The organism is Pseudomonas sp. 102515 (genome assembly GCF_031085165.1).
GTDB lineage: Bacteria > Pseudomonadota > Gammaproteobacteria > Pseudomonadales > Pseudomonadaceae > Chryseomonas.
On sequence record NZ_JAVHTY010000005.1, the window covers coordinates 338,999 to 394,622 of the forward strand.

The following is a 55,624-nucleotide window of genomic DNA, read 5'->3' on the forward strand; positions in this document are numbered from 1 at the left end:
CGTGACGCCTTGCTCGCGGTGAGCATCCCATTCATCGAAGTGCACCTGTCGAACGTGCACAAGCGCGAAGCCTTCCGCCACCACTCCTATTTTTCCGACGTGGCGGTCGGTGTGATCTGCGGGCTCGGCGCCAGTGGCTATCGCCTGGCGCTGGAAGCCGCCTGCGAACAGCTCGCCGCCCGCGGCTGAGCGCGACCCAATATCCAGAACATCACCTGAACCCGAGGGGAGAGCCAACGCCAATGGACATCCGTAAAGTCAAGAAACTGATCGAGTTGCTGGAAGAGTCCGGTATCGACGAGCTGGAAATCCGCGAAGGCGAGGAGTCCGTCCGCATCAGCCGCAACACCGGCCGCAACCAGGGCATGCAGACCGTCTACGCCGCCGCCCCCGCGCCGGTCGCCGCGCCGGCTCCGGCCGCTCCGGCCGCCGCTGCGCCGGCTACCGAAGCCGCCGCTCCGCAACTGACCGGTAACGTGGCTCGCTCGCCCATGGTCGGCACCTTCTACCGCGCGTCCTCGCCCACCACTCCGGCCTTCGTCGAAGTCGGCCAGCAGGTGAAGAAAGGCGACATCCTGTGCATCGTCGAGGCCATGAAGATGATGAACCACATCGAAGCCGAAGCCAGCGGCACCATCGGCCAGGTGCTGGTCGAGAACGGCCAGCCCGTCGAATTCGACCAGCCGCTGTTCACCATTGTCTAAGCCCGTGGAGCCCACGATGCTGGAAAAAGTCCTGATCGCCAACCGCGGGGAAATCGCCCTGCGCGTGGTGCGTGCCTGCAAGGAGCTGGGCATCAAGACGGTGGCGGTTCATTCCACCGCCGACCGCGAACTGATGCATCTGTCCCTCGCCGACGAATCGGTGTGCATCGGCCCGGCCCCCTCGCCCCTGTCCTACCTGAACATCCCGGCCATCATCAGTGCCGCGGAAGTCACCGGCGCCACCGCCATCCACCCCGGCTACGGCTTTCTCGCCGAGAACGCCGACTTCGCCGAGCAGGTGGAGCAGTCCGGTTTCGCCTTCGTCGGCCCCACCGCCGACGTGATTCGCCTGATGGGCGACAAGGTGTCCGCCAAGAACGCCATGAAGCAGGCCGGCGTACCTACCGTTCCGGGCTCCGACGGCGCCCTGCCGGATGACGAGGCCGAGTGCCTGCGCATCGGCCGCGAGGTCGGCTATCCGGTGATCATCAAGGCCGCCGGTGGCGGCGGTGGTCGCGGCATGCGCGTGGTCGAGGACGAGGCCGAGCTGATCAAGTCGATCAAGCTGACCCAGACCGAAGCCGGCGCCGCCTTTGGCAATTCCATGGTCTACATGGAGAAGTTCCTCGGCAATCCGCGTCACGTGGAAGTCCAGGTGCTCTCCGATGGCCAGGGCAACGCCGTGCACCTCTATGACCGCGACTGCTCGCTGCAGCGCCGTCACCAGAAGGTCATCGAGGAGGCGCCTGCGCCCCAGATCGACGAGAAGGCCCGCGAAGAGGTCCTGGCGCGCTGCGTCAAGGCCTGCATCGACATCGGCTACCGGGGCGCCGGCACCTTCGAGTTCCTCTACGAAGACGGCCGTTTCTACTTCATCGAGATGAACACCCGCGTACAGGTGGAGCATCCGGTGACCGAGATGATCACCGGTGTCGACATCGTCAAGGAGATGCTCAGCATCGCCGCTGGCAACCCGCTGTCGATCAAACAGGAAGACATCAAGATCACCGGTCACGCCATCGAGTGCCGGATCAACGCCGAAGACCCCAAGACCTTCATGCCCTCCCCGGGCCTGGTCAAGCACTACCATGCCCCGGGCGGCAACGGCGTGCGGGTGGATTCGCACCTGTACAGCGGCTACAAGGTTCCGCCGAACTACGATTCGCTGATCGCCAAGCTGATCACCTGGGGCAAGACCCGCGACGAGGCCATGGCCCGGATGCGCAACGCCCTGGACGAGCTGATCGTCGACGGCATCAAGACCAACGCCGATCTGCACCGGATGCTGACCCGCGACCAGGCCTTCGGCCAGGGTGCGGTGAACATCCACTATCTGGAGAAGAAGCTCGGCATGCGCCACTAAGGACGTGACGGCTGCGCGTCGGCCAGGCTGCGTTGGAAATCGCCTCGGAATGCTCATTTACCCTGTGTAAACTGCGCTTCCTCAGCGATTGCCGCCTTGCCTGACCTAGCTCGCTCGCCCCGTCGGCTTCTTACCTAGTGAACGGGCTGCCCTCGGGCAGCCCGTTTTCATTTACCCTCCCCGCTTTGACCCGATTCAGGTAGCCCACCATGTCCTGGCTGCAAGTCCGCCTCGCCCTCACGCCCGCCCAGGCGGAAACCTACGAAGACCTCATGCTCGAACTGGGCGCCGTCTCGGTGACCTTCATGGACGCCGAGGACCAGCCGATCTTCGAGCCGGATCTCGGCACCACCCCGCTGTGGTCCCAGACCCACCTGCTGGCGCTGTTCGAAGGCGATACCGATGCCGCGGCCCTGGAACAGCGCGTGCAGCTGCTGGCCAACGGCCTGACCTACGAAGTGGAACGGCTGGAAGACCAGGAGTGGGAGCGCAGCTGGATGGACAACTTCCAGCCCATGCGCTTCGGCCAGCGGCTGTGGATCGTCCCCAGCTGGCACGAGGCCCCGGAACCCGACGCGGTCAATCTGCTGCTGGATCCGGGCCTGGCCTTTGGCACCGGCACCCATCCCACCACCTCGCTGTGCCTGCAGTGGCTGGACGGCGAACCGGTCGCAGAGCGGCAGGTGCTGGATTTCGGCTGCGGCTCGGGCATCCTCGCCATCGCCGCCCTGCTGCTGGGCGCCGAGCGCGCCGTGGGCACCGACATCGACGTCCAGGCCCTGGAAGCCTCGCGGGAGAACGCCAACCGCAACGGCATCGACCCGGCACGCTTTCCGCTGTACCTGCCCGCCGATCTGCCAGGCGAGCCGGCCGACGTGGTCGTCGCCAACATCCTCGCCGGTCCGCTGGTCGGCCTGGCCGAGCAGATCACCCGCCTGACCCGCATCGGCGGTCGTCTGGCCCTCTCCGGCATCCTCGCCGAGCAGGCCGAGGACGTCCGCGCCGCCTACGCCGGTTGCTTCGACCTGGAACCCACCGCCACCCTCGACGGCTGGGTACGCATCAGCGGGACCCGCCGCCGCTGATCCGCCGTGACGCTACCGGTCCGCTCACCCGGCGGCCCGGTGGAGGCCCTTCTTTCGCCAGGGCCTTCGGGTACACTAGCGCGCTTCACTCCCTGGCTGTCGCCTCGCCATGACCGAATCCCTCGTCGCCCAGTGTCCGCATTGCCATACCCGCTTCCGTGTCACCCAGGAACACCTGGCCGCCGCGGATGGCGACGTACGCTGTGGCGTCTGCCTGGAAGTGTTCAACGCCAGCAACCAGGCCGCGCCCCTGACGGCACCGGAACCCGCGCCACCCGTGGCGGAGCCGGCGCCCAGCGAAGCGGCCTGGCCCCATGACGAACTGGACCTGAGCCACCTGGAGCTGGACGCCGAGGTCGCCCGCCTGGGCGCCCTGGAAGAACAGCGTCGCGCGCCGGTCGCTCCGCTGGCGCCTCCCGCCGTAGCCGCACCGCCTGCCGTGCCCACGCCGCGCGAAGAGCCGGCACCGGCCCTGGGGCTGGCTGCCCGCCGCCCCCAGGACGACGAAGAGGCCTACGAGCTGCCGTCGCTTGGCGCCGTATCCGTCGAGCGTGAACCCGAACCGGAGTCGCTGCGACTGCAGGCCGAGCCCGAGGCGGAGCCTGAGTGCGAGCCACGGCCGCCATCCCTTACCGCCGCCGAGCCGGAACCGCAGCTCGAACCCGAGACCGCCTTCGCGCCGGAGCCCGAGCCCGCCATCAGCCCCTTGCCTGCCGCCGCAGCGGCGGCGGCGGCGCTCGCTGCCGTGCACGCCCCGCTCAAGCCTGCCCCGGCCACGCCGCCCGCGCCCCTCACCGCTACGCCGACCGAACGCCAGGAGCCAGCGCTCGGCCGCGTCGAGGCCGACGAAGACGAACGCGCCGAACCCGGCCTGGGCCGCCTCGACGACTGGCAGGAGCCGACTGCCGAATCCCTCAGCGCCGATCGCGACAGCGACGACGAGCCGCTGCAGGCCAAGGCCGCGAGCGGCCTGCGCAGCGAACCCGAATGGCAGGACGATCCGCTGCTGGATCTGCACGACGATCCACTGCAATTGGACAGCCAGCCACGGCGCCCACACTGGGGTCGTCGCCTGCTGTGGATCCTGCTCTGCCTGCTGGCGCTGCTTGGCCTGGGCGGCCAGTACGTCTATTACCACTTCGACGAACTGGCGCGGCAGGACAGCTATCGCCCACTGTTCGTCCAGGCCTGTGCGAGCCTGGGCTGCAAGGTGCCGTCCAAGGTCGATGTGCAGCAGATCCGCAGCAGCAACCTGGTGGTGCGCAGCCACCCGCAATTTTCCGGTGCCCTGCGCGTCGATGCCATCCTCTACAACCGGGCCCCCTTCTCGCAGCCCTTCCCGCTGCTGGAATTGCGCTTCGCCGACCTCAATGGCCAACTGCTCGCCAGCCGCCGTTTCAAGCCGGGCGAATACCTGAACGGCGAACTGAAAGGCCAGGACGAGATGCCGCCGCAGACGCCGATCCACATCGCCCTGGACATCCTCGACCCCGGTCCGCGCGCCGTGAATTACAGCCTGAGCTTCTTCTCGCCGGAGTAGCTCCAGGGTGAATTGCTCATAAACTAGCCAACTCGCGCTTTATCCGGAGGCGGCGAGCGGGTATCATTCCCAACCCTTTTCAAGCACAGCAGCCCCTGTCCGCGGCCGGTTTCCGGCGCAGGCGGAACAGGCGCCTATTCGCCAGGGAAAAAGATATGTCGATGGTACGCATCGGCCCTTATACCTTGCCCAATCCGCTGGTTCTCGCGCCCATGGCCGGGGTCACCGACCTGCCCTTCCGCCGCCTGTGCCTGGCACTCGGCGCCGGCATGGCCGTGTCGGAAATGGTGACCAGTGACGTGCGGCTCTACGACAGCCGCAAGTCGCGGCTGCGCCTGATCCACGCCAGCGAGCAGGAACCGCGTTCGGTGCAGATCGCCGGCGGCGATCCGGCGATGCTGGCCGAGGCGGCCCAGCGCAATGTCGAACTGGGTGCCCAGATCATCGACATCAACATGGGCTGTCCGGCGAAAAAGGTCTGCAACAAGGCCGCCGGCTCCGCGCTGATGAAGGATGAGGTCCTGGTGGCCGAGATCCTCGCCGCCGTGGTCGCCGCCGTGGACGTCCCCGTGACCCTGAAGATCCGCACCGGCTGGAATCCCGAGAATCGCAACGGCCTGCGCGTCGCGCAACTGGCCGAAGCCGCCGGCATCCAGGCCCTCGCCGTGCATGGCCGCACCCGGGACGACCGTTTCCTCGGCGCCGCCGAGTACGACACCATCGCCGCCATCAAGCAGGCGGTCGGCATCCCGGTGTTCGCCAACGGCGACATCGACAGCCCGGAAAAGGCCCGTTGGGTACTCCAGCACACCGGCTGCGACGGCCTGCTGATCGGTCGCGCCGCCCAGGGTCGGCCCTGGATCTTCCGCGAGATCGCCCATTACCTGGCGACCGGCGAACACCTGGCGGCGCCCGATGATGCCGAGGTAGAAGCCATCCTGCTGGAGCACCTCGACGCCCTGCATGCCTTCTATGGTCCGGAAATGGGCGTGCGCATCGCCCGCAAGCACGTCGGCTGGTACCTGGCCGACCGCCCGGGCGCCGCGGAATCGCGCGCCCAGTTCAACCGACTGCAAGACACCCAAGCCCAGCACGCCAGCATTCGCGCGTTCTTCGCGCAGCCCCCGATCGGGAAGCAGGTGGCATGAATTCGATGACCGAGACTTTGACTGGAACAGCGCCCGTGAGCGACAACGGCGACCTCAAGCAGCACCTGACCGCTCCCCTGCAGGAGGGCCAGACGCTGCGCGACAGCGTGGAAAAGGCGCTGCGCAGCTACTTTGCCCATCTCGATGGGCAGCCGGTGACCGACGTCTACAACATGGTGCTCTGCGAAGTGGAAGCACCCCTGCTCGAAAGCGTGATGAATTACGTCAAGGGCAACCAGACCAAGGCGTCGGAGATGCTCGGGCTCAATCGCGGCACCCTGCGCAAGAAGCTCAAGCAGTACGACCTGCTCTGATCCGCCTCCTCGCCGGCGGCCCAGAGGCTCGACCGGCGGTCTTTCTCCTCCTGATGGACATGACCATGACCGACCAGACCTCTCGCCTCCCCGTCCGCCGTGCGCTGATCAGCGTGTCCGACAAGACGGGCGTCGTCGACTTCGCCCGTGAACTCGCGGCCATCGGCGTGGAAATACTGTCCACCGGCGGCACCTACAAACTGCTGCGCGACGAAGGCATCCCGGCAGTGGAAGTCGCCGACTACACCGGCTTCCCGGAGATGATGGACGGTCGCGTCAAGACCCTGCATCCGAAGATCCATGGCGGCATCCTCGGTCGTCGCGGCGTCGACCACGAGGTGATGAACGAACATGGCATCCGTCCTATCGACCTGGTCGCGGTCAATCTCTACCCCTTCGCCGCCACCGTGGCCAAGCCCGGCTGCAGCCTGGCCGACGCCATCGAGAACATCGACATCGGCGGCCCGACCATGGTCCGCAGCGCGGCGAAGAACCACAAGGACGTCGCCATCGTGGTCAATGCCAGCGACTACGCGGCCATCCTCGACGACCTCAAGGCCGGCGGCCTGACCTATGCCCAGCGCTTCGACCTGGCACTCAAGGCCTTCGAGCACACCGCCGCCTACGACGGCATGATCGCCAACTACCTGGGTAGCATCGACCAGCAGGCCGAGACCCTGTCCACCGAAGGCCGGGCCGCCTTCCCGCGCACCTTCAGCGCCCAGTTCATCAAGGCGCAGGACATGAGATACGGCGAGAACCCGCACCAGCAGGCCGCCTTCTATGTCGAGCACGCCAGCGAAGCCTGCGTGGCGACCGCTACCCAGCTGCAGGGCAAGGAGCTGTCCTTCAACAACGTCGCCGACACCGATGCCGCCCTGGAAACCGTGAAGAGCTACGGGGAGCCGGCCTGTGTCATCGTCAAGCACGCCAACCCCTGCGGCGTGGCCGTGGCCGGCGACATCCGCCAGGCCTATGAACTGGCCTATGCCACCGACAGCGAGTCGGCCTTCGGCGGTATCATCGCCTTCAACCGCGAACTCGACGCCGAGACCGCGCGCGCCATCGTCGAACGCCAGTTCGTCGAGGTGATCATCGCCCCGCGCGTCAGCGCCGAGGCCCGCGACGTAGTGGCGGCCAAGGCCAACGTCCGCCTGCTGGAGTGCGGCGAATGGCCCGCCGAGCGCAAGCCCGGCCTGGACCTCAAGCGTGTCAACGGCGGTCTGCTGGTGCAGAGCCGCGACATCGCCATGATCACCGCCGACGACCTCAAGGTCGTGACCCAGCGTGCGCCCAGCGAGCAGGAGCTGCAGGACCTGATCTTCGCCTGGAAGGTGGCCAAGTTCGTCAAATCCAATGCCATCGTCTACGCCAAGGGCCAGCAGACCGTGGGCATCGGCGCCGGCCAGATGAGCCGCGTCAACTCGGCACGCATCGCCGCCATCAAGGCCGAACACGCCGGCCTGACCGTGGCCGGCGCGGTCATGGCCTCGGACGCCTTCTTCCCCTTCCGTGACGGCATCGACAACGCCGCGGCCAATGGCATCACCGCGGTGATCCAGCCGGGCGGCTCCATGCGCGACACCGAAGTCATCGCCGCTGCCGACGAAGCGGGCATCGCCATGGTCTTCACCGGCATGCGCCACTTCCGCCACTAAGGTTCGCCCCGCCGAAGGCACTGGGCCTTCGGCGTCGACTCCATCGTCAACGGCGGATGGCCGCGTGCGGTCCGCCCAGAGGAAAGCTTCATGAATGTACTCATCATCGGCAGCGGCGGTCGCGAACACGCCCTGGCCTGGAAGGTCGCCCAGGACACCCGGGTCACCAAGGTCTACGTCGCCCCCGGCAACGCCGGCACCGCCACCGAAGCCAAGTGCGAGAACGTCGCCCTCGACGTCCTGGCCCTGGACCAGTTGGCCGACTTCGCCGCCGCCAACGTCGAGCTGACCATCGTCGGCCCCGAGGCGCCCCTGGTGGCCGGCGTGGTCGATCTGTTCCGCAGGCGCGGCCTGCCCTGCTTCGGCCCTACCGCCGGCGCTGCCCAGCTGGAAGGCTCCAAGGCCTTCACCAAGGACTTCCTGGCCCGGCACCAGATCCCCACCGCCGCCTACGCCAACTTCACCGCGGTGGAGCCGGCCCTGGCCTATCTGCGCGAGCAGGGTGCGCCCATCGTGATCAAGGCCGACGGCCTGGCCGCCGGCAAGGGCGTGATCGTCGCCATGACCCTGGCCGAAGCCGAGGACGCGGTGCGTGACATGCTCTCCGGCAATGCCTTCGGCGATGCCGGTGCGCGGGTGGTGATCGAGGAATTCCTCGATGGCGAGGAAGCCAGCTTCATCGTCATGGTCGATGGCAAGCACGTGCTGCCGATGGCCACCAGCCAGGACCACAAGCGCGTTGGCGACGGCGACAGCGGTCCCAACACCGGCGGCATGGGGGCCTACTCCCCGGCACCGGTGGTGACCGCGGCGGTCCACGACCGGGTCATGCGCGAGATCATCGAGCCCACCGTGGCCGGCATGGCCAGCGAAGGCAATGTCTACACCGGCTTCCTCTATGCCGGTCTGATGATCGACCAGAGTGGCGCGCCCAAGGTCATCGAATTCAACTGCCGGTTCGGCGATCCCGAGACCCAGCCGGTGATGCTGCGCCTGCAGTCCAGCCTGGTGCTGCTGGTGGAAGCCGCCCTGGCCGAGGCCCTCGACAAGATCGAAGCCTGCTGGGATCCGCGCCCGAGCCTGGGCATCGTCCTGGCCGCCGGCGGCTATCCGGGCGACTACGCCAAGGGTGACGCCATCGCCGGCCTCGCGGCCGCCGCAGCGCTGCCGGGCAAGGTGTTCCACGCCGGCACCAGCCTGCGCGACGGTCAGGTCGTCACGGCCGGCGGTCGGGTATTGTGCGCCACGGCCCTGGGCGAAACGGTCTCCGCCGCCCAGCAGAACGCCTATGCGCTGGCTCGGGAAATCACCTGGAATGGCTGCTTCTACCGCAGCGACATCGGCTACCGCGCCATCGCTCGCGAGCGACAGTGAAGCTCGCCTAAGGGATCGGCCTGTTACACTGTTACGTCAACAGACGTGACGGGCTGATCTATACTTGACGTCCGCATTTGCGAAGGGAACTCTCGTGCACCGGCTCTGGATCGCCATAGGCTTTGTGGTCAGCTGGCTGCTGTTGCTGCTGGTGGCCAATTCCGTGCAGGCCGAGAATTCGCCGGATGCGGGCTGGGCGCAGTACGAGGACGTCACCGGCGAATTCTCGCTCGATGATGTCCGTGATCGGCTGTCCGCCTTCAAACCGCTGACCACCGCCAGGGCCCACCGCCCGGCCGGTCCCGGTGCGCTCTGGCTGCACACCCGCATCCAGCCCGATACCCAGCAGCGTCTGCTGCGCATCATCTCGCCCAACGTCGGCTATCTGGATTTCTTCGCCTATCGCGACGACCAGTTGCTCAGCGAGATCCGCGATGGCCTGTCGCGGCCGCTGCTCAACCCCCAGCAACTCAGTCGCGACTTCGTCTTTCCGATTCCGCAGAGCGATCAGCCACTCGACCTCTTCCTGAGATTCGAATCGCCCCAGCCGATGCGGATCGCCCTGACCCTGAGCAGCAGCGCCGAAGCCGAGATCACCCATCGCCTGGTGATGTTCGGCGTGCTGCTCGGCTGCCTGGCCATGCTGGCGCTGTACAACGGCGCCCAGCTGCTCTACCACCGCAGTCGCGCCACCAGCGCCCTTACCCTGCTGCTGGTGATGCTGGTCTGCGTGGCCCTGAACATCTTCGGACTGAGCAAGTTCTTCCTAGGAACCTTCAAGGGCCAGACGCCGCTGCTGACCGATCTGTCGGTGCTGGCCTGCAGCGCCGCCGGGCTGAATCTCGTGGGTGCCTTCTTCGGCTGGCGGCGGCTGCCGCTCTGGGTCCGTCGCACGCTGCGCAGCCTGCTGGCACTGGTCGGCCTGGCCGCCGTGGTGCGCATTGGCGCCGGCGAATTCTATGTCGGCGACTGGCTGATGGCGGTCAATGGCCTGGCGCTGTTCGCCTGCCTGACCATCGCCCTGGAGCGCTGGCACCAGGGCGCCAACTATGCGCGCCTGCTGGTGATGAGCTGCACCCTGCTGGCCCTGGCCGGGCTGATCGCGCTGCCGATCCTGGCCGGCTATGCCAATCCGCCGGTATGGATGGGCCGCGGCCTGATCGCCAGCTGCATGCTCAGCGGCATCCTGCTGACCCTGGCCCTGGAGGAGCGGCGTCGTTATCTGCGCGAAGAGCATTTCACCCGCACCCGCGACAGAGCCGCCGACCATGCGGAGCTCAAGGGCAAGGCCGAATTCCTCTCGCGCATCAGTCACGAGATCCGCACCCCCATGAACGGCGTGCTGGGCATGACCGAATTGCTGCAGGGCACGGCGCTGTCGGCCAAGCAGCGCGACTATGTGCAGACCATCCACAGCGCCGGCGCGGAGCTGCTCAATCTGATCAACGAGATCATCGACATCACCCGCCTGGAAAGTGGCCAGATCGAACTCGAGGAGGTCACCTTCGACCTCAATGCCCTGCTCGACGACTGCCTGGACATCTTCCGGCCGCGCGCCGAGGAGCACCGGGTCGAACTGCTCAGCTTCATCCAGCCCCAGGTGCCCCGCCGTTTCATCGGCGACCCGACCCGCCTGCGCCAGATCCTGCTCAACCTGTTGGAAAACGCCTTCCAGCGTACCGAGGAAGGCGAGATCCTGCTGGTGATCTCCCTGGAAGAGGCCACCGGCCAACCGCCGCGCCTGCGCATCTCGGTGCAGGACAGCGGCACCCCGCTGGACGCGGCGCTGAGTCGCCAGCTGCTGTCCACCCACCTCGACCGACGCGACTTCCTCGCCAGCGACACCGACAGCCTGGATTTCGGCCTGATCATCGCCCGCCAGCTGGTGCTGCTGATGCAGGGCGACTTCGGCATCCAGAACAATGCCGAGGGCGGTTCCAGCTTCTGGATCAGCCTGCCCATCCCGGCGCAGGCGCTGGTCCTGTCGCGCGGCGACAGCGACTATCCGCTGCAGGACGTGCGGGTGCTGGTGGTCGACGACAACGAGCTCTGCCGCAAGGTCCTGCAGCAGCAGTGCAGCGCCTGGGGCATGCAGGCGGTGACCGCCGCCTCCGGGCGCGAGGCCCTGGCCCTGCTGCGCACCCAGTCGCACCTGCGGGAATACTTCGACGTGGTGCTGCTCGATCAGCAGATGCCGGGCATGACCGGCATGCAGCTCGCCGCGCGCATCAACGAAGACGAGAATCTCAACCACGATCTGCTGCTGATCATGCTCACCGGTCTGAGCAATGCGCCGAGCAAGGTCATCGCCCGCAACGCCGGCATCAAGCGGGTGCTGGCCAAGCCGGTGGCCGGCTATACCCTCAGAGCCACCCTGGCCGACGAACTGTCGCGCCGCGGCCAGCGGGTCAGCGAGCCCGAGCCCCAGGAACAGCCCAGCGGCATTCCCAGCGACTTCCGCGTGCTGGTGGCCGAGGACAACAGCATCTCGGTCAAGGTGATCCGCGGCATGCTGAAGAAGCTCGGCGTCGAACCCGATACCGTGAGCAACGGCCTGGAGGCCTTCGAAAAGCTCCAGCAGAACACCTATGACCTCATCCTGATGGATTGCGAGATGCCCCTGCTGGACGGCTTCGGCGCCACCCGCCGGCTACGCGCCTGGGAACAGCAGAATCATCGTTCGCGCACCCCGGTGGTGGCCCTGACCGCGCATATCCTCGCCGAGCACAAGGATCGCGCCCAGGAGGCCGGCATGGACGGCCACATGGGCAAGCCGATCGAACTCTCGCAACTGCGCGAACTGCTGCTCTACTGGGCCGAGCGGCGGCGCCTGGACGTGACCCGCGGCGGACTCAAGGCGACTCCTTGAACCTGTCCTCGACGTAGGTGATCCGGGTCTTGCCGTGGGGCACCGGATTGCCTTCCTCGTCGAGATTGACGAAGACGATCTTGTCGATGGTGAGGATGCTCTTGCGGGTGATCTTGTTGCGGACCTCGCATCTCAGGGTGATGGAGGTACGACCGAACTCGGTGGCGGTGATGCCCAGCTCGATGATGTCGCCCTGACGCGAGGCGCTGATGAAGTTGATCTCCGAGATGTACTTGGTGACCACCTTGGGATTTTCCAACTGCACGATGGCGTAGATCGCCGCCTCCTCGTCGATCCATTTCAGCAGACTGCCGCCGAACAGGGTGCCATTGGCGTTGAGGTCTTCGGGTTTCACCCACTTGCGGGTATGGAAGTTCATCAGGGCTCCTTGAATTTCCAGGGGGTTGGGACATCGGATCAGGGTGCGCGCGGTAGATTCCGATCGACATGAGGCAGAGCGCCACCCTTTGGGTTTATCGCGATCCTCGTTATACTGCCCGCGCATCGCGGCCACCAGGCCGCCCCGCCTTCCGTTCGAGGGGCGCTGCAGCACGCTGCGTTATCCCATCCTAGCCGACCCGCCGCTGGCGCGGGCATCACGGCCGGCATGACGTCAGACGTTGTCAGGCTCGAACGGAGCGTTATCAGAACGCATCAACGGCGCCCATTCGCACCTAACGAATGGAGACTCTTCAATGAGCGCTGTCCTCACGCCTGCCGCTTTCAACGATTTCAAGGTCGCCGACATCTCCCTGGCCGACTGGGGTCGTCGCGAAGTCATCATCGCCGAATCGGAAATGCCCGCTCTCATGGCGCTGCGTGGCAAGTACGCCGGCGAGCAACCCCTGGCCGGTGCCAAGATCCTCGGCTGCATCCACATGACCATCCAGACCGCCGTGCTCATCGAGACCCTGGTGGCCCTGGGCGCCGAAGTGCGCTGGTCCAGCTGCAACATCTTCTCCACCCAGGACCAGGCCGCGGCCGCCATCGCCGCCGCCGGCATCCCGGTGTTCGCCTGGAAGGGCGAGACCGAAGCCGAATACGAGTGGTGCATCGAGCAGACCATCCTCAAGGACGGCCAGCCCTGGGACGCCAACATGGTGCTGGACGACGGCGGTGACCTGACCCAGATCCTGCACGACAAGTATCCGCAGGTGCTGGAGCGCGTACACGGCATCACCGAAGAGACCACCACCGGCGTGCACCGCCTGCTGGACATGCTCAAGGACGGTACCCTCAAGGTCCCGGCGATCAACGTCAACGACTCGGTCACCAAGAGCAAGAACGACAACAAGTACGGCTGCCGCCACAGCCTCAACGACGCCATCAAGCGCGCCACCGACCACCTGCTGTCCGGCAAGCAGGCGCTGGTGATCGGCTACGGCGACGTGGGCAAGGGCTCGGCCGCCTCGCTGCGCCAGGAAGGCATGATCGTCAAGGTCTCGGAAGTCGACCCGATCTGCGCAATGCAGGCCTGCATGGACGGCTACGAGCTGGTCTCGCCCTATGTCGACGGCCTGAACGACGGCACCGAAGCCTCCGTGGATCGCGCCCTGCTGGGCAAGATCGACCTGATCGTCACCACCACCGGCAACGTCAACGTCTGTGACGCCAACATGCTCAAGGCGCTGAAGAAGCGCGCCCTGGTGTGCAACATCGGTCACTTCGACAACGAGATCGACACCGCCTTCATGCGCCAGCACTGGGGCTGGGAAGAGGTGAAGCCGCAGGTGCACAAGATCCACCGTACCGGCCTGACCGTCGATTCGGCCAACGACGACTACCTGATCCTGCTGGCCGAAGGCCGTCTGGTGAACCTGGGCAACGCCACCGGCCACCCCAGCCGCATCATGGATGGCTCCTTCGCCAACCAGGTGCTGGCGCAGATCCACCTGTACCAGGAGAAGTTCGCCGACCTGCCGGTCGCCGAGAAGACCGCCAACGTCACCGTCATGGTCCTGCCCAAGAAGCTCGACGAAGAAGTGGCGCTGGAAATGGTGAAGGGTTTCGGTGGCGTGGTGACCCGCCTGACCGAAGCTCAGGCCAAGTACATCGGCGTGACCCAGGAAGGCCCCTTCAAGCCCGACAGCTACCGCTACTGATGGCCAGGCCACCCGCTCCCCGGAGCGGGTGGCCGCCCACGAGAGAGACGACGTGAAACCCAGTCTGAGTTTCGAATTCTTTCCCTGCAAGACCGAAGCGGGCCACGAGAAGCTGATCGCCACGGCGCGGCAACTGGCGAGTCACGGGCCGGAGTTCTTTTCCTGCACCTATGGTGCCGGCGGCTCCACCCGCGACGGTACCTATCGCACCGTCCGCCAGCTCAACGACGAGGTCGGCGTACCGACCGCACCGCACCTGTCGTGCGTCGGTGACAGCAAGGCCAAGCTGCGCGAGCTGCTGCAGCAGTACCAGGAAGCCGGCATCAACCGCATCGTCGCCCTGCGTGGCGACCTGCCGTCCGGCATGGGCCTGTCCGGCGGTGGCGAATTGCGCCATGCCAGCGATCTGGTCGCCTTCATCCGCGAGGAAACCGGCGACCACTTCCATATCGAAGTCGCCGCCTATCCGGAAACCCATCCGCAGGCGCGCAGCTTTACGGACGACGTGCGCAATTTCGTGTACAAGATGCAGGCCGGTGCTGACCGCGCGGTCACCCAGTACTTCTTCAACGCCGATTGCTACTTCCATTTTGTGGAACGTGTCCGCAAACTGGGAGTCGAAGCCCCGGTGATCCCTGGCATCATGCCGATCACCAACTACAGCAAATTGGCGCGCTTTTCCGATGCCTGTGGCGCTGAACTGCCACGCTGGCTGCGGAAGCAACTGGAAGCCTACGGTGACGACACCCAGAGCATCCAGGCCTTTGGCGAAGAAGTCATGACCGACCTCTGCGAGCGCCTGCTCGAAGGTGGGGCACCCGGTGTGCACTTCTATACCCTGAACCAAGCGGAGCCGTGTATCGCCATCTGGCGAAACCTCGGTTTTTGAAGTCGGCCAGGCGAACTGGCGGCGACTTTACCCAATCGTGATTACCGCTACCGGTCATCGCCCGACTCGTCATCCAGCGCAGGATGACGAGGGTGGGCGAGACGTCCCAAGCCTTTCGGACGTCAACCGGCAGCGCAACCGCGCCCCCACGTCGGCGGGACGCCGACAGAGACAGGAACCCCGCATGTCCTTCATTTCCCTCGGTCTCTCCGAGGCCCTTGCCCGCGCTGTGGAAGACGCTGGCTACACGAATCCCACGCCTGTTCAGCAACGCGCCATTCCGGCCGTCCTGCAGGGTCGCGATCTGATGGTGGCTGCCCAGACCGGCACCGGCAAGACCGGTGGCTTCGCGCTGCCGGTGCTCGAGCGCCTGTTTCCCAACGGTCATCCCGATGGTCACCACTATGTGGCCAAGCAGCCCCGCGTGCTGGTGCTGACGCCGACCCGTGAACTGGCGGCCCAGGTCCATGACAGCTTCAAGGTGTACGCCCGCGACCTGCCCATGCGCAGCGCCTGCGTCTTCGGTGGCGTCGGCCTCAAGCCGCAGGTCACCGCCCTGGCCAAGGGTGTGGACGTGCTCGTCGCCTGCCCGGGTCGTCTGCTGGACCTCGCCGGTCAGCAGAGCGTCGATCTGTCCGCCGTCGAGGTCCTGGTGCTGGACGAAGCCGACCGCATGCTGGACATGGGCTTCATCCACGACGTGAAGAAGGTCCTGGCCCGTCTGCCGGCCCGCCGCCAGAACCTGCTGTTCTCGGCCACCTTCTCCAAGGACATCACCGACCTCGCCGGCAAGCTGCTGCAGGATCCCGAGCGGATCGAGGTCACTCCACCGAACACCACCGTCGAGCGCATCGAACAGCGGCTGTTCCGTATCCCCGCCAACCAGAAGCGCGCCCTGCTCGCCCACCTGATCACCCTGGGTGCCTGGGAACAGGTGCTGGTGTTCACCCGGACCAAGCACGGCGCCAACCGCCTCGCCGAGTACCTGAACAAGCATGGCCTGCCGTCGGCGCCGATCCATGGCAACAAGAGCCAGAACGCGCGTACCAAGGCCCTGGCCGACTTCAAGAGCAACGAGGTTCGTGTCCTCGTCGCCACCGACATCGCCGCCCGCGGCCTGGACATCGATCAGTTGCCTCACGTGGTCAACTTCGAGCTGCCCAATGTCGAGGAAGACTATGTCCACCGTATCGGCCGTACCGGTCGGGCCGGTCGTAGCGGCGAAGCCATTTCGCTGGTCTCCCCGGACGAAGAGAAGCTGCTCAAGGCCATCGAGCGCCTGACCAAGCAGAGCATCCCGGACGGCGACATGCAGGGCTTCGACCCGCAGTCCGTGCCACCCGAGCAGCCGGAAGTCCGGGCGCCGCGCGAACCGCGTGGCAAGCCGCAGCAGAATCGCCAGAAGAAGGCCGACAAGCCGGCGCGCAGCGAAGGCAAGGGCCAGAATCAAGGTCAGAGCCAGAACCAGGGCAAGGCCGCCGGTGGCGAGCCGTCCGGCGCCCAGCCCCAGGGCGAGCGCAAGGGTCGTTCCCGCAATCGTCGCGACCGCCGCGATCGCGATGACGCCGACCAGGACAAGGCCGCCGTGCAACCCGGCCAGGCCGTCGCCCAGCAGCCGCGCAATCGTGATCCGGAAGAATTCCTGGACGACGCCTACGACAACTTCGGCAACAGCGTCGACTACGTGAGCCCCTACCAGGGCAAGGGTCGCAAGGGTCCGCGCAGTGGCAACGGCGGCAACGCGCCGCGCGCCGGTGCGACCGGCAGCCAAGGCCAGCCCCGCCAGGGCCAGGGCCAGGGTGCTGCCCGCGGTCCGCGCAGCCAGCAACAGCAGCAGCCCGGCAAGCGTCGCGGTCAGAACGGCCAGCCCCGTGCCGCCCGCCCCTATGAAGCCGCGCCCAGCGAGCCGCGCGCCTATGCCACCGAAGAGCGGCCGTCGAACAAGCCGCAGCCGAAGATCGTGCACAAGCCGTCGCGTGCCGATCGCCTGCCGACCCTGGAGCAGCTGGAAGAGATGCCGAGCCGGCCGCGCAGCGAGAAGCCCGCGCTGCTGACCCGCAACCGCGACGCCTGATGGCCGACGGGCCGCTCAGGCGGTCCGTTCACCAGGCAAAAAGAAACCCCGCCATGGCGGGGTTTCTTTTTTAGGCTTGTTTGAGAAGTCGCCGAGCGAAGGTCAGGCAAGGTAAAAATCGGCGAGGAAGCGGAGTTTACAAAGGGTAAATGAGCATTCCGAGCCGGTTTTTAACGCAGCAGCATGACCGAGCGCAGGCACTTATCAACCGAATCAGGCGTGGGCGGCGCGCAGGGCGTCGATATAGGGCTCGGCCTGGCGATGGCCGCGGATCAGCTCGATGAAGTCTTCACCCTGGTCGTTACGGGCATCCAGGTCGTAGCCAGCCTCGACGAAGAAGCCGACGAAGCGCTCGAAGTCGTCCGGGCGCAGGCCGCGATAGGCCTTGACCAGCTTGTGCAGAGACGCGGGAGTATCGTCCGCCGGCTCGACCGCGAGAAACAGCTTGATCTGCTCGTCGCTGATCTCTTCACCGATGACCTGCTTTTTATCCTTACGCATCCTTTGGCTACCTGTGCTGGGGGATTCTTTGGAGAAAAGGAGGGCCGATTCTAACCCCGCCCCTCGCCTGCCCGCCAGTGACAAACCGCGGCGATACCGCGACCCTGGTCGAAGGTTCAATCGAATTGAGCGCGCATCCAGCTGCGATAGCGCTCGGCATCGGGTACGCCTTCCAGCGGGGCCCAGGCCGGCCGTTCACCCTCGCCCAGGGGCACGAAGGGTCCGGCCTTGCATTCGAAGAACAGACAGTCGCCCCCCAGGGCGACCAGCGCATGGTAGTGGCCGGGCGCGAGATCGACGCCCGGGCAACCGGCGCGTTGGGACAGTTCGCGGCGCAGCAGCACCTGCCCGTCTTCGCCGAAGGTCAGCAGCCCGAGCCGGCCCTGCAGCACCAGCAGACTCTCGGCCTTGTGCGGATCCAGGTGGCGATGGGGCGGTATGTAGCTGTCTTCGCACATCCCCACCACCAGGCGATGGCAGGGCTCGTCCATGCGATGCAGGTTGTGATGGGCCCGCCGTCGCGGGCTGGCCGCCGCCTGCCGGAGCAGGTCGGCGAACAGCGCCTGATCCAACAGCCGCGCGGTCACAGTCCCTTCACGGCATAGATGCCGGGCGCGTTGCGCCAGTAGCCCTTGTAGTCCATGCCGTAGCCGAAGATGTAGCGATCGATGCAGGGCAGGCCGACGTAGGTCGCTTCCAGGCCCTTGACCTTGCGGTCGTGGGTCTTGTCGATCAGCACCGCGGTGTGGACTTCGCGGGCGCCGGCATGGCGGCAGAAGTCGATGATGGCCTTGAGGGTGTGACCCTCGTCGAAGATGTCGTCGACGATCAGGACATCGCGATCGATGAAGGACACTTCGGGCTTGGCCTTCCAGAACAGCTCGCCGCCGGTGGTCTCGTTGCGATAGCGGGTGGCGTGCAGGTAGGACATTTCCAACGGGAAATTCAGCCGGGTGGCCAGCTTGCCGGTCAGGATCAGACCGCCGTTCATCACGCAGAAGACCACCGGATTGCGCTCGGCGAGATCGACGGTGATGGCCGCGGCGATCCGGTCGATGGCCGCTTCGACCTGGGCTTCGTCATACAGGCAATCGGCTTCCTGCATGATCTGGCGGATATGGGCGAGATCGGCGGACATGGGGCTTCTCCGGGGGACGGGGCGCCTGCCCGATGGCTGGCGCGGATAAAAGGCGGCAAAGGTACAGACACCGCGAACCGATCTCAAGCGCCGCCAGGCGGCTATGATTGTCGCAGGGTACTGCCCACCTCGAGTCGGATGCTTTAATGTACCGCGGTTTTTTTGTGCGCCTGCCCTTCCTGCGGCAGGCCTTCGGGCCGCCGGTCGTACCGAAAACGTCCTCGATCCGCTGCCCTACCGTCTCTGGAGAATCCCATGCCCGTCCACGAAATCCGCCACCCGCTCATCCGTCACAAGCTCGGCCTGATGCGGCGCGCCGACATCAGCACCAAGAACTTCCGCGAACTGGCCCAGGAAGTCGGCGCCCTGCTGACCTACGAGGCGACCAAGGACCTGCCGGTGGAAGAGGTGGACATCGACGGCTGGTGCGGCACCGTCAAGGTGGAGAAGATCTCCGGCAAGAAGGTCACCGTGGTGCCCATCCTGCGCGCCGGCATCGGCATGCTCGACGGCGTGCTCAGCCTGATCCCCAGCGCCCGGGTCAGCGTAGTGGGCCTCGCCCGCAACGAATCCACCCTGCAGGCCCACACCTACCTGGAAAAGCTGGTGGGCGAACTGGACCAGCGCCTGGCCATGATCATCGATCCCATGCTGGCCACCGGCGGCTCCATGATCGCCACCATCGACCTGCTGAAGAAGGCCGGGGCCAAGGAGATCCGCGCCCTGGTGCTGGTGGCGGCGCCCGAAGGCATCGCCGCGGTCGAGGAAGCCCATCCGGACGTGCGCCTCTACACCGCCTCCATCGACGAGCGCCTCAACGAGCACGGCTACATCCTGCCGGGCCTGGGCGATGCCGGTGACAAGATCTTCGGCACCAAGCAGAAGGACGCCTGAGCGTGACCGCGCGGGAACCGCTCTGGCGGGAGATCCTGGTCGGCGCCCAGATGCTCTTCGTGGCCTTTGGCGCCCTGGTGCTGATGCCGCTGATCACCGGCATGGACCCCAATGTGGCCCTCTTCACCGCAGGCTTCGGCACCCTGCTCTTCCATCTCGTCACCGGTCGCCAGGTACCGGTGTTCCTGGCGTCGAGCTTCGCCTTCATCGCCCCGATCATCGCCGCCAAGGCTGAATTCGGTCTGCCTGCGGTGCTCGGCGGGGTGGTGGCGGCCGGCTTCGTCTACACCTTCCTGGGGCTGGCGGTGAAGGTGCGCGGCGTGGCCTTCATCGACCGCCTGCTGCCGCCGGTGGTGATCGCCCCGGTGATCATCTCCATCGGCCTGGGGCTGTCGCCGGTGGCGGCCAACATGGCCATGGGCAAGGCCGGGGACGGCAGCGCCCAGCTGGTGCCCTATGCCACGGCGATGCTGATCTCCATGCCGGCGCTGGTCACCACCCTGCTGGTGGCCATCTACGGCAAGGGCATGTTCCGCCTGGTGCCCATCCTCGCCGGGGTCTCTGTCGGCTACGCGCTGGCCTTCGTCTTCGGCATCGTCCATACCGAGGGCATGGCCGCTGCGCCCTGGCTGGCGATCCCGGCCTTCGTCGCGCCGGAATTCCACTGGGGCGCCATCCTGTTCATGGTGCCGGTGGCCCTGGCGCCGGCCATCGAGCACGTTGGCGGGGTGATCGCGGTGGGCGGCGTGACCGGCAAGAACTACCTCAAGCAGCCCGGCCTGCACCGCACCCTGCTGGGTGACGGCCTGGCCACCTCTTCCGCGGGCCTGTTCGGGGGTCCGCCCAACACTACCTACGCCGAGGTGACCGGCGCGGTGATGCTGACCAAGAACCACAATCCGCGGGTCATGCTGTGGGCAGCGGGCTTCGCCATGGTGCTGGCCTTCGTCGGCAAGTTCGGTGCGGCGCTGCAGACCATCCCGGTGCCGGTCATGGGCGGCATCCTCTGCCTGCTGTTCGGCTCCATCGCGGTGGTGGGGCTGAACATCCTGATCCGCCACCAGGTGGATCTGTCCGAGGCGCGCAACCTGGTGATCGTCTCGGTGACCCTGGTGTTCGGCATCGGCGGCATCGTCTTCGGCAACGGCGAGATCGGCCTCAAGGGCATCTCCCTCTGCGGCCTGATCGCCATCGGCCTCAACCTGGTCCTGCCCGGGCACAATGCCTGGAAGAAGGACGCCGAACCGCCAGAGCGTCCGCTGCTCTGAGGATTCGGTCCTGGCTGCCGGCCTAGGCCGGCAGTCGGGGTTGCTCGATCGGCTGCGGCGGCCGTTCCGCCACCTCTTCGCACAGTTCCACCAGGGCCTGCACCCAGGCCGGGTCGTCGTTGACGCAGGGAATCAGCACCAGCTCCCGGCCGCCAGCTTCGATGAACTGCTCGCGCCCGCGATCGCCGATCTCTTCCAGGGTTTCGATGCAGTCGGCGACGAACGCCGGGCACATCACCAGCAGACGCTTGACCCCCGCCTTGGCCAGCGCGTCCAGCCGCGCCTCGGTGTAGGGCTCGATCCACTTGTCCTTGCCCAGCCGCGATTGGAAGGATACCGACCACTTGCCATCGGGAATGCCCAGGCGCCGGGCCACCAGTTCGGCGGTACGCTGGCACTGGCTGCGATAGCAGACGGCCAGGGCCTTGGCGGTGACCTTGCTGCTGTCGGGCGCGCGCAGGTCGTGCTTGCGATCCTTGACCAGCTTGCGGATGTGCCGCTCGGGCAGGCCGTGGAAGGACAGCAGCAGGTGGTCGTAGGGTTCCTGCAGATAGGGCTCGACGCTGGCCGCCAGCGCCGCCTGGTATTCCGGCCGGTCGTAGAACGGCGGCAGGATCTTCAGCGTCAGCGGCAGCTGGTGGGCCTCGATCACCCGTCGCGCCTCGACGATGGCGGTGGTGGTGGTGCTGTCGGCGAATTGCGGATAGAGCGGCGCATAGGTCACCTCGCGGATGCCCTGGCTGGCCAGGCGCTTGAGCACCGTTTCCACCGAGGGCTCGCCGTATCTCATGCACAGCTCCACCGGACCGTGGCGCCAGAGTGGCCGTACGGCGTCCTGCAGCCGGCGGCTGAGCACGATCAGCGGCGAGCCGTCGTCCCACCAGATCGACTCATAGGCCTCGGCCGAGGCGGCGGGTCGCTTGATCAGCACCAGGGACACCAGCAGACGGCGCAGCGGCCAGGGCAGATCGACCACATAGGGGTCCATCAGGAACTGGTTCAGATAGCGCTTCACGTCCGGGACGTGGGGCGAATCGGGCGAACCCAGGTTGGCGAGCAGCAGAGCGTTGGTAGTCATCGTGAATCCTTGGCAGCGAGCAGGTCGGCCAGGGCCGCATCCAGCTCGGGATAGCGAAAGACATACCCGGCCGCGAGCAGGCGCTCGGGTCGGGCGCGCTGGCCACCCAGCAGGAGGATGGACAGCTCTCCCATCAGGCGCAGGGCGAAGGCGGGAATCAGCAATCGCGCCGGACGCCGCAAGGCCCGTCCCAGCGCTTCGGTGAACTCCCGGTTGCGGACCGGCTGGGGGGCACAGAGATTATAGGGACCCTGGGCATCGCTTCGGTTGAGAAGAAAATCGATGGCCCCGATTTGATCCTGTAAATGAATCCAGGGCATCCATTGGCGTCCATTGCCCAGGCGCGCGCCGAGACCGAAGCGGAAGGGCGGCAGCAGGCGCAGCAGGAAACCGTCGTCGGCGGCCAGCACCAGGCCGGTGCGCAGGTTGACCACGCGGATGCCCAGCTTCTCGGCGTCGTTGGCGACCTGTTCCCAGGCCAGGCACAACTCGCCGGCGAAGTCGGGACCGGCCAGGCTGTCCGCCTCGCTCACCGGCTTCTCACCGCTGTCGCCATAGAAACCGGTGGCCGAGCCGGACAGCAGGACCGCGGGTTTCTGCGGACGGCCACGCAGCCATTCGATCAGGCGCTCGGTGGTGCCGATGCGGCTCTGCCAGAGTTCGGCCTTGCGGCTGCGGGTCCAGGGCTTGTCGGCGATGGGGGCGCCGGCCAGGTTGACCACGGCATCCAGGTGTTCGTCGCCCAGCGCCTCCAGTTGGGCGATGCCGCGCACCCCGGGTCCGCATTCGCGTGTCACCCGTCCCGGGTCGCGACTGAGCACGGTGAGTTGGTGGCCGGCGGCCGCCCATTGGCGGCACAGCGCACGGCCGATCAATCCGGTGCCACCTGTCAGCAGGATATGCATGTCGTCACTTCCTTCTCGTATTGCCCTGCCGCCCGGATGCATCTGAACGAAGGGAAGAGGATTGTTTGGTATGGTCGTGGGTCGAAAGATCCAGAACGGTTGCCAGTCGTAGCCGTAGAGCCCTTGCGCGCGCAAACGTTCGACAAGGGCGAATCGTCAGACAAGCGAGGTCCATCATGACTGCCCCCATCGCCATCGTTGGCGCAGGAATAGCCGGACTTGCCGCGGCCCAGACGCTGATTCGCGCCGGGCAGCAGGTCCAGATCTTCGACAAGAGCCGCGGCAGCGGCGGCCGCATGGCCAGCAAGCGCAGCGAAGCCGGTGCCCTGGACCTGGGTGCCCAGTATTTCACCGCGCGCGACCGGCGCTTCATCGATGCCCTCAACGAGTGGCGTCGGGCCGGCTGCGCGGCCGAATGGAATCCGGCGCTCTACCAGTATCGCGACGGTCGCCTGAGCCCGTCCCAGGACGAACAGCCGCGCTGGGTCGGGGTGCCGCGCATGAGCGCCATCACCCGCCACCTGCTGGCCGATCTGCCGGTCACCTTCGATTGCCGCATCACCGAGGTCTTTCGCGGAGCCCAGCACTGGCACCTGCTGGATGCCGGCGGCGAGACCCACGGGCCCTTCGCCCAGGTCGTCATCGCCATGCCGGCGCCCCAGGCCACGGCGCTGCTGTCCAGCGTGCCCAAGCTGGCGGCCACCGTGGCCGGCGTCAGCATGGAACCGACCTGGTCGGTGGCCCTGGCCTTTCCCACGCCCCTGCAGACCCCGGTGGAAGGCTGCTTCGTGCAGGGCGGTGAACTGGACTGGCTGGCGCGCAATCGCTGCAAGCCCGAGCGCGACACCACCCTGGACACCTGGGTCCTGCATGCCACCAGCGCCTGGAGCAAGGCGCACCTCGACGCCTCGAAGGACGAGGTGATCGAACGCCTGCATGGTGCCTTCGCCGAGCTGATCGGCTGCCCGCTGCCGGCGCCGACCTTCAGCCTGGCCCATCGCTGGCTCTATGCCCGTCCCGCGCAACCCCACCAGTGGGGCGCCCTGGCCGATCCCGACATGGGCGTCTTCGTCTGTGGCGACTGGTGCTCCAGCGGGCGGGTGGAAGGTGCCTGGTTGAGTGGTCATGAGGCCGCGCAGCAGCTCCTGGGCAGCCTGGATTAATCGACGAAGCGCACGCCGTCTGTAACCTGCGGCGAATCTTTTGCCACAGCCCCCTGTCGAAAGTTGCACCAAACTTGTACAAACAGGAAAACTTGTACAAGAAAATACACGACAGGGGATCTCCATGGTTGCCAACTCCTCCTCCAGCCTGCCCCGCCCGCGCCTGGGTATCAGCGCCTGCCTGCTGGGTGACGAAGTCCGCTACAACGGCGGACACAAGGAATCCCGGCTCTGCAGCCAGACCTTCGCCGAGCACTTCGACTTCGTCCGGGTCTGCCCGGAGATGGCCATCGGCCTCGGCACGCCTCGCGAACCCATCCGCCTGGTGGGCGACTCCCAGGCGCCGCGCGCGGTGGGCACCGTCGACCCCAGCCTGGACGTGACCGCCGCCCTGACCGGCTACGGGGAAAAGATGGCGGGCGAACTGACCGACCTGTCCGGCTTCATCTTCATGCAGAAATCGCCGTCCTGCGGCATGGAGCGCGTCAAGGTCTACCACGCCAACGGCCAGGGTAGCGAAACCGATGGCCGCGGTCTGTTCGCCGCCGCCATCATGCGTCTACGACCGGACCTGCCGGTGGAAGAGGCCGGTCGGCTGAACGATGCGGTGCTGCGAGAAAACTTCGTCACCCGCGTCTTCGCCCATGCCCACTGGCAGCAACTGCTGCAACAGGGTCTGACGGCACGGGCGCTGCTGTCCTATCATTCGCGTTACAAGTATCAGCTCATGGCCCACGACGCCCATCGTGCGCGGGCCCTCGGCCAGCTGGTCGGCAGCATCGGCCAGCGCAATCTGGACGAGCTGGGGCAGGAATATTTCAGCGGCCTGATGGCTGCCCTGAAGAAGTGCGCCACCCGTGGTACTCATTGCAATGTGCTCTATCATTTATTCGGTTATCTGCGTCGGGTCCTGAGCGACAGCGAGAAGCAGGAAATGCAGTTGCTGATCGAGCAGTACCACGAGGGCATCGTCCCCCTGGTCGTGCCCCTGACGCTGCTCAAGCACCACTTCCGCCAGCATCCGGATCGTTATGTGAACGAGCAGGCCTATCTCCAACCACACCCCGAACGTCTGAGTCTGCGAAATGCCATCTAGCGCCACTCCCTTGCCTTCGTCGTCGAACGGCGAAGATCAGGACTACCAGTCCGCTCTCCACGAGGGCTGGCTGCCCATCCGGGAAATCGCCCGGCGCACGGGTGTGAACGCCGTGACGCTGAGGGCCTGGGAGCGGCGCTATGGCTTGCTGGTCCCCAAGCGCACGCCCAAGGGCCATCGGCTGTACAGCGAGGCCCATGTGGTCCGCGTGCAGCAGGTCCTCGCCTGGATTGCTCGCGGCGTGGCGGTCAGCCAGGTCAAGGGGCTGCTCGACGAACAACGGCCCGCGGCGATTCCCAGCGATACGCCCTGGCAGGCCATCCATCAAGAGATGATGGACGCCATCGGCCGGCTGGCCTCGCGTACGCTGGACGAAGCCTACAACCGCGCCGCCTCGCTCTATCCACCTCGGGTACTGCTGGACCAGCTGCTATGGCCACTGCTGCGGGAGCTGGAGCGCCTGAGCCAGGCGACCGACGATGGTCGTCTGCAACAGGTGTTCTTCCGATCCTGGCTGCGCAGCAAGCTGGGTGCGCGGATCTATCACAGTCAGCACAGCCTGAGAGGCGCGCCCCTGGTGCTGCTGAATCTCGACGAGACGCCCATGAACACCTCGCTGTGGCTCTGCGCCTGGCTGATCAGCGCCGCGGAATGCCCGGTAGAACTGGTGGAGTGGTCGGTCCCCGCGGGTAATCTGGATCGCCTGGTCGAACAACTCGAACCCCGGGCACTGATTCTTTGCCGTGACAGCCGACCCGACAGCGAGCTGCGTCGCCAGCTGCAGACCTTCGCCAATCGCCATGCCCGTCCCTGCCTGACCCTCGGTGCGCTGGGCGAATCCCTCACTGCCGATGCCGCGCCGGCGCGCAGTCCGGGCGAAGCCTTCGATCGCCTGCAGAGTGCCGGGCTGCTGCGTCAGGAACGCCATGCATGAGTCAGCTCGTCTGGCTTCGAACTGACCTGCGCACCCTCGACCATCCCGCTCTCTACAGCGCCATCGAACAGGGCCCGGTGGCAGCTGTCTTTCTGGTGAGTCCCGCCCAATGGCAGGAGCACCACGAGGCGGCGGTCAAGGTCGACTTCTGGCTGCGCAACCTCACCGAACTGGGCAAGACGCTCAAGTCCCTGGGCATCCCCCTGCTGGTCCGCAGCGCCGAGCGTTGGGAGCAGGCGCCCCAGGTGCTGCTCGACCTGGCCCGGGAGCTGGACGTCGAGCACCTGCATTTCAATGACGAATACGGGATCAACGAAGCCGCCCGTGACGACGCCGTGGTCAAGGCCTTCGACGACGCGGGCCTGGCGACCCATCGCTATCTGGACCAGACGCTGTTCGCGCCGGGTACGGTGCTGACCAAGAGCGGTGGCTATTTCAAGGTTTTCGGCCAGTTCAGGAAGACCTGCCTGGCACGCCTGGAAACCGGCCTGCCGACACCCCTGCCCGCCCCGGGCAAACAGCAGAACAGCCTGGTCCCGGCGGACGAGTTGCCCACCTCGGTCGAGGGCTTCGCTGCGACCGCACCCGAGGTGCAACGACTATGGCCGGCAGGGGAAGAAGCGGCGCTGCAGCGCCTGGAAGCCTTCATCCAGGATGATCTGGAAGACTATCAGCGGGCGCGGGACATTCCCTCCGAGCCCGGTACCAGCCAGTTGTCGGCTTATCTCAATGCCGGGGTGCTGACGCCCCGCCAGTGCCTGCAGGCGGCGGTCCGGGCCAACGATGGCCTGCTCAGCGGCGGCAAGCAGGGGGCGGCCACCTGGATTACCGAGTTGCTCTGGCGCGAATTCTATCGTCACGTGCTGGTGGGCTATCCCTGGGTTTCCCGGCACCAGCCGTTCAACCGGGACCTGACCGCCCTGCCCTGGCGCGACGACCCCGAAGGCCTCGCAGCCTGGCAACAGGGGCGCACCGGGATTCCCATCATCGATGCCGCCATGCGCCAGCTCTTGCGGACCGGTTGGATGCACAATCGCATGCGCATGCTGACGGCCATGTTCCTGTGCAAGAACCTGCTGATCGATTGGCGCGAGGGTGAGCGCTGGTTCATGCGGCATCTCGTCGATGGCGACCTGGCTTCCAACAACGGCGGCTGGCAGTGGAGCGCCTCCACCGGTACCGATTCGGCACCCTACTTCCGGGTGTTCAATCCCCACACCCAGGCGCTGAAGATCGACGCCCGGGGCGACTATGTGCGTACCTGGGTGCCGGAACTGGCCGACCTCAAGGGCAAGGCCGTGCATACCCCCGGGGGCCGCTACCTGACGCCCCTGGTTGACCTGGGCGAGAGTCGCCAGCGGGCGCTGGCCGCCTACCGCGGCATGGCGCGCAGGACGGACACGAAAAAGCCGGACTAGGTCCGGCTTCTGGCATGAGACCACCGCGAACTACAGCGTGTGGCTGTAGAACAGTGCGTAGGACTCGATGCCATCGTTGGGCTGCTTGATGCCCGCGTTGGAATAATGAGTCGCACGGATGCCGACGCGCTGGGTGTCGCCGATCTTCAGGCCCAGACCGATGCGGTCTTCGAAATTGAAGGCCGAGCCCAGGTCCTGCTCGCCAACCTTGGTGCTGGAGAAGACAGCGACGCCGATACCGGCTTCGACGAAGGGCTTCACCTGACCCTGGCCGAATTCGTAGACGAACACCGGGGCGAAGGACAGCGAATGCTGATCGGAAGAATGACCATTGTCGCCTTCCCAGTAGGTGTAACCGGCGTCCCAATAACCGGTCAGGCGCCCTGTGGAGCTTTCCCACCAGCTCTTGTCCCAGTTCCAACCCGCACCGATACGATAGGTCATGCCGTTCTGGCTGGTTGCCCCGACCGCGCCAGTGAGTTCCACGGCCTGCACCGACGCCATTCCACCCAGCGAAAGCGCGGTGGCTACTGCGAAGGAAAGCAATTTTTTCATGAGAGTGCCCTTGTGCATGTTTCTAGTTTTTGCGGACTGCCAGCATTGACCGCGAAGACGTGAAGGGGTTCACAGCCCTCGACGTTTTTACCTACAAGGTCGAATGCTAGTCGCTGGATGACTATTTGGCGAGTGAAACCCAGGCACGACGTCAGACGAACGCCTCTACCTCGGCCCCTGCCGGCCAAAGCTGCGGCAACACCGCGCCTAGCTCGGTAGGGACGCCGGAGGTCCAGATCCGCGTCGGCCCGGCCGGTCCCGTGGCCAGACGTGCGTCCAGCGCGAGCAGACTCTGCAGCCGACGCGCCACGGCGCCACCGGTATCCACCAGGATCACCTCCGGTGGCACCAGTTCGGCCAGCAGGGGCCGCAGGAAGGGATAGTGGGTGCAGCCCAGGATCAGGGTGTCGCACTCCGCCGCCAGCAGGGGTTCGAGAAAGCCCTGCAGCAAGCGCCGGGTCTCGGGGCCATGCAGGTCGCCACGCTCGACCTGCTCCACCAACCCCGGGCAGGGCTGGGTGAGGACCTGAACGCCCAGGGCGAATCGGTCCAGCAAGGCGGCGAACTTGGCACTCTGCAGGGTACCGGTGGTCGCCAGGACCCCGACCCGGCCATTGCGGGTCGCCGCCGCGGCGGGCTTGACCGCGGGTTCCATGCCGACGATGGGCCAGTGGGGATAGCGTTCGCGCAGATCGGCCACCGCCGCCACGGTGGCGGTGTTGCAGGCCACCACCAGGGCCTTGGCGCCCTGCGCGTGCAGCCGCGCCGCGATCAGCTGGCAGCGCTCGCGGATGAAGGCGGGGGTCTTTTCGCCATAGGGAATATGGCCGCAATCGGCGACGTAATGCAGGGTTTCCGCCGGCAGCAGCTGGCGGATCTCCGCCAGCACCGACAGGCCGCCGACGCCCGAGTCGAAGACCCCGACCGGCGCCTCGTCAGCCATGGCGAGCGCCGCACACCGGGCAACCCGGATCGCGCTTGACCCGCAATTCGCGGAAGCGACTGCTCGCCGCATCCACCAGCAGCAGTCGCCCCACCAGGGGCTCGCCGAAGCCGGCCAGGAGCTTGAGCGCTTCCAGTGCCTGCAGACTGCCCACCAGGCCTACCACCGGACCCAGTACCCCGGCCTCGCTGCAACTGAGCTCCGTCTCGCTGCCCTCGCCATAGAGACAGTGGTAGCAGGGGCTGTCGGCTCGACGCGGATCGAAGACGCTGAGCTGGCCTTCCAGGCGAATGGCGGCGCCACTGACCAGGGGGCGGCCCATGGCCACGCAGGCGGCATTCACCGCCGTCCGGGTAGTGAAGTTGTCCGAGCAGTCCAGCACCAGATCCACCATGGCGATGCGCGCCACCAGGCTGTCGGCATCCAGCGCTTCGCGCAGCGGCACCAGGCGCACCTCGGGATTGAGCGCCGCCAGCCGCTGCAGGGCGGAGTCCACCTTGCCCTGGCCGATGCGGCTTTCGTCATGCAGCACCTGGCGTTGCAGATTGCTCAGGTCGACCCGGTCGAAGTCGGCCAGGTGCAATTCGCCAACGCCCGCCGCGGCCAGATAGAGCGCCACCGGCGAACCCAGACCGCCAAGGCCGACGATGAGCACCCTGGCTTCCTTCAATCGCAATTGTCCGGCGATATCCACCTGGGCCAGCAGGATCTGCCGGCTGTAGCGCAGCAGTTCGCCGTCGCTCAGCATGGCCGACGCCCTCCGCTGATGCGTTCGTGACCACCCAGGTCCTGGCGACTCTCGACCTCGACGAACCCCTGGCGAACCAGCAGATCGCGCACCGCGGCGGCCTGGTCGAAGCCGTGCTCCAGCCACAGCCAGCCACCCGGCTGCAGGTGTACGGGCGCCGCCGCGACCAGTTCGCGGATGTCGTCCAGGCCATCGACGCCGGCCACCAGGGCGCTGCGCGGTTCGAACCGCACGTCGCCCTCGTCCAGATGGCGATCGCTGCCGGCGATATAGGGGGGATTGCTAACGATCAGGTCGAAGCGCTGCCCGGCGAGGGCGTCGAACCAGTGACTCAGCTGAAAGACCGCATTGCCCAGGCGCAGGCGCTGGGCATTGCGTTGCGCCAGTTCCACCGCCGCCGCAATACGATCCACGCCGCTGACCTGCCAGCGCGGTCGTTCATGGGCCAGGGCCAGGGCGATGGCGCCGGTGCCGGTGCCCAGATCCAGTACCCGTACCTCGTCGGCCAGGGGCAGTGCCAGGGCCGTTTCCACCAGCACCTCGGTATCGGGGCGGGGGATCAGGGTGTCGGGACTCACTTCCAGATCGAGCGACCAGAAGCCCTGCTGGCCAAGGATATAGGCCACCGGTTCACCCTGCCGGCGCCGTTCGAGATCGGCCTGGAAACGCGCCAGGGCCTCGCGCGGCACCAGTTTCTCCGGCCAGGTGCGCAGGTAGCTGCGCGGCTTGTCCAGGGCGGCGGCCAGCAGCAGCTCCACATCGAGGCGGGCGCTGGGCGAGTCCGGCAACTGGCTTTCGCGCAACAGGGCGCCGATGGTGGCCATGGGTCAGTCTCCCAGCGCCGCCAGCTGGTCGGCCTGGTATTCCTGCAGCAGCGGATCGATGATCTGCTGGACGTCGCCGTTGACCACCTCGCCCAGCGAATAGAGGGTCAGGTTGATGCGGTGATCGGTCACCCGGCCCTGGGGAAAGTTGTAGGTGCGGATGCGCTCGGAACGGTCGCCCGAACCCACCAGCAGCCGGCGGGTGTCGGACATTTCCTTGTGCGCCGCCGCGTCCTGCTGGTCATTGAGCTTGGCCGACAGCCAGGCCATGGCCTTGGCGCGGTTCTTGTGCTGGGAGCGTTCTTCCTGGCACTCCACCACGATGCCGGTGGGCAGGTGGGTGATGCGCACCGCGGAGTCGGTCTTGTTGACGTGCTGACCGCCCGCGCCGGAGGAGCGATAGGTGTCGACGCGGAGATCGGCCGGATTGATCTCGATGGCCTGCTGTTCGTCCGGCTCGGGCAGCACCGCCACGGTGCAGGCCGAGGTGTGGATGCGGCCCTGGGATTCGGTCTCCGGAACCCGCTGTACCCGGTGCGCACCGGACTCGAACTTGAGCTTGGCGTAGACGCTGTCGCCTTCGACCCGGGCGATGACCTCCTTGAAGCCACCGTGCTCGCCCTCGTTCTCCGAGAGCACCTCGAGACGCCAGCCCTGGCGTTCGGCATAGCGCGAGTACATGCGGAACAGGTCGCCGGCGAAGATCGCCGCCTCGTCGCCGCCGGTACCGGCGCGGATTTCCAGGAAGACGTTGCGACCGTCATTGGGATCCCGCGGCAGCATCATGCGCTGCAGTTCGTCTTCCAGTTCCTGCAGCCGCGCCTTGGCGGTGCCGACCTCTTCCTCGGCCATCTCGCGCAGATCCGGATCGCTGTCCTTGAGCAGCGCCTGGGCGCCCTCAAGGTCGGCCTGCACCTTGCGGTATTCGGTGAACGCCTGGTTGACCGGCTCGAGTTCGGCGTATTCCTTGGAATAGGCGCGGAACTGGGTCTGGTCGCTGATGACTTCGGCGTCGCCCAACAGCGCGGTCAGCTCCTCGAAGCGGTCCTGCAGACCGTCGAGCTTGTGCAACAGAGAGGTCTTCATGTCTTGTCCAAACCCTCGTCGAGGGCGAAGAGTTCCTGAGCCAGGGTCAGCGCATCGACGCGCCCCTCGGCGGATAGTTTCTTGAGCTGCACGCTCGGTGCGTGCATCAGCTTGTTGGTGAGGCTGCGTGCCAGGGCCGCCAGGGCTTCCTGGGGATCGACGCCATTGGCCAGCTGGCGCTGGGCGCGGGCCAGTTCGTCGTCGCGGATCCGCTCGCCCTGCTGGCGATAGGCGCGGACCACGTCCACCGCGGCGCGCTCGCGCAGCCGCTGCATGAAATCCTCGACCCCGGCCAGCACCAGCTTCTCGGCGGCCTGGGCGGCACCCTGGCGACTCTTGAGATTTTCCGCCACCACCTCGTGCAGGTCGTCCACCGTATAGAGGTAGACGTCTTCCAGCTCGCTCACCTCCGGCTCGATGTCGCGCGGCACGGCGATGTCGACCATGAAGATGGGCTTGTGCCGACGCTGCTTGAGCGCCCGCTCCACCGCGCCCTTGCCGAGGATGGGCAACTGGCTGGCGGTGGAGCTGATGACGATGTCGCTGTTGACCAGCTCGTCGGGGATGTCGGCCAGGAGCACGGTGTGGGCACCGAATTCCTCCGCCAGATGGCTGGCGCGCTCCAGGGTACGGTTGGCGACGACGATGCGCCGCACGCCCTGCTCGTGCAGATGGCGAGCGACCAGGGTGATGGTCTCGCCGGCGCCGATCAGCAGCGCCTGGCTGCGGCTGAGGTCGCTGAAGATCTGCTTCGCCAGGCTGACCGCGGCAAAGGCCACGGATACCGGGTTCTCGCCGATCGCCGTGTCGGTGCGCACCGCCTTGGCGGTATTGAAGGTGGCCTGGAACAGCCGGCCCAGCAGCGGACCGACCGTGCCGGCCTCGCGGGCCACGGCGTAGGCCGACTTGAGCTGGCCGAGGATCTGCGGCTCGCCCAGCACCATGGAATCCAGCCCCGCGGCCACCCGCATCATGTGGCGGACCGCGGCCTCGTCCTGGTGCAGATAGATGCTGGCGCGCAGGTCTTCCAGGGGCACCCGGTGGTACTGGGCGAGCCAGGCCAGCACGGCCTCCCCCAGGCTGGGCTCCAGCTCCAGGTAGAGTTCGCTGCGATTGCAGGTGGAAAGAATCGCCGCTTCGCGACTGTGGGTGGCCTGCTCCAGCTGGCGCAGGGCCTCGACCGTCTGCTCCGGAGTGAAGGCCACACGTTCGCGCACCTCAACCGAGGCGGTCTTGTGATTGATGCCGAGCGCGAGAAAGGCCATGGACGCAAGCAGTCGAACGGATTGGGAAAGCCGAACATTGTCCTACGCGCGGGCGGTGGCGACAACCAGCAGCGACGAGACGTCGGACAATCGCCGTCATAGCCTGGGCGAATGAATCTTGCCGGGCAAAAGGCGTCAACAGCCTCGACCACCGCACTTCTCGGCCCGCCGCTCCGCATGTGCGACGCGGCCACGGCGACTCTTGTGGCATGATGGACCGACTGTAAAAAGGCCGCCTTGACCCTATGACCAGATACCTTGCGCTGCTGACGACCGCCCTGCTGCTCGCCGGCTGCCAGAACCTCGGGCGCCAGCCGACGCCCGCTGCCGCCATCCCGCCGCCCACCGCCAAGACCAGCACGCCGCAGCCGGCCGGCTCCTTTCGCGAAGACACCCTCTATGACCTGCTGGTCGGCGAGCTGGCCGGTCAGCGCAACCGTTTCGACATCGCCCTGACCAACTATGTCGAGCAGGCCAAGTCGACCCAGGACCCGGGGGTCGCCGAACGGGCCTTCCGCATCGCCGAGTACCTGGGCGCCGATACCCCGGCGCTGGAAACCGCGCAGATCTGGGCGCGCAACGCCCCCGACAACCTGGATGCCCAGCGCGCCGCCGCCATCATGCTGGCCCGCGCCGGTCGCTATGACGAATCCATGGTCTACATGGAGCGCGTGCTCCAGGGCCAGGGCGACACCCATTTCGATTTCCTCGCCCTCTCGGCGGCGGAAACCGACGAGACCACCCGTGCCGGCCTGCTCAAGAGCTTCGACCGGCTGCTGGCCAAGTATCCGCACAATGGCCAGCTGCTGTTCGGCAAGGCGCTGCTGCTGCAGCAGGACGGCCGTGCCGACGAAGCCCTCAAGCTGCTGGAGCGCAATCCGGCGGCCAAGCGCGAAGTCGCGCCGCTGCTCCTGCGCGCCCGCCTGTTGCAGAGCCAGGACCGCAGCGGCGAGGCCCTGCCACTGCTCGAAGCCGGCATCCGCCAGCACCCGGAAGACCGTCGCCTGCGCCTGGCCCATGCTCGGCTGCTGGTGGAACTGGATCGCCTGGACCAGGCCAAGCGCGAATTCGCCGAGCTGGTCACCCAGTTCCCGGACGACGATGACCTGAGATTCTCCCTGGCGCTGGTCTGCCTGGAAGCCCAGGCCTGGCGCGAAGCCCAGATCTATCTCAAGGAACTGATCGACCGCGGCAGCCACGTGGACGCCGCGCACCTCAACCTGGGTCGCAGCTACGAAGAACTCGACCAACCCGAGCAGGCGCTGGCCGAATACACTCAGGTCGGGCCGGGCACCGACTACCTGGCCGCCCAGCAACGCCAGGCGGAAATCCTGCTGGGCAGCGGCCGTATCGCCGAGGCGCGCCAGCGCCTGGCCGACGCCCGCAAGCGCCAGAGCGAATACGCGGTGCCGCTCTATCTGCTGGAAGTCGAGGGCCTGGCCAGTGCCGACCAGACCGCCCTCGCCGACCAGACCGTGCAGCAGGCCCTGCAGCAGTATCCCAACGACCTCAACCTGCTCTACGTCCGCTCCATGCTGGCGGAAAAGCGCGGTGATCTCGGTCAGCTGGAAGGCGATCTGCGCTACATCATCGCCCACGACCCCGACAACGCCATGGCGCTCAACGCCCTCGGCTACACCCTGGCCGATCGCACCCCGCGGCTGGCCGAGGCGCGCCAGCTGATCGACAAGGCGCACCAGCTGAGTCCGGAGGACCCGGCGATCCTCGACAGCATGGGCTGGATCCGCTATCGCCAGGGCCAGCTGGCCGACGCCGAACGCTATCTGCGCCAGGCCTACGAACGCTTCCCCGACGCCGAAGTGGCGGCCCACCTGGGCGAGGTGCTCTGGGCTCAGGGCAAGCGCAGCGAAGCGCGCAAGGTCTGGCGCGTGGGCCTCGACGCCGACGCCGATGACGCCATCCTGCGCAGCACCCTCAAACGCCTGACTGGAAGCGAAACCCTCCGATGATCCGCGTGCGTACCTTCGTCACCCTGTTGCTGCTCGCCCTGCTGGCCGGTTGCGCCAGCACCTCTCGCCAGGAAGCCGTGGAAGGCCAGGGTAACGCCGCCCAATGGCAGGCTCATAAAAAACGTATCGCTGCCCTCGACGGCTGGCAGATCGACGGCAAGGTCGGCATCCGCGCCCCGCGTGATTCCGGCAGTGGCACCCTGTTCTGGCTGCAGCGCCAGGACTATTACGACATCCGCCTGGCCGGCCCCCTCGGCCGTGGCGCCACCCGCCTCACCGGCCGTCCGGGTGCCGTCACCCTCGATGTCTCTGGCCAGGGCAGCTACCAGGCCGACTCCCCCGAGGCCTTGCTGGAACAGCAACTGGGCTGGCGCCTGCCGGTCTCGCACCTGCTCTGGTGGGTGCGCGGCCTGCCGGCGCCGGACAGTCGCAGCCAGCTGACCCTGGACGCCGACAGCCACCTGGCGCGCCTGGTACAGGACGGCTGGACCGTCGAATACACCCGCTACACCGAGCAGAACGGCTACACCCTGCCCGAGCGTCTCAAGCTCACCGGCAAGGACCTGGAAGTCATCCTGGTGGTGAAGACCTGGCAGCCGCGCGAGCTGGGCAAATGACCGCAGTGCCTGCCTTCATCCTGCCGGCGCCGGCCAAGCTCAATCTGTTCCTGCACATCCTCGGTCGCCGCCCGGACGGCTATCACGAGTTGCAGACGCTGTTCCAGTTTCTCGACTGGGGCGACGACCTGGGCTTTGCCGGACGTGACGACGGCGAATTGCAACTGCACGACGGCCTGCCGGGCGTCGCCCCCGAGCAGAATCTCATCCTGCGCGCCGCCCGGCTGCTGCAGCAGGAAAGCGGTACCCAGCAGGGCGCCGACCTCTGGCTGACCAAGCGGCTGCCCATGGGGGGCGGCATCGGTGGCGGCAGCTCGGATGCCGCCACCACCCTGCTCGGCCTGAATCATCTCTGGGGCCTGGACGCCAGCCTCGACGACCTGGCGGCACTGGGGCTGCGCCTGGGCGCCGACGTGCCGGTGTTCGTCCGTGGCCAGGCCGCCTTCGCCGAGGGTGTGGGGGAAAAGCTCACCCCGGTCGCCCCCCCGGAACCCTGGTATCTCGTGGCCGTGCCGCAAGTCTCTGTAAGTACAGCAGAAATTTTTTCAGATCCGCTGTTGACACGGAACACTCCCGCCATTAAAGTTTGCGCCGTTCTCAAGTGGTCAGGTCGAAACGACTGCCAGAGTACGGTCGAAAGGCGTTACCCGGAAATTCGTAACGCTTTGATCTTGCTAAACAAATTTGTTTCAGCTAGATTAACCGGCACTGGAGGTTGCATATTTGGAAGCTTTCCAAATAAGACCGAAGCTGATACAGTAGCCAGCCAGCTACCAGCATCACTTCCAGGCTTCGTAGCCAAAGGTAGCAACACTTCCATGTTGCACCGGGCGCTGGCAAGCCTGACCGGAGAATGAGTACAGCTAGTACTCTGCAAGATACAGGGGCGTCGCCAAGCGGTAAGGCAGCAGGTTTTGATCCTGCCATGCGTTGGTTCGAATCCAGCCGCCCCTGCCATTTTCCTTCCAAGACCCACCTCAAGCCGCAGGAACTGCAGCGTGTCCAAGATGATGGTCTTCACGGGGAACGCCAACCCCGATCTGGCACGGCGCATCGTGCGCCAGCTGCATATCCCTCTCGGTGACGTCTCCGTCGGAAAATTCTCCGATGGCGAGATCAGCGTCGAAATCAACGAGAACGTACGGGGCAAGGATGTCTTCATCATCCAGCCCACCTGCGAGCCGACCAACGACAACCTGATGGAACTGGTGGTGATGGCCGATGCCTTCCGCCGCTCCTCGGCCACTCGTATCACCGCGGTCATCCCCTATTTCGGTTATGCGCGCCAGGATCGCCGTCCGCGTTCCGCACGCGTCGCCATCACCGCCAAGGTCGTCGCCGACATGCTGACCGTGGTGGGCATCAATCGCGTGCTCACCGTCGATCTGCACGCCGACCAGATCCAGGGCTTCTTCGACATTCCCGTGGACAACATCTACGGTTCCCCCGCCCTGGTGGATGACATCGAAGACCAGCGTTTCGAAAATCTGATGATCGTGTCCCCGGACATCGGTGGCGTGGTGCGTGCGCGTGCCGTGGCCAAGAGCCTGGGTGTGGACCTGGCGATCATCGACAAGCGCCGCCCCAAGGCCAACCAGTCGGAAGTGATGCACATCATCGGTGACATCCAGGACCGCACCTGCGTGCTGGTCGACGACATGGTCGATACCGCCGGCACCCTGTGCCACGCGGCCAAGGCCCTGAAGGAACATGGCGCCGCCAAGGTCCTGGCCTACTGCACCCACCCGGTGCTGTCGGGTCGGGCCATCGAGAACATCGACAACTCCGTGCTGGACGAGCTGGTGGTGACCAACACCATTCCGCTGTCCGCCGCGGCTCAGGCCTGCAGCCGTATCCGCCAACTGGACATCGCGCCGGTGGTGGCCGAGGCGGTACGCCGGATCAGCAACGAAGAATCCATCAGCGCGATGTTCCGTTAAGGAACAGCCGCTCTGGAAGCGCCCCGGAAGGTCGAGGAGACCCCCCGGGGCTTTTTAGTCGGTAGGGCCGTAGAACTGGTCGCAAGTCTCGGACTGCCGATTCCTTATCCTGGAGATTCACAATGGTAGATTTCACTCTGAATGCCGAAGTGCGTTCCGACCTGGGGAAAGGTGCGAGCCGCCGCCTGCGTCGTAATGCCGGTAACGTTCCCGCCGTGATCTACGGTGGCGACAAGGCCCCGACGTCCATCACCCTGGTCGGCAAAGACCTGGCCAAGATGCTGGAAAGCGAAGCCGCCTTCGCCAGCGTCATCACCCTGAAGATCGGTGGCAGCAACGAAAGCGTGCTGGTCAAGGCCCTGCAGCGTCACCCCTCCAAGGGCTACGTCATGCACGCCGACTTCCTGCGCGTCGTCGCCGGCCAGAAGCTGACCGCTCACGTGCCCCTGCACTTCATGAACCAGGAAACCTCCGTGGGCGTGAAGCAACAGGGTGGCGAGATCCTGCACACCATCAACGAAGTCGAAGTTTCCTGCCTGCCGAAAGACCTGCCGGAATTCATCGAAGTCGACATGGCCAAGGTCGAGCTGGACCAGATCGTTCACCTGAGCGACCTGTCGGTTCCGGCTGGCGTCGAGCTGGTGTCCCTGGCCCATGGCAGCGATCTGCCGGTTGCCAGCATCCACATGCCGCGCATCCGTGAAGAAGCTGCAGACGGCGCTGCCGAAGAAGGCGCTGCCGAGTAAGTTCTCGCACGCCTGAAAGAGAAGGGCTCCTGACATGACTGCCGTCCAACTGATCGTCGGCCTGGGTAATCCGGGCCCCGAATACGACCAGACCCGGCACAATGCAGGGGCCCTTTTCGTTGAGCGACTGGCAGCCGCCCAGGGCGCGAGCCTGGCTGTCGAGCGCAAGTATCATGGCCTCGTGGGGCGCTTCCGCCACGCGGGCAACGATGTTCGTCTGCTCATCCCCACCACCTACATGAACCGCAGCGGCCAGGCCGTGGCGGCGCTCGCCGGCTTTTTCCGCATCCCGCCGGCAGCCATCCTGGTGGCCCACGACGAACTCGACCTGCCACCCGGCACCGCACGCCTCAAGACCGGCGGCGGCCACGGGGGGCACAACGGGCTGCGCGACATCATCGCCCAGCTCGGCAATCAGAACGGCTTCCAGCGCCTGCGCCTGGGCATCGGCCATCCGGGGCATGCCAGCCTGGTCTCCAACTTCGTGCTGGGCCGCGCACCGCGCAGCGAGCAGGACCTGCTCGACACCAGCATCGACGCCGCCCTGGAGGTGGTCCCGGAGCTGCTGACCGGCGACCTGACCCGCGCCATGCAACGCCTGCACAGCCGCAAGGCCTGACCTACCCTACCCTCTTCCTTTTCTTCCGCGAGGACACACACCATGGGATTCAATTGCGGCATCGTCGGCCTGCCCAACGTCGGCAAGTCCACCCTGTTCAATGCCCTGACCCAATCTGGTATCGCGGCGGAAAACTTCCCCTTCTGCACCATCGAGCCCAACAGCGGCATCGTGCCCATGCCCGATGCGCGGCTGAATGCCCTGGCGGAGATCGTCAAACCCGAGCGGGTGATCCCCACCACCATGGAGTTCGTCGACATCGCGGGGCTGGTGGCCGGTGCCTCCAAGGGTGAAGGCCTGGGCAACAAGTTTCTCGCCAACATCCGCGAGACCGACGCCATCGCCCACGTGGTGCGCTGCTTCGAAGACGAGAACGTCATCCACGTGTCGAACTCGGTGGATCCCAAGCGGGACATCGAGGTGATCGACCTGGAGCTGATCTTCGCCGACCTCGACAGCTGCGAGAAGCAACTGCAGCGCGTGACCCGCAACGCCAAGGGCGGTGACAAGGAAGCCCTGGCGCAGAAGGCCCTGCTGGAACAGCTGATCCCGCACTTCGAGGCCGGCAAGCCTGCCCGCAGCCTGCTGAAGGGCCTGGACGACGAGCAGAAGCGCCTGGTGCGCAGCTTCCACCTGCTGACCAGCAAGCCGGTGATGTACATCGCCAACGTCGCCGAAGACGGCTTCGAGAACAACCCGCACCTGGACGTGGTCCGTGCCATCGCCGAAGAAGAAGGTGCCGTGGTGGTGCCGGTGTGCAACAAGATCGAGGCGGAGATCGCCGAACTGGACGACGACGAGGAAAAGCAGATGTTCCTCGAGTCCATGGGCATGGAAGAGCCGGGCCTGAACCGGGTGATCCGCGCCGGCTACGAGCTGCTCAACCTGCAGACCTACTTCACCGCCGGGGTGAAGGAAGTGCGCGCCTGGACCGTCCGGGTCGGCGCCACCGCGCCCCAGTCGGCCGCCGCCATCCACACCGACTTCGAGAAGGGCTTCATCCGCGCCGAAGTGGTGGCCTACGACGACTTCATCGCCTTCAAGGGCGAGAACGGCGCCAAGGAAGCCGGCAAGTGGCGCCTGGAAGGCAAGGACTACATCGTCAAGGACGGTGACGTCATGCACTTCCGCTTCAACGTCTAAGCGACGGCGAACGCCAGAGCCCCCTCCTCACCGCAAGGTGGCGAGGGGGTTTTCTTTTGCGCGGAGATTGACTGTCGCAGTCCAAAGGCACGGCTCGCGGGGCGTCGATTTGGCACAATGACGGCGATCCGACCGCCGTCAAATGTCTCCCGCTGCCTGGATGCCGCCATGAATTTCGAAGACCTGCGCCTGTTCGTCACCACCCTGAACGAGGGCAGCTTCACCGCCGCCGCCGACAAGCTGGGGCTGTCCAAGCAGTTCGTCAGCCGGCGGACCCTGTTGCTGGAAGAGAGTCTGGGCGTGCGGTTGATCAATCGCACCACGCGACGCTTGCAGGCGACCGAATTGGGGATGCTGCTCTACGAGCGGGCGGTGAAGATCCTCGAGGACGTCAACGACACCGAGGAATTGCTCTCCAGCCGGCGGACGGTGCCCCAGGGGGTGCTGAGAGTCAGTGCGCCCATGACCTTTGGCACCCTGCACCTGAGTCCCCTGCTGCCGGATTTCCTCTCGGCCTATCCGCAGATCCGCCTGGAGCTGGATCTCAATGACCGGGCGGTGGATCTGCTCGCAGAGGGCTACGACATGTCGATCCGCATCGGCACCCTGGTCGATTCCAGTCTGATCGCCAAGCGACTGACCGAGATGCAGCTGGTGACCTGTGCCAGTCCGGGTTATCTACAGAAGGCGCTGCCGCTGCTGCAGCCGGAGGATCTGGCCGAGCACAGCTGTCTGCTCTATGGCCATGGTCGCCAGGTGGAATGGCGCTTTCAGCGCGGAGGCAAACCACTGGCACTGCCCATGCAGGGTCAGCTCAGGGCCAACAACGGGGAAGTGGTGCGGGACGCGGCCATCGCCGGCCAGGGCATTGCGGTGCTGCCGACCTTCATCATCGGCGCGGCGCTGGCCTCAGGGGCGCTGGTGCAGGTGCTGGAAGACTTCGCCCTGCCCAGCGCGGCGGTCTATGCGGTCTATCCCCAGCATCGTCAGTCGGCACGCATCGTCCAGCTGTTCTCGGACTATCTGCGCGACCGCCTGACGGTCCGGCCGACTCACGCCACGGCGCCGCGGGTCGGTTGACGCTGAGGCCACTGCTGGAGGGTGCGCTCGGCGCCGTCGGCGGCCAGGCGTTGGCCGTCCAGGCGCTGCTGCTGGCGCTGGATCGCCGGCTGCAGGCTGCGCTCGGCACCGTTTTCGGCCAGGGCGCGACGCGGGTCGAGACGTTGCTGCTGCCGCTGGATCGAGGGTTGCAGGCTGCGCTCGGCACCGTTTTCGGCCAGGGTGCGACGCGGGTCGAGACGTTGCTGCTGGCGCTGGATCGAGGGTTGCAGGCTGCGATCGGCGCCGTTTTCGGCCAGGGTGCGATCCTGCTGCTGGTGCTTTTCGATCAGCGAACCCAGGGGACGCAGGGCGCTTTCCTCGGCCTGAGCGGATTGGGCGATGGCGGTGGTGAGCAAGGTGGCGGCGAAGAGGGCGGTGAGGGCTTTCATGGCGAGTACCTGTGTCGGGTGGGTGTGGACTCATTGTCGCCAGCCCGCCCCGCGCCTAGAAATCGTCCCGCGGGATAGCGATCATCGACCGCGCTGATGATGGCGCTCAGGCGCGCGCCTGACGCTGCCGCAGCAGGAACAGGCACCAGACGGCCAGCGCCGTGGCGGCCAGCAGGCACCCGGCCAGGCTGACTCCAGTCCAGCCGAAGTGCTCGTAGAGCCGTGCCGAAAGCAGCGAACCCAGGGAGCCGCCGAGGAAATAGCCGGTCATGTAGCCAGCGTTGAGGCGGCTGCGCGCCTCCGGACGCAGCCGATAGACCACGTTCTGGTTGCTGACGTGGCTGAGCTGCACGGCGAGATCCAGCACCAGGATGCCGACCAGCAGCGCCGCCAGCGACCGCTGGGCGAAGGCCAGGGGTAGCCAGGCCAGGGTCAGGGAGGCCAGGCCGATGCTGGTGGCGAGGCCACCCTTGCCCTGGTCGGCCATGCGTCCGGCCAGATTGGCAGCTAGTGCCCCCACGGCGCCGGCGAGACCGAACAGGCCGATGGTGCCGTCGCTGAAGCCATAGGGCTCGGCGGCGAGCAAGAAGGCCAGGGGCGTCCAGAACACCGCGAACACAGCGAAGCCCAGGCACCCCAGCAGGGTGCGCAGCCGGTGGAGGGGTTCGTCGCGCAAGAGCACGAACACCGAACCCAGCAGCCGTGGATAGCTCAGGCCCGCCGACTGCTGATAGCGCGGCAGCGCCAGGCGCAGGGCCAGGGCGGTGGCCAGCATCAGACCGGCCGCCACGGCATAGACGGTGCGCCAGTCGCCCAGGGACGAAAGCGCCCCGGCCACGGTGCGGGCCAGCAGGATGCCGAGGATGAGTCCGCTCATCACGGTGCCCACCGCCCTGCCCCGCTGCTCCGGCGCGGCCAGGGTGGCGGCGAAGGGCACCAGCACCTGGGCCACCACCGAGAAGAGCCCGGTCATGGCGGTGCCCAGCAGCAACCAGGTCAGACTGGTGGCGGTGGCGCTCAGGGCCAGGCCGGCGGCGGCGATCACGCTCATGATGACGATCAGCCGGCGTCGCTCCAGCAGATCCCCCAAAGGCACCAGCAGCAGGAGACCGGCAGCGTAGCTGAGCTGGGCGGTGGTGACGATGCTGCCGGCCTGGGTGTAGCTGAGGTCGAAGCGCTGGGCGATGGTGTGCAGCAACGGCTGGTTGTAGTAGTTGCTGGCCACGGCGATGCCGGTGGCGACGGCCATGAGCAGGGTCAGCCAGCGGCTGAGAGGGGGCGTGGAATTCGACATCCGCAGGATCCGGCAAGGAAGGGGCTGATGAGTATCGGACAACGGCAGCTATCGGTTAAATGAATCGTTAAGATGACCTTGATCTCATTTCAAGATAGCGCCATGAATCTCAAGCAGCTGGAATTCGCCATCGCCCTGGCCGAAGAGCGCCACTTCACCCGCGCCGCCGAGCGTTGCCATGTGGTGCAGTCGGCGCTCAGTCACCAGATCGCCCGCCTGGAAGCCGAGCTGGGCGCCACCCTGTTCGAGCGCCTGCCGCGTCAGGTGCGCCTCACCCCCGCCGGCGAGGCGCTGCTGGTCCAGGCGCGCCAGGCGCTGGCGGCGGTGGAAAGGTTGCAGCAGGATGTGGCCGCCGCGGTCGGCGCCATTCGCGGCACCCTGACGCTGGGTCTGATCTCTTCGGTGCCACGCCTGGACATCGTCGAGTTGCTGGCCACCTTCCATGCCCGCCATCCCCAGGTGGACATCCGGCTGCGCCAGGACAAGAGCGAGACGCTGCTGGCGGCGGTGCGCGAGCGCCAGCTGGATTTCGCGCTGATCGGCCTGTCGCGCCAGGTGGCCCTGGAGGCGGTGGACAGCCGCCTGCTGCTCAGCGAGGAGCTGGTGGCGGTGCTGCCGGCGGCGCACGCCCTGGCCGGACGCGAGCGTCTGTCACTGCACGAGCTGGTGGATCTGCCGCTGGTGGACCTGCCCACCGGCAGCGGCGCCCGGCGGCAGACCGACGAGGCCTTCGCCGCCCTGGGCCTGCCCCATCGGGTGCGTTTCGAGACGGGCAACATGCAGTTGCTGGAGCGCTTCGTCCGGCGCGGGTTGGCCATCGGCCTGGTGCCCGACAGTATCGCCAGCACCTTTGCCGGTCTGGCTCGGGTGCCGGTCAGCGATGGGCCGCAACGTAACGTCCATGCCATCTGGTCGCCCTTGCCGACGCCAGCGACGCGGGAATTTCTCAAGGTTCTGGAAGACGCCCTGGCGGACTAGCCCTCGCCCACCGGCAAGCCGTGCAGCAGCTGAGGCGATACGCGAGTGATCGCCAAGCGTGAGCCCCTTGCCGAGCTGTCAGGCCCGTACCGCCGATTTCGCCCATGCGCCCGGTGGACAGCTCCTGAAATTCCTGACGCACGTTTGAGGACTGACTGCCGTCTGCTCGCATTACCGCGGCCATGGCGATCCGCCGATGCGGCCGTGCCTAAGGGCCCCTGGTAGGCTGGGTTGAGCGCAGCGAAGCCCGACATTGCCCAAGGCTGAACATCCTGTTGGGCTTCGACGATGGAGTCGTCTCAACCCAACCTACGGTCTATCGCCGCCCTGGCCTCCGCGATAGATCACAGATCAATTTGCTGCCAAGCCGTAGCGTGGAAAACGACGCCGCCTTTTCCAGGGGTGAAGTCGTTGTGCTGGGCGTGCCCTCACCCCTCGCTCACCGGCAGCCGGCGTACGAAGTTGCCCACCCGCCAGGCCAGCTGTTCGCCCTGGCACTGCACCAGCAGGTTGCGCACCGGGTAGGACTGGCCGGCGACACTGGCTTCGGCCTGGGCTTCGCTGGCGCCATCCAGGTGGTTGCGGGCGAGCACCCGGTAGCTGCCGGTGCTGCAGCGTTCCGCCGCTTCCCCAGCGCAACCGGACCAGCTGCCGAAGACCCCGTTGCACTGCACCAGGTAGGCCGTGCTGCCATCCCTGAGGTAGGCGTTGTGGGAGTTGGCGCAGCCGGCCAGCAGGGCGAGGAAGCCGGCGCAGGCCAGCAGGCGGAGGGCGTTGCGGAGGATGGCGAGGTTCATGGGCGTGGCTCCGGAAGACATGCAGCCATCCTAGAAAGCCAACCCCCTCCCCCATAAATCGTACCGGCGGATAGCGCTTATCGACGGCGCTGATGGCCGCGGCGTCAGGGGTTCTCGCCCATGAATCTGATGATCTCGCCGCGCAGCCAGCGCTCGCCCGGGTCCTGGTCCTGGGCCGCGCGCCAGACCAGCGACAGCTTGGCCGGGACGATGGGAAACGGCGGTTCCTCGATGCGCAGGCCGCCGCCCGCAGCCAGCGCCCGGGCGGCGTAGTCGGGCACCGTGGCGAGCAGGTCGCTGCCGGCCAGCAGGGCGCCGAGACCGTTGAAGTGGGGCACGCCCAGGGCCACCTTGCGGCTGCGCCCGAGGCGCGCCAGGTCGTCGTCGATGTTGCCGCAGAGATCGCCGGACATGGACACCAGCACATGGGGCCGGGCGCAGTAGTCCTCCAGCGTCAGGGGCGCGGGATCGCTGTCGGCGCGTACCACCAGCGCGCGGATATGCCTCAGGGTGCGGCACTTGGCATTGGCCGGCAGCTGGGTGGTGTAGCTGATGCCCAGGGACACCTCGCCGCTGGCCAGCAGCCCGGGCAGGAGCAGGAAGTTGGCGTTGCGCACCACCAGCACGCAGTGCGGCGCCACCTCGCGCAGATGGGCCAGCAGCGGCGGCAGCAGGCCGCATTCGACGTCGTCGGACATGCCCAGGCGAAACACCGCGCGACTGGCGCCGGGGTCGAAGTCGTCGACCTCGCTCAAGGCATTGGACAGGCCGTCCAGCGCCGGCCTCAGCCGTTCGAGAATGGCCAGGGCCCGCGGCGTGGGCTCCATCGCCCGACCGCTGCGCACCAGCAGGGGATCGTCGAAGAATTGCCGCAGGCGCACCAGGGCGGCGCTGATGGCCGGCTGGCCGAGAAAGAGCTTTTCCGCGGTGCGGGTGAGGTTGCGCTCGTGCATCAGGCTTTCGAACACCACCAGCAGGTGCAGGTCGATGCGGCGCAGGTCGTTGCGGTTCACGGCATCCCTCCGCGAAGGTCTGGCAGGGATGGTTCGGCGCCGAGGGAGGCGCCGGACCATCGTTCCCCTTACTTGGCGGCCAGCTTGGCGTAGCTGGTCATCAGGTTGCGGTAGTTGGGGATGTGGTTGGACAGCAGGGCACCGAGGCCCTCGATGTCGTTGCGCCAGTCGCGGTGCAGTTCGCAGGCCACACTGAACCAGTTCATCAGCTGCACGCCGGCGGCGCTCATGCGCGCCCAGGCGGCCTGTTGCACGGTCTTGTCGAAGGTGCCGGAGGCATCGGTCACCACGAAGACATCGAAGCCCTCGGCGATGGCCGCCAGTGCCGGGAAGGTCACGCAGACGTCGGTCACCACCCCGGCGATGATCAGTTGCTTGCGACCGGTGGCCTTGATGGCGGCGACGAAGTCTTCGTTATCCCAGGCATTGATCTGGCCGGGCCGGGCGATGTAGGGCGCCTCGGGGAACAGCTCGACCAGCTCGGGCACCAGCGGACCGTTGGGGCCCTGCTCGAAGCTGGTGGTGAGGATGGTGGGCAGGCCGAAGAACTTGGCGCTGTTGGCCAGGGCCAGGACGTTGTTCTTGAAGTCGCTGGGAGTGAAATCCTGTACCAGGGAGATCAGACCGGCCTGGTGGTCGATCAGCAGGACGACGGCATCGTTCTTGTCGAGACGGTTGTAGGGCTTGCTCATGGTGGAGTCCTCAGTGGAGTGGTGGTGCTTGGGATGAAGGGCGACGTCAGGCGCCGCCCAGGAGATGGCGGATGGCGATGGGCACGCCGGGGGTCTGGTACTGCCGCGCCGCCGCCTCCAGGCGCTGTTCGCCCTGGGTCACGCGGTGGTGGTGGCGCAGGTGTTCCAGCCAGGATTCGTCGCAGAAGAATTCCTGCCAGCGGCGCGGCTCGGCGCTGTCCTGCAGCAGGGCCCAGGAGAAGGCGCCGTTGCGCCGGCGCATGGCGCCCACCGCCTGCATGGCCTGGCGGAAGGCCGGGCCGTGTTCGAGGGCGATGTCGTATTCCAGGGTGACCATCACCGGGCCGCGCTCGCGGTCCAGGGAATCGTCGAGGATGGGCGCCGGCCAGTGCAGCGAAGGGGCGATGTCCGCCGCCGGGGTGACCGGCAGGCGCAGGCGCCAGGTCAGCCCGATGCCGGCCAGCAGCACCCCGGCCGCCGCGCTCAGGGCCAGGCTCAGGGAGAAATGACTGGCCAGGGCGCCCCAGACAACGCCACCCAGGGCGCTGGTGCCGAAGAACACCAGGATGTAGACGGCCAGGGCGCGGGCGCGCACCCAGCCGGGCACGGCGGTCTGGGCCGCCACCTGCAGGCTGGAGAGCACGGCGATCCAGGCCAGGCCGCTGGCGAGCATCACCGGCAGCAGCCAGGCGAAGTCGCGAATCCAGGCCAGGCCCAGCAAGACCAAGGCATAGAGCGCACTGGCGCTGGCGACCAGCAGGTCACTGGACAGCCGTTCGCGCAGCCGCGGCAGCAGCATGGCGCCGCCGATGGCACCCAACCCGACGCACCCGAGCAGGATGCCGAAATCCAGGGCGGTGCCCTGCAGGGCCTGGCGGACCAGCAGCGGCAGCAGCGCCATGCCGGCGCTGGCACCGAGGAAAAACGCGGCGGTCCGGGCCAGCACCACCTGCAGCCGGGGAGAGCTGCGGGCATAGCGGAAACCGACCCGGACTGCGCCCAGCAGGCGCTCCGCGGGCAGCACGGCGGCTGCAGGCTCTCGCCGCCAGGTCAGGAGCGCGACGATGACGGCAAGGAAAGAGACGGCATTGAGGGCGAAGGTCAGCCAGGGACCGGCCAGGCTGACCAGCACCCCGGCCAGCGCCGGACCCAGGGCCCGCGCCACGTTCATGCCCAGGCTGGACAGGGCGATGGCCGCGGGCAGCTCGCTCTTGTCGACCAGCTCGGGGGTGAGCGCCGACCAGGCCGGCAGCATCAACGCCGTGCCTATGCCCATGGCCAGGGTCAGGCCCAGGAGCAGCGGTACGGTCATCCAGCCCGCCAGGGTCAGGCCGGCCAGGGCCAGGGCCACCGCGGCCATCCACAGCTGTACGCCGAGCAGGTAGCGGCGGCGGTCGACGATGTCGGCCAGGGCGCCGGCCGGCAGCGCCAGCAGGAACATCGGCAGCGCCCCCGCCACCTGGACCAGGGCCACCGCCAGGGGGCTGGCCGACAGCGAGGTCATCAGCCAGCCAGCGCCCACCTCGTGCATCCAGGTACCGATGTTGGAGGCGATGCTGGCCAGCCACAACCAGCGGAAGGTGCGCTGACGCAAGGGCTGCCAGGGCGAGGCGGCGTTGGGATTCAAGGCGGCGGCGGTCATGGTGGCGCTCCTCAGAAGCTGAAGCAGGAGCAGCCGAAGGCGCCCCAGAAGCCACTGAAGTCGCTGACCGGCACCCGGCTCTGGCGCGCCCGCTCATGGCCGTGGCCATGCACGGAACAGGCGCCGGCGCATTGGTGCACGGCGGCCTGCAGTGGCGCGCCGGGTTTCCAGTGACCGGGCACCTTGACCACCGGCGACCAGTCCGGGGTGACCGGCAAGGGCGCCGGACCCAGGCGATCGAATTCCTCGGCGCCATGGACGATGCGGCCACCGACCACGGTCAGCACCGACTCCAGGTGCTTGATGGCCTTTTCCTCGACCGTGAAGAAGTCCGCCGAGAGCACCGCCACGTCGGCCAGCTGGCCCACCCGCAGCTGGCCCTTCTTGCCCTGCTCCGAGGAGAACCAGGCGCTGCCCTGGGTGAACAGCTGCAGGGCGGTGGCCCGTGGCAGGCCTTCCTGGTAGAGCGCCAGGCCGCCCACGGTGCGGCCACTGACCAGCCAGTACAGCGAGGTCCAGGGATTGTAGCTGGACACGCGGGTGGCATCGGTCCCCGCGCCTACCGGCACGCCTTCGGCGAGCATGCGCTGGATCGGCGGGGTCTGCTCGGCGGCCTGGGCGCCGTAGCGGTCGACGAAGTATTCGCCCTGGAAGGCCATGCGGTCCTGGATGGCGATGCCGCCGCCGAGCGCCCTGACCCGCTCGATGTTACGCGGGCTGATGGTCTCGGCGTGGTCGAAGAACCAGGGCAGACCGTTGAAGGGCACGTCGCGGTTGACCCGCTCGAAGACGTCGAGCATCCGCGAGATGGATTCGTCATAGGTGGCGTGCAGGCGGAACGGCCAGCGCTGCTCCACCAGGTGGCGCACCACCGGTTCCAGATCCGCTTCCATGGTGGGCGGCAGGTCCGGACGCGGTTCGAGGAAGTCCTCGAAGTCGGCCGCGGAGAAGGCCAGCATCTCGCCGGCGCCGTTGTGGCGGAGGAAGTCGGTGCCCTGGTGCAGGGTGACGCTGCTGGTCCAGTTCTTGAAATCGGTCAGCTCTTCCTTGGGCCTCTGGGTGAAGAGGTTATAGGCGATGCGCACGGTGAGCTGGTCGGCGTCGGCCAGTTCCTGGATCACCTGGTAGTCGTCCGGGTAGTTCTGGAAGCCGCCGCCGGCGTCGATGGCGCTGGTCAGGCCCAGGCGATTGAGTTCGCGCATGAACTGGCGGGTGGAGTTGACCTGGTATTCCAGCGGCAGCTTGGGCCCCTTGGCCAGGGTGGCGTAGAGGATCATGGCGTTGGGCCGGGCGATCAGCATGCCGGTGGGCTCGCCGCGGGCATCGCGCTGGATCTCGCCACCTGGCGGATTGGGCGTGTCCTTCGTGTAGCCCACGACACGCAGGGCGGCGCGGTTGAGCAGGGCGCGGTCGTAGAGGTGCAGGATGAACACCGGGGTATCCGGCGCGGCCTGGTTGAGCTCCTCCAGGGTCGGCAGACGGCGCTCGGCGAACTGGAACTCGTTCCAGCCGCCCACCACCCGTACCCACTGGGGCGCCGGGGTGCGCTCGGCCTGGTCCTTGAGCAGGCGCAGGGCGTCGGCCAGCGAGGGCACGCCTTCCCAGCGCAGCTCCAGGTTGTAGTTGAGGCCACCGCGGATCAGGTGCAGGTGGGAGTCGTTGAGGCCCGGGATGGCACGGCGACCGCGCAGGTCGACCACCTGGGTGCCCGGGCCGCGATGCGCCATGACGTCGCTGTCGCTACCCACGGCAAGAAAGACGCCGTCCTTGATGGCGACCGCGCTCGCCTCGGGGCGCTCGGGATCGACGGTGTGGAGCTTGCCGTTGTGCAGGATCAGATCGGCGTGTTGCATGTGGCCTCCGGGACCAGGATCAGAAGTCCGGGCGCAGGGCGCCCGGGAAGACTCAGCTGGCGACGAAGGCCAGCAGGTCGCGGTTCAGCTGCTCGGCGTGGGTCACCGCGAAGCCGTGGGGGGCGCCGGCGTACACCTTGAGCTCGGCGCCGCGGATCAGCTCGGCGGCGAGCTTGCCGGTGGTCGCGAAGGGCACCACCTGGTCGGCGTCGCCGTGGATCACCAGGGTCGGCACGTCGATCTTGGCCATGTCCGGGCGGAAGTCGGTTTCCGAGAAGGCGGTGACGCAGTCGACCGTGCCCTTGAGCGAGGCCAGCAGGGCGATGTTGAGGGTCTGGGTGAAGACGCCGTCGGAGACCTGCTGGCCCTGGTTGGTGCCATAGAAGACTGGCGCGAAGTCGGCGAGGAACTGGGCGCGGTCCTTCAGCAGCCCCCCTCGGATACCGTCGAAGACGCCCTGGTCGACGCCCTGGGGGAAGTCCGGCTTCTGCCCGAACAGCGGGGTGACGGCGCCGAGCAGCGCCAGCTTGGCCACGCGCGCCGAGCCATGGCGCGCCAGGTAGCGGCTGACGTCGCCACCGCCCATGGAAAAGCCCACCAGGGTGACGTCGCGCAGGTCCAGGTGCTCGATCAGCTCCTTGATGTCATCGGCGAAGGTGTCGTAGTCGTAGCCGTTCCACGGTTGGCCGGAGCGCCCGAAACCGCGCCGGTCGAAGGCGATGGCGCGATAGCCGTGGCTGGCCAGATGGTGCATCTGGTAGTCCCACATGTCGGCGTCCAGCGGCCAGCCGTGGCTGAACAGCACGGGCCTGCCGCTGCCCCAGTCCTTGAAATAGATCTCGACGCCGTCGCGGGTGGTGAAGGTGCTCATGGTTGTTCGCCTCTAGGGGTGGGGGGAGTGGAAAAGGCGCCCGAGCGGGCGTTGAGCCAGGGCGCGCACAGGCTGCTCACCCTCGGCATGATCAGGAACACCACCAGCGGCACGATGCACAGGGTGATCAGCAGGTTGCTGGGCACCGGGCCGGCCAGCAGCGGATAGCGCGCGAACAGCGGCTGCCACAGCGGCGGGATCAGCATGGTCAGGGGCGCGATGACCAGGTAGGTCAGCACCGCCTGCTTCCAGGCTGGCGGCTGGCGCACGCCGGGGCGTGGTGGCTTGAACCAGAATTCGGCGTCGGCATGCACCTCAGGGGCATCGGCCTCGCGCAGCAGCGGCGCCACTTCGGCGATCAGCGCCTGGCGCTCTGGCGAGGCCAGCCAGGCCTGGAGCTGGTCGACGTCGGCGAAGCGCACCAGGGTGGTGAAGGCGGCGCCCTCCTCGGCTGGCGGGATGACATCCACGCCCAGGTGGCCGCAGGCCGCACGGGCGGCGGTGACCGCGCGCTCCAGCCAGCGCTGGTAGGCAGCCTGCTGACCGGCCAGGGGCTGGTGGCGGATCACCAGGGTGACGATGCGGCTGTGGGCCTGCTGCAGGTCCTGACCGAGTATGGCGCTCATGACAGGGCCCTCGCGAAACCGCCCTGGGCGGCGTGACGCCTGGCCAGCCGCGCCTCCAGCGAATAGCGACCCGGCCCGGTGAGCGCCAGGGTGCCGAACAGCACCAGCAGCAGCCAGCCGAACTGGCCTTCCTCCAGGGACCACTGCGGATGCACCACCAGCAGGGCGATCAGCAGCACGCCGAGGATCGGCAGGCAGGCCAGGCGCGTCGCCCAGCCCAGGGCGATCAGCAGCGGACAGAGCACCTCGGCGAAGACCGCGAAGCCCAGCGTCGGCCAGGCGCCCAGGTGCAGTGGGTCTTCGATCAGGCCGAGCTGCTGGTGAAAGTGCAGCGCCTTGGGCAGCCCATGCACCGCCACGAGCAGTCCGGCGCCACCCAGCCGCAGGAACAAGAGTCCCAGATCCAGTCGCAAGCGTTCCATGGCCCAGCCTCCCGCGGAAAGAATCGGCTGCGAGAAGACCCCGCGCCGTCGATGGAGCGGACTTTCACCCGGACGACGGCAAGCGGCCTTGGACGTCTGTGCTGGTTTTTGTACGCCTGTGCTGTGGCATCCAGCTGAAAGGATTCACGTCGCAGTAACTGAGGAATAGTCAACTTGAGGGTGACTGTTTAACGCCATACAGCCGCTTATTAGAAAACGGAGTGGACAGTAATCTATCCCTATCGCATCCAAGCCGGATGCCAGACCTGGAAAAGGACAGTCACGATGAACACTCAAGCCCTCACCGCCACCACCGGTCGCCTGCTGCTCGCCAGCCTCTTCCTGTTCAGTGGCGTGGGCAAACTGCTCGCCCCGGCGGCCACCAAGGGCTACATCGCCGCCATGGGCCTGCCCTTCCCGGACCTTGCCTACCTGGGCGCCCTGGCGGTGGAGCTGGGACTCGCCAGCCTGCTGCTGATCGGCTATCGCACCCGGCCGGTGGCGCTGGCCATGGCCGCCTTCACCCTGGTCACCGCCCTGGTGTTCCACCACCAGTTCGCCGACCAGAACCAGTTGATCCACTTCCTCAAGAACGTCGCCATCGCCGGTGGCCTGCTGCAGGTGGCGGCCTTCGGCGCCGGGGTCCTGAGCGTGGATGGCCGGCGACCGGTGCGGGCGGCCCGGTTGGCCTGATCGCCCTCGTCCGCTGTACCCGCCTGATCCCCAGGGTCAGGCGGGCGCCGTCACATCCAGCATCCTGGCGCAGGCCTCGCGCACCAGCTCGAGAAACAGGCGCAGCCGCGCCGGATAGACCCGGGCGTAGGGATAGATGAGATAGATCGGCAGGGGTGCCGCCTGCCATTCCGGCAGCAGGTGCACCAGGCGACCCGCAGCGACGTCCTCGCGCACCATCCAGTGCGACAGCGCCGCGCAACCCAGGCCGCGCACCGCGGCATGGCGGGCGACGAAGAGACTCTCGGTGGCCAGCCGCGGCCGCAAGGGGACCACCCGGCTTTCGCCAGTGGCGCCCAGCTGCAGGCGCAGTTCGGTCTGGTAGAACTGGGTCATGGCGATCCAGGGCAGTGCCGCCAGCTCCTCGGGTGCCTGCAGCGTGCTCGCCAGCTCCGGCGCCGCCACCAGGATGCGCTGGACGTCGCCCAGGCGCACCGCCACGGTGTCCGGATCGTCCACCACGCCCACCCGGATGGCGCAGTCGACGCCATCGGCGACGAAATTCGGCGCCCGGTCGCTAAGCACCCAGTCCACTTGCATCCCCGGATAGCGCCGCAGATAGGTCTCCAGCGGATCGAGCAGCTGCTCCTGGCCGAAGGCATGGGGCATCACCACCCGCAGGCGTCCCTCGGGCTCGGCATGGGCGCCGTGCAGCGCGGCGGCGAAGGCCTGCCAGTCGCCGAGCAGTTGCTGGGCCTGGCGATAGCAGCGCTGGCCGTCCTCGGTCAGGCGCAGGGCGTGGGTCGAGCGCTGCACCAGGCGCACCTGCAGCGCCCCCTCCAACGCCTGCAGGCGTCGGCTGACGGTGGGCTGGGTGGTGCCGAGCTGGCGCGCGGCCGCCGACAGGCTGCCGGCTTCGACGATGCGCACGAAGGTTTCCAGCAAGTCGAGACGGTCATGGGTAAAGGTAGTGTTCATACCGCCTACGTATACCCCTTGTACCTCACGTCCGGCTACAGGCGGCGAGGGCTCTGGCGAAGAATGCGCTCATCGTCTTCCCACCCGGAGAATCGCCATGACCGACATTCCTCTCTCGCATAGCCAGACCTCAGCTCACCCCGGCAGCCTGTCCCCTGCCCTGCTCGGCCTGCTGGCCACCGGCGCCGGCCTCAGCGTGGCCAACCTCTATTACAGCCAACCCCTGCTCGGCATTCTCGCGGGCGCCCTGCCGGCACCTGCCGCCGACGTGGGGCTGATCCCCACCCTCACCCAGCTCGGCTATGCCCTGGGCCTGCTGTTGCTAGCGCCCCTGGGCGATCGCTTCGACCGCCGCCGCATCATCCTGGCCAAGCTGGCCGTGCTGCTGCTGGCGCTGCTCGGCGCCAGCCTGGCACCGGGCCTGCACGGGTTGCTGGTGGCCAGCCTGGTCACCGGCCTGGCCGCCACCGTGGCCCAGGACCTGGTGCCGGCCGCTGCGACCCTGGCGCCGCCGGCCGAGCGCGGGCGCATCGTCGGCACGGTGATGACCGGCCTGCTGCTGGGCATTCTGCTGTCCCGGGTGGTGAGCGGGCTGGTGGGCGAGTGGCTTGGCTGGCGGGCGGTCTATCTGCTCGCCGCCCTGAGCATCGCCGCCATCGGCGTGGCGGTGTGGCGCGGCCTGCCTGCCTTCGCCGCCACCACCCGGCTCAGCTATCCGGCCCTACTCGGCTCCCTGGGCGCGCTCTGGCGCCGGCATGCCGCCCTGCGCCGGGCGACCCTGGCGCAAGGGCTGCTGTCGGTAGGCTTCAGCGCCTTCTGGTCGACCCTCGCCCTCTATCTGCACGCCGGTCCCTTCCAGTTGGGCAGCGCCGCCGCCGGCGCCTTCGGCCTGGCCGGTGCCGCCGGTGCCCTGGCCGCGCCCTGGGCCGGCCGCCTGGCGGATCGCCACGGCGCGGAATGGGTGACGCGCCTGGGCATCGGCCTGGCGGCCCTGGCCTTCGCCAGCCTGCTCCTGTTGCCCTGGTTGCCGGGGGTGGCCGGTCTGGTACTGCTGGCGCTGGCGACGGTGGTCTTCGACCTTGGCGTCCAGGCCACCCTGATCGCCCACCAAGCGCAGGTCTACGGCCTGGAACCCGAGGCGCGCAGCCGGCTCAACGCGGTGCTCTTCACCGGCATGTTCATCGGCATGGCCAGCGGCGCGGCCCTGGGCAGTCTGCTGCTGGCCCGGCTGGGCTGGAGTGGCGTCGCCGGCCTGGCGCTGGCGACCGCCCTGCTGGCGCTGGCAGTGCGGCTTTGGCTGGCCCGTCCGCGTCGGGTGTAACGATCACGGTGCACAGCGAGGCGTCCTCTGGCGAAAGGATCGTCAACCAGAACAGGACGACCATTCTCCTCCCAGCTCGTTAATCAAACAGGGGCGCCACAGTAGGATGACTTCCATGGCGTCGGAACAGACCGCGCCCCACTCAGACAAGGAGCCTCATCATGCTGGCCATTCGTAAAGCTTCCGATCGCGGCGCCGCCAACCACGGCTGGCTCAAGTCCTTCCACACCTTCTCCTTCGCCAGCTACCGCAATCCGGCGGAGCAGGGCTTTTCCGACCTGCTGGTGATCAACGACGACACCGTGGCCGCGGGCCAGGGCTTCGGCGAGCATCCGCACCGCGACATGGAGATCTTCTCCTATGTGCTCGAAGGCGCCCTGGAGCACCAGGACAGCCTGGGCACCGGTTCGGTGATCCGCCCGGGCGACGTCCAGCTGATGAGCGCCGGCAGCGGCGTCAGCCACAGCGAGTACAACCACTCCGAAAGCCAGAGCGTGCACTTCCTGCAGATCTGGATCGTGCCCAACGTGCGCCGCGCCGAACCGCGCTACCAGCAGCAGCACTTCAGCGCCGAGGCCAAGCGTGGCCGCCTGGCCCTGATCATCTCGCCGGATGGCGCCGAGGGTTCGCTGGAGGTACGCCAGGACGCCCGCGTCTACGCCGGCCTGTTCGACGGCAGCGAAAGCGCCACGCTGCAGCTGGCCCCCGAGCGCCATGCCTATGTGCATGTCGCCCGCGGCAGCCTGGAGCTGAATGGCGTCCTGCTGCAAGCCGGTGACGGCGCGAGGCTGCGCGGCGAGCGTGACCTGCAGCTGACCCACGGGACCGATGCCGAGGTACTGGTGTTCGATCTGCGGCCCAACGAACTGCCGCAAATGCCCTGACCCTGCCTGCGCCCGCGTAGCAGGCGCCAAGCCCGGAGGCCGCTCACTCGGCCTCCCCTTGCCGAGAACGCGCCATGAGCACCCAAGCCCTGACCTCCCTGGTGGCCGGTAACGCCACCC

The 55,624-nt window shown here is 67.0% G+C and carries 55 protein-coding genes, 1 tRNA gene and 1 riboswitch (2 of these 57 cut by a window edge); of the genes, 33 read left to right on the top strand and 23 right to left on the bottom strand.

The genetic code is table 11. From position 1 onward, the window contains the following. From aroQ to RCF34_RS20190, 10 genes are all read left to right on the top strand, one after another. Positions 1–189: the 3' end of a type II 3-dehydroquinate dehydratase gene (aroQ, locus tag RCF34_RS20145; RefSeq protein ID WP_007161587.1), read on the top strand. 258 nt of this gene lie to the left of the window's left edge; the window shows 189 of its 447 coding nt (coding positions 259–447); the start codon falls outside the window, past its left edge; its stop codon occupies positions 187–189. A gap of 53 nt (positions 190–242) precedes the next feature. Beyond that, positions 243–704, top strand: a complete 462-nt coding sequence (gene accB, locus RCF34_RS20150) for an acetyl-CoA carboxylase biotin carboxyl carrier protein (protein ID WP_308709762.1) — start codon at positions 243–245, stop codon at positions 702–704. A 16-nt stretch (positions 705–720) separates the two neighbouring features. After that, positions 721–2,067, top strand: a complete 1,347-nt coding sequence (gene accC, locus RCF34_RS20155; RefSeq protein WP_145007496.1) for an acetyl-CoA carboxylase biotin carboxylase subunit — start codon at positions 721–723, stop codon at positions 2,065–2,067. 209 nt (positions 2,068–2,276) lie between these two features. Further along, positions 2,277–3,152 (top strand): 50S ribosomal protein L11 methyltransferase, encoded by an 876-nt coding sequence (prmA, locus tag RCF34_RS20160; RefSeq protein ID WP_308709763.1) that lies wholly within the window; start codon positions 2,277–2,279, stop codon positions 3,150–3,152. Between the two features lie 109 nt (positions 3,153–3,261). After that, a complete protein-coding gene (locus RCF34_RS20165) occupies positions 3,262–4,692 on the top strand; it encodes a DUF3426 domain-containing protein (protein ID WP_308709764.1) in 1,431 nt (476 codons plus the stop codon). Positions 4,693–4,847: 155 nt separating this feature from the next. Continuing rightward, positions 4,848–5,840 carry a tRNA dihydrouridine synthase DusB gene (gene dusB / locus RCF34_RS20170; protein ID WP_308709765.1) on the top strand — a complete coding sequence of 331 codons (993 nt, stop codon included), beginning with the start codon at positions 4,848–4,850 and terminating at the stop codon, positions 5,838–5,840. Then, on the top strand, positions 5,837–6,154 hold the full coding sequence (gene fis / locus RCF34_RS20175; RefSeq protein ID WP_059313470.1) for a DNA-binding transcriptional regulator Fis: 318 nt from the start codon (positions 5,837–5,839) through the stop codon (positions 6,152–6,154). Before dusB ends, fis begins: the two co-directional genes overlap by 4 nt. A 65-nt stretch (positions 6,155–6,219) precedes the next feature. Continuing rightward, positions 6,220–7,812, top strand: coding sequence for a bifunctional phosphoribosylaminoimidazolecarboxamide formyltransferase/IMP cyclohydrolase (purH, locus tag RCF34_RS20180; RefSeq protein WP_308709766.1), 1,593 nt, complete (start codon positions 6,220–6,222; stop codon positions 7,810–7,812). A 90-nt stretch (positions 7,813–7,902) separates the two neighbouring features. Then, a complete protein-coding gene (gene purD / locus RCF34_RS20185; protein ID WP_308709767.1) occupies positions 7,903–9,186 on the top strand; it encodes a phosphoribosylamine--glycine ligase in 1,284 nt (427 codons plus the stop codon). 94 nt (positions 9,187–9,280) lie between these two features. Next, the gene (locus RCF34_RS20190; protein ID WP_308709768.1) at positions 9,281–12,055 is read left to right on the top strand and encodes a response regulator; all 2,775 of its coding nucleotides are present in this window, start codon (positions 9,281–9,283) and stop codon (positions 12,053–12,055) included. Here the strand turns inward: RCF34_RS20190 and RCF34_RS20195 are convergent. Next, positions 12,039–12,434 (bottom strand): acyl-CoA thioesterase, encoded by a 396-nt coding sequence (locus RCF34_RS20195; protein ID WP_064309293.1) that lies wholly within the window; start codon positions 12,432–12,434, stop codon positions 12,039–12,041. The two genes, RCF34_RS20190 and RCF34_RS20195, sit on opposite strands and share 17 nt — an antisense overlap. A gap of 151 nt (positions 12,435–12,585) precedes the next feature. Continuing rightward, positions 12,586–12,728, top strand: a riboswitch (S-adenosyl-L-homocysteine riboswitch). 22 nt (positions 12,729–12,750) lie between these two features. On the opposite strand from RCF34_RS20195, the gene ahcY reads away from it, so the two are divergent. The 3 genes from ahcY to RCF34_RS20210 all read left to right on the top strand — a co-directional run bounded on the left by ahcY (position 12,751) and on the right by RCF34_RS20210 (position 17,120). After that, a complete protein-coding gene (ahcY, locus tag RCF34_RS20200; RefSeq protein WP_208693809.1) occupies positions 12,751–14,157 on the top strand; it encodes an adenosylhomocysteinase in 1,407 nt (468 codons plus the stop codon). 52 nt (positions 14,158–14,209) lie between these two features. Then, entirely contained in the window at positions 14,210–15,046 is an 837-nt protein-coding gene (gene metF / locus RCF34_RS20205) for a methylenetetrahydrofolate reductase [NAD(P)H] (protein ID WP_308709769.1), read from the top strand. Between the two features lie 184 nt (positions 15,047–15,230). Next, positions 15,231–17,120 carry a DEAD/DEAH box helicase gene (locus RCF34_RS20210; protein WP_308709770.1) on the top strand — a complete coding sequence of 630 codons (1,890 nt, stop codon included), beginning with the start codon at positions 15,231–15,233 and terminating at the stop codon, positions 17,118–17,120. Between the two features lie 213 nt (positions 17,121–17,333). On the opposite strand, the gene RCF34_RS20215 is transcribed toward RCF34_RS20210, so the two are convergent. The 3 genes from RCF34_RS20215 to RCF34_RS20225 all read right to left on the bottom strand — a co-directional run bounded on the left by RCF34_RS20215 (position 17,334) and on the right by RCF34_RS20225 (position 18,759). After that, complete coding sequence (locus RCF34_RS20215; protein ID WP_308709771.1) at positions 17,334–17,621, bottom strand: PA4642 family protein; 288 nt, start codon at positions 17,619–17,621, stop codon at positions 17,334–17,336. Positions 17,622–17,737: 116 nt separating this feature from the next. Then, positions 17,738–18,208, bottom strand: coding sequence for a WbuC family cupin fold metalloprotein (locus tag RCF34_RS20220; RefSeq protein WP_308709772.1), 471 nt, complete (start codon positions 18,206–18,208; stop codon positions 17,738–17,740). Then, on the bottom strand, positions 18,205–18,759 hold the full coding sequence (locus RCF34_RS20225; protein WP_308709773.1) for a hypoxanthine-guanine phosphoribosyltransferase: 555 nt from the start codon (positions 18,757–18,759) through the stop codon (positions 18,205–18,207). The genes RCF34_RS20220 and RCF34_RS20225 overlap by 4 nt, the downstream gene beginning before the upstream one ends. A 255-nt stretch (positions 18,760–19,014) precedes the next feature. Here RCF34_RS20225 and upp point away from each other — a divergent pair, with 255 nt between their 5' ends. Together upp and RCF34_RS20235 are read left to right on the top strand one after the other, a co-directional pair. Next, on the top strand, positions 19,015–19,653 hold the full coding sequence (gene upp, locus RCF34_RS20230; protein ID WP_308709774.1) for a uracil phosphoribosyltransferase: 639 nt from the start codon (positions 19,015–19,017) through the stop codon (positions 19,651–19,653). Positions 19,654–19,655: 2 nt separating this feature from the next. After that, the gene (locus RCF34_RS20235; protein ID WP_374941215.1) at positions 19,656–20,921 is read left to right on the top strand and encodes a uracil-xanthine permease family protein; all 1,266 of its coding nucleotides are present in this window, start codon (positions 19,656–19,658) and stop codon (positions 20,919–20,921) included. Positions 20,922–20,943: 22 nt separating this feature from the next. Here the strand turns inward: RCF34_RS20235 and RCF34_RS20240 are convergent, their stop codons facing one another. Both RCF34_RS20240 and RCF34_RS20245 read right to left on the bottom strand, forming a co-directional pair. Beyond that, positions 20,944–21,999, bottom strand: coding sequence for a ferrochelatase (locus tag RCF34_RS20240; RefSeq protein WP_308709775.1), 1,056 nt, complete (start codon positions 21,997–21,999; stop codon positions 20,944–20,946). Next, on the bottom strand, positions 21,996–22,904 hold the full coding sequence (locus tag RCF34_RS20245) for a TIGR01777 family oxidoreductase (protein ID WP_308709776.1): 909 nt from the start codon (positions 22,902–22,904) through the stop codon (positions 21,996–21,998). The genes RCF34_RS20240 and RCF34_RS20245 overlap by 4 nt, the downstream gene beginning before the upstream one ends. A gap of 65 nt (positions 22,905–22,969) precedes the next feature. Between RCF34_RS20245 and RCF34_RS20250 the strand changes: the two genes are divergently transcribed. The 4 genes from RCF34_RS20250 (at position 22,970) to RCF34_RS20265 (ending at position 27,515) form a co-directional block, all read left to right on the top strand. Continuing rightward, positions 22,970–24,067, top strand: coding sequence for an NAD(P)/FAD-dependent oxidoreductase (locus RCF34_RS20250; protein ID WP_308709777.1), 1,098 nt, complete (start codon positions 22,970–22,972; stop codon positions 24,065–24,067). A 124-nt stretch (positions 24,068–24,191) separates the two neighbouring features. Then, entirely contained in the window at positions 24,192–25,163 is a 972-nt protein-coding gene (locus RCF34_RS20255) for a DUF523 and DUF1722 domain-containing protein (RefSeq protein WP_308709778.1), read from the top strand. Between the two features lie 10 nt (positions 25,164–25,173). After that, the gene (locus RCF34_RS20260) at positions 25,174–26,097 is read left to right on the top strand and encodes a MerR family transcriptional regulator (protein ID WP_308709779.1); all 924 of its coding nucleotides are present in this window, start codon (positions 25,174–25,176) and stop codon (positions 26,095–26,097) included. Beyond that, on the top strand, positions 26,094–27,515 hold the full coding sequence (locus RCF34_RS20265) for a deoxyribodipyrimidine photo-lyase (protein WP_308709780.1): 1,422 nt from the start codon (positions 26,094–26,096) through the stop codon (positions 27,513–27,515). The genes RCF34_RS20260 and RCF34_RS20265 overlap by 4 nt, the downstream gene beginning before the upstream one ends. Positions 27,516–27,545: 30 nt before the next feature. Here the strand turns inward: RCF34_RS20265 and RCF34_RS20270 are convergent, their stop codons facing one another. The 6 genes from RCF34_RS20270 to hemA all read right to left on the bottom strand — a co-directional run bounded on the left by RCF34_RS20270 (position 27,546) and on the right by hemA (position 32,936). Beyond that, positions 27,546–28,070 (bottom strand): acyloxyacyl hydrolase, encoded by a 525-nt coding sequence (locus RCF34_RS20270; protein ID WP_308709781.1) that lies wholly within the window; start codon positions 28,068–28,070, stop codon positions 27,546–27,548. Positions 28,071–28,221: 151 nt separating this feature from the next. After that, positions 28,222–29,013, bottom strand: a complete 792-nt coding sequence (murI, locus tag RCF34_RS20275; RefSeq protein WP_308709782.1) for a glutamate racemase — start codon at positions 29,011–29,013, stop codon at positions 28,222–28,224. Continuing rightward, a complete protein-coding gene (locus RCF34_RS20280; RefSeq protein ID WP_308709783.1) occupies positions 29,006–29,761 on the bottom strand; it encodes a molybdopterin-synthase adenylyltransferase MoeB in 756 nt (251 codons plus the stop codon). Before RCF34_RS20280 ends, murI begins: the two co-directional genes overlap by 8 nt. Beyond that, positions 29,755–30,585: a peptide chain release factor N(5)-glutamine methyltransferase gene (gene prmC, locus RCF34_RS20285; RefSeq protein ID WP_308709784.1), complete on the bottom strand. Its 831-nt coding sequence runs from the start codon at positions 30,583–30,585 to the stop codon at positions 29,755–29,757. The genes RCF34_RS20280 and prmC overlap by 7 nt, the downstream gene beginning before the upstream one ends. A 3-nt stretch (positions 30,586–30,588) precedes the next feature. Then, positions 30,589–31,671, bottom strand: coding sequence for a peptide chain release factor 1 (gene prfA, locus RCF34_RS20290; protein WP_183633783.1), 1,083 nt, complete (start codon positions 31,669–31,671; stop codon positions 30,589–30,591). Continuing rightward, complete coding sequence (hemA, locus tag RCF34_RS20295; protein WP_308709785.1) at positions 31,668–32,936, bottom strand: glutamyl-tRNA reductase; 1,269 nt, start codon at positions 32,934–32,936, stop codon at positions 31,668–31,670. The genes prfA and hemA overlap by 4 nt, the downstream gene beginning before the upstream one ends. 245 nt (positions 32,937–33,181) lie before the next feature. Between hemA and RCF34_RS20300 the strand changes: the two genes are divergently transcribed. The 9 genes from RCF34_RS20300 to RCF34_RS20340 all read left to right on the top strand — a co-directional run bounded on the left by RCF34_RS20300 (position 33,182) and on the right by RCF34_RS20340 (position 41,051). Then, positions 33,182–34,906, top strand: a complete 1,725-nt coding sequence (locus tag RCF34_RS20300) for a tetratricopeptide repeat protein (protein WP_308709786.1) — start codon at positions 33,182–33,184, stop codon at positions 34,904–34,906. After that, positions 34,903–35,523 carry a lipoprotein insertase outer membrane protein LolB gene (lolB, locus tag RCF34_RS20305; RefSeq protein WP_133861552.1) on the top strand — a complete coding sequence of 207 codons (621 nt, stop codon included), beginning with the start codon at positions 34,903–34,905 and terminating at the stop codon, positions 35,521–35,523. Before RCF34_RS20300 ends, lolB begins: the two co-directional genes overlap by 4 nt. Further along, positions 35,520–36,380, top strand: a complete 861-nt coding sequence (ispE, locus tag RCF34_RS20310) for a 4-(cytidine 5'-diphospho)-2-C-methyl-D-erythritol kinase (RefSeq protein WP_308709787.1) — start codon at positions 35,520–35,522, stop codon at positions 36,378–36,380. Before lolB ends, ispE begins: the two co-directional genes overlap by 4 nt. A gap of 25 nt (positions 36,381–36,405) precedes the next feature. After that, positions 36,406–36,480 (top strand) — tRNA-Gln (locus RCF34_RS20315). Positions 36,481–36,521: 41 nt separating this feature from the next. Next, positions 36,522–37,463 (top strand): ribose-phosphate pyrophosphokinase, encoded by a 942-nt coding sequence (locus RCF34_RS20320; protein WP_007161553.1) that lies wholly within the window; start codon positions 36,522–36,524, stop codon positions 37,461–37,463. 122 nt (positions 37,464–37,585) lie between these two features. After that, positions 37,586–38,209, top strand: a complete 624-nt coding sequence (locus RCF34_RS20325) for a 50S ribosomal protein L25/general stress protein Ctc (protein WP_308709788.1) — start codon at positions 37,586–37,588, stop codon at positions 38,207–38,209. A 34-nt stretch (positions 38,210–38,243) separates the two neighbouring features. Beyond that, positions 38,244–38,828, top strand: coding sequence for an aminoacyl-tRNA hydrolase (gene pth / locus RCF34_RS20330; RefSeq protein ID WP_308709789.1), 585 nt, complete (start codon positions 38,244–38,246; stop codon positions 38,826–38,828). Between the two features lie 42 nt (positions 38,829–38,870). Further along, a complete protein-coding gene (gene ychF / locus RCF34_RS20335; RefSeq protein ID WP_308709790.1) occupies positions 38,871–39,971 on the top strand; it encodes a redox-regulated ATPase YchF in 1,101 nt (366 codons plus the stop codon). Positions 39,972–40,139: 168 nt separating this feature from the next. Then, complete coding sequence (locus RCF34_RS20340) at positions 40,140–41,051, top strand: LysR family transcriptional regulator (RefSeq protein ID WP_308709791.1); 912 nt, start codon at positions 40,140–40,142, stop codon at positions 41,049–41,051. Here RCF34_RS20340 and RCF34_RS20345 read toward each other — a convergent pair. Continuing rightward, positions 41,024–41,461 (bottom strand): hypothetical protein, encoded by a 438-nt coding sequence (locus RCF34_RS20345; protein ID WP_308709792.1) that lies wholly within the window; start codon positions 41,459–41,461, stop codon positions 41,024–41,026. The two genes, RCF34_RS20340 and RCF34_RS20345, sit on opposite strands and share 28 nt — an antisense overlap. Positions 41,462–41,567: 106 nt before the next feature. Next, the gene (locus RCF34_RS20350; RefSeq protein WP_308709793.1) at positions 41,568–42,755 is read right to left on the bottom strand and encodes an MFS transporter; all 1,188 of its coding nucleotides are present in this window, start codon (positions 42,753–42,755) and stop codon (positions 41,568–41,570) included. 102 nt (positions 42,756–42,857) lie between these two features. Here RCF34_RS20350 and RCF34_RS20355 point away from each other — a divergent pair, with 102 nt between their 5' ends. Beyond that, the gene (locus tag RCF34_RS20355) at positions 42,858–43,733 is read left to right on the top strand and encodes a LysR substrate-binding domain-containing protein (protein ID WP_308709794.1); all 876 of its coding nucleotides are present in this window, start codon (positions 42,858–42,860) and stop codon (positions 43,731–43,733) included. Positions 43,734–44,161: 428 nt separating this feature from the next. Here RCF34_RS20355 and RCF34_RS20360 read toward each other — a convergent pair whose 3' ends face one another. From RCF34_RS20360 to RCF34_RS20395, 8 genes are all read right to left on the bottom strand, one after another. After that, positions 44,162–44,551, bottom strand: a complete 390-nt coding sequence (locus RCF34_RS20360; protein WP_308709795.1) for a hypothetical protein — start codon at positions 44,549–44,551, stop codon at positions 44,162–44,164. An 83-nt stretch (positions 44,552–44,634) separates the two neighbouring features. After that, positions 44,635–45,543 carry a LysR substrate-binding domain-containing protein gene (locus RCF34_RS20365; RefSeq protein WP_308709796.1) on the bottom strand — a complete coding sequence of 303 codons (909 nt, stop codon included), beginning with the start codon at positions 45,541–45,543 and terminating at the stop codon, positions 44,635–44,637. A 68-nt stretch (positions 45,544–45,611) separates the two neighbouring features. Further along, on the bottom strand, positions 45,612–46,235 hold the full coding sequence (gene ycaC / locus RCF34_RS20370; RefSeq protein ID WP_059313433.1) for an isochorismate family cysteine hydrolase YcaC: 624 nt from the start codon (positions 46,233–46,235) through the stop codon (positions 45,612–45,614). A 46-nt stretch (positions 46,236–46,281) separates the two neighbouring features. Continuing rightward, entirely contained in the window at positions 46,282–47,877 is a 1,596-nt protein-coding gene (locus RCF34_RS20375; protein ID WP_308709797.1) for an MFS transporter, read from the bottom strand. Positions 47,878–47,888: 11 nt separating this feature from the next. After that, positions 47,889–49,730, bottom strand: a complete 1,842-nt coding sequence (locus RCF34_RS20380) for an amidohydrolase (RefSeq protein ID WP_308709798.1) — start codon at positions 49,728–49,730, stop codon at positions 47,889–47,891. A 52-nt stretch (positions 49,731–49,782) separates the two neighbouring features. After that, positions 49,783–50,601, bottom strand: a complete 819-nt coding sequence (locus RCF34_RS20385; protein WP_308709799.1) for an alpha/beta hydrolase — start codon at positions 50,599–50,601, stop codon at positions 49,783–49,785. Beyond that, a complete protein-coding gene (locus RCF34_RS20390) occupies positions 50,598–51,227 on the bottom strand; it encodes an antibiotic biosynthesis monooxygenase (RefSeq protein ID WP_308709800.1) in 630 nt (209 codons plus the stop codon). The genes RCF34_RS20385 and RCF34_RS20390 overlap by 4 nt, the downstream gene beginning before the upstream one ends. After that, positions 51,224–51,649 carry a DoxX family protein gene (locus RCF34_RS20395; RefSeq protein ID WP_308709801.1) on the bottom strand — a complete coding sequence of 142 codons (426 nt, stop codon included), beginning with the start codon at positions 51,647–51,649 and terminating at the stop codon, positions 51,224–51,226. Before RCF34_RS20395 ends, RCF34_RS20390 begins: the two co-directional genes overlap by 4 nt. Before the next feature lie 285 nt (positions 51,650–51,934). Here RCF34_RS20395 and RCF34_RS20400 point away from each other — a divergent pair, with 285 nt between their 5' ends. After that, positions 51,935–52,342 (top strand): DoxX family protein, encoded by a 408-nt coding sequence (locus RCF34_RS20400; RefSeq protein ID WP_308709802.1) that lies wholly within the window; start codon positions 51,935–51,937, stop codon positions 52,340–52,342. A gap of 36 nt (positions 52,343–52,378) precedes the next feature. On the opposite strand, the gene RCF34_RS20405 is transcribed toward RCF34_RS20400, so the two are convergent. After that, positions 52,379–53,299 (bottom strand): LysR family transcriptional regulator, encoded by a 921-nt coding sequence (locus tag RCF34_RS20405; RefSeq protein WP_308709803.1) that lies wholly within the window; start codon positions 53,297–53,299, stop codon positions 52,379–52,381. A 97-nt stretch (positions 53,300–53,396) separates the two neighbouring features. Here RCF34_RS20405 and RCF34_RS20410 point away from each other — a divergent pair, with 97 nt between their 5' ends. The 3 genes from RCF34_RS20410 to RCF34_RS20420 form a co-directional block, all read left to right on the top strand. Beyond that, the gene (locus tag RCF34_RS20410; RefSeq protein ID WP_308709804.1) at positions 53,397–54,620 is read left to right on the top strand and encodes an MFS transporter; all 1,224 of its coding nucleotides are present in this window, start codon (positions 53,397–53,399) and stop codon (positions 54,618–54,620) included. A 161-nt stretch (positions 54,621–54,781) separates the two neighbouring features. Continuing rightward, positions 54,782–55,504: a pirin family protein gene (locus tag RCF34_RS20415; protein ID WP_308709805.1), complete on the top strand. Its 723-nt coding sequence runs from the start codon at positions 54,782–54,784 to the stop codon at positions 55,502–55,504. A gap of 74 nt (positions 55,505–55,578) precedes the next feature. After that, positions 55,579–55,624, top strand: partial view of a VTT domain-containing protein gene (locus RCF34_RS20420; RefSeq protein WP_308709806.1) — the 5' portion only. The gene runs 542 nt beyond the window's last position; the window shows 46 of its 588 coding nt (coding positions 1–46); it begins with the start codon at positions 55,579–55,581; its stop codon lies beyond the right edge, outside the window.

Excerpts from the sequence above, each read along its gene's own strand:
- purD (WP_308709767.1), top strand. The coding sequence starts at position 7,903 with ATGAATGTACTCATCATCGGCAGCGGCGGTCGCGAACACGCCCTGGCC.
- hemA (WP_308709785.1), bottom strand. The coding sequence starts at position 32,936 with ATGGCCTTTCTCGCGCTCGGCATCAATCACAAGACCGCCTCGGTTGAG.
- RCF34_RS20380 (WP_308709798.1), bottom strand. The coding sequence starts at position 49,730 with ATGCAACACGCCGATCTGATCCTGCACAACGGCAAGCTCCACACCGTC.
- RCF34_RS20255 (WP_308709778.1), top strand. The coding sequence starts at position 24,192 with ATGGTTGCCAACTCCTCCTCCAGCCTGCCCCGCCCGCGCCTGGGTATC.
- RCF34_RS20360 (WP_308709795.1), bottom strand. The coding sequence starts at position 44,551 with ATGTCTTCCGGAGCCACGCCCATGAACCTCGCCATCCTCCGCAACGCC.
- RCF34_RS20195 (WP_064309293.1), bottom strand. The coding sequence starts at position 12,434 with ATGAACTTCCATACCCGCAAGTGGGTGAAACCCGAAGACCTCAACGCC.
- ycaC (WP_059313433.1), bottom strand. The coding sequence starts at position 46,235 with ATGAGCAAGCCCTACAACCGTCTCGACAAGAACGATGCCGTCGTCCTG.
- RCF34_RS20345 (WP_308709792.1), bottom strand. The coding sequence starts at position 41,461 with ATGAAAGCCCTCACCGCCCTCTTCGCCGCCACCTTGCTCACCACCGCC.
- RCF34_RS20405 (WP_308709803.1), bottom strand. The coding sequence starts at position 53,299 with ATGAACACTACCTTTACCCATGACCGTCTCGACTTGCTGGAAACCTTC.
- ahcY (WP_208693809.1), top strand. The coding sequence starts at position 12,751 with ATGAGCGCTGTCCTCACGCCTGCCGCTTTCAACGATTTCAAGGTCGCC.
- RCF34_RS20350 (WP_308709793.1), bottom strand. The coding sequence starts at position 42,755 with ATGTCGAATTCCACGCCCCCTCTCAGCCGCTGGCTGACCCTGCTCATG.
- ispE (WP_308709787.1), top strand. The coding sequence starts at position 35,520 with ATGACCGCAGTGCCTGCCTTCATCCTGCCGGCGCCGGCCAAGCTCAAT.
- RCF34_RS20400 (WP_308709802.1), top strand. The coding sequence starts at position 51,935 with ATGAACACTCAAGCCCTCACCGCCACCACCGGTCGCCTGCTGCTCGCC.
- prmA (WP_308709763.1), top strand. The coding sequence starts at position 2,277 with ATGTCCTGGCTGCAAGTCCGCCTCGCCCTCACGCCCGCCCAGGCGGAA.
- RCF34_RS20415 (WP_308709805.1), top strand. The coding sequence starts at position 54,782 with ATGCTGGCCATTCGTAAAGCTTCCGATCGCGGCGCCGCCAACCACGGC.
- RCF34_RS20410 (WP_308709804.1), top strand. The coding sequence starts at position 53,397 with ATGACCGACATTCCTCTCTCGCATAGCCAGACCTCAGCTCACCCCGGC.
- RCF34_RS20215 (WP_308709771.1), bottom strand. The coding sequence starts at position 17,621 with ATGCGTAAGGATAAAAAGCAGGTCATCGGTGAAGAGATCAGCGACGAG.
- RCF34_RS20325 (WP_308709788.1), top strand. The coding sequence starts at position 37,586 with ATGGTAGATTTCACTCTGAATGCCGAAGTGCGTTCCGACCTGGGGAAA.
- accC (WP_145007496.1), top strand. The coding sequence starts at position 721 with ATGCTGGAAAAAGTCCTGATCGCCAACCGCGGGGAAATCGCCCTGCGC.
- RCF34_RS20225 (WP_308709773.1), bottom strand. The coding sequence starts at position 18,759 with ATGTCCGCCGATCTCGCCCATATCCGCCAGATCATGCAGGAAGCCGAT.
- RCF34_RS20210 (WP_308709770.1), top strand. The coding sequence starts at position 15,231 with ATGTCCTTCATTTCCCTCGGTCTCTCCGAGGCCCTTGCCCGCGCTGTG.
- purH (WP_308709766.1), top strand. The coding sequence starts at position 6,220 with ATGACCGACCAGACCTCTCGCCTCCCCGTCCGCCGTGCGCTGATCAGC.
- RCF34_RS20245 (WP_308709776.1), bottom strand. The coding sequence starts at position 22,904 with ATGCATATCCTGCTGACAGGTGGCACCGGATTGATCGGCCGTGCGCTG.
- RCF34_RS20280 (WP_308709783.1), bottom strand. The coding sequence starts at position 29,761 with ATGCTGAGCGACGGCGAACTGCTGCGCTACAGCCGGCAGATCCTGCTG.
- RCF34_RS20385 (WP_308709799.1), bottom strand. The coding sequence starts at position 50,601 with ATGAGCACCTTCACCACCCGCGACGGCGTCGAGATCTATTTCAAGGAC.
- murI (WP_308709782.1), bottom strand. The coding sequence starts at position 29,013 with ATGGCTGACGAGGCGCCGGTCGGGGTCTTCGACTCGGGCGTCGGCGGC.
- lolB (WP_133861552.1), top strand. The coding sequence starts at position 34,903 with ATGATCCGCGTGCGTACCTTCGTCACCCTGTTGCTGCTCGCCCTGCTG.
- prfA (WP_183633783.1), bottom strand. The coding sequence starts at position 31,671 with ATGAAGACCTCTCTGTTGCACAAGCTCGACGGTCTGCAGGACCGCTTC.
- accB (WP_308709762.1), top strand. The coding sequence starts at position 243 with ATGGACATCCGTAAAGTCAAGAAACTGATCGAGTTGCTGGAAGAGTCC.
- RCF34_RS20355 (WP_308709794.1), top strand. The coding sequence starts at position 42,858 with ATGAATCTCAAGCAGCTGGAATTCGCCATCGCCCTGGCCGAAGAGCGC.
- RCF34_RS20270 (WP_308709781.1), bottom strand. The coding sequence starts at position 28,070 with ATGAAAAAATTGCTTTCCTTCGCAGTAGCCACCGCGCTTTCGCTGGGT.
- dusB (WP_308709765.1), top strand. The coding sequence starts at position 4,848 with ATGTCGATGGTACGCATCGGCCCTTATACCTTGCCCAATCCGCTGGTT.
- RCF34_RS20265 (WP_308709780.1), top strand. The coding sequence starts at position 26,094 with ATGAGTCAGCTCGTCTGGCTTCGAACTGACCTGCGCACCCTCGACCAT.
- prmC (WP_308709784.1), bottom strand. The coding sequence starts at position 30,585 with ATGGCCACCATCGGCGCCCTGTTGCGCGAAAGCCAGTTGCCGGACTCG.
- RCF34_RS20340 (WP_308709791.1), top strand. The coding sequence starts at position 40,140 with ATGAATTTCGAAGACCTGCGCCTGTTCGTCACCACCCTGAACGAGGGC.
- fis (WP_059313470.1), top strand. The coding sequence starts at position 5,837 with ATGAATTCGATGACCGAGACTTTGACTGGAACAGCGCCCGTGAGCGAC.
- pth (WP_308709789.1), top strand. The coding sequence starts at position 38,244 with ATGACTGCCGTCCAACTGATCGTCGGCCTGGGTAATCCGGGCCCCGAA.
- RCF34_RS20395 (WP_308709801.1), bottom strand. The coding sequence starts at position 51,649 with ATGGAACGCTTGCGACTGGATCTGGGACTCTTGTTCCTGCGGCTGGGT.
- RCF34_RS20240 (WP_308709775.1), bottom strand. The coding sequence starts at position 21,999 with ATGACTACCAACGCTCTGCTGCTCGCCAACCTGGGTTCGCCCGATTCG.
- RCF34_RS20300 (WP_308709786.1), top strand. The coding sequence starts at position 33,182 with ATGACCAGATACCTTGCGCTGCTGACGACCGCCCTGCTGCTCGCCGGC.
- RCF34_RS20375 (WP_308709797.1), bottom strand. The coding sequence starts at position 47,877 with ATGACCGCCGCCGCCTTGAATCCCAACGCCGCCTCGCCCTGGCAGCCC.
- RCF34_RS20165 (WP_308709764.1), top strand. The coding sequence starts at position 3,262 with ATGACCGAATCCCTCGTCGCCCAGTGTCCGCATTGCCATACCCGCTTC.
- upp (WP_308709774.1), top strand. The coding sequence starts at position 19,015 with ATGCCCGTCCACGAAATCCGCCACCCGCTCATCCGTCACAAGCTCGGC.
- ychF (WP_308709790.1), top strand. The coding sequence starts at position 38,871 with ATGGGATTCAATTGCGGCATCGTCGGCCTGCCCAACGTCGGCAAGTCC.
- RCF34_RS20390 (WP_308709800.1), bottom strand. The coding sequence starts at position 51,227 with ATGAGCGCCATACTCGGTCAGGACCTGCAGCAGGCCCACAGCCGCATC.